Origin of the sequence: Actinosynnema sp. NPDC059797 (genome assembly GCF_042732085.1) — a bacterium.
Lineage (GTDB): Bacteria > Actinomycetota > Actinomycetes > Mycobacteriales > Pseudonocardiaceae > Actinosynnema.
Window position 1 is genome coordinate 1 of sequence record NZ_JBHWIE010000038.1, and the last position, 45308, is coordinate 45308.

The following is a 45308-nucleotide window of genomic DNA, read 5'->3' on the forward strand; positions in this document are numbered from 1 at the left end:
CAGCCATACCGCGAGTTTAATGGGTACCCCCCCCTCGGCACCCCTTGCGGAGTGTGGTTGCCTCAGGCAGGCCATACGGGGAGACCACGAGCAGCAAGTTGCTTTTCCTCCCCGGAGGCCTGCCCAGCGGCGAGCGACCGCTCTTAATCTCTTGATCTTCAAAAGCCCGCCACACCACAAGGAATCCCCACCCCACCCCCCACGTTGACCCCAACGTGAAGCTCTCCGTGCTGGATCGCTCCCGCACCCGCTCCGGCCACACCCCCGCCGAAGCCCTGCGGGACACCACCACCTTCGCCCAGCACGCGGAAGCCCTCGGCTACCACCGCTTCTGGGTCTCCGAGCACCACGGCGTCCCCGGCGTGGCGGGCTCGGCCCCCACCGTCCTGGCCGCGGCCGTCGCCGCCGCCACCAAGACCATCCGCGTGGGCACCGGCGGCGTGATGCTGCCCAACCACCAACCCATCCTCACCGCCGAACAATTCGGCGTGCTGGAATCCCTCTTCCCGGGCCGGATCGACCTGGGCCTGGGCAAATCCGTGGGCTTCACCAACGAGGTCCGCAAAGCCCTGGGCCACCCCAAGGAGGACGCCGACACCTTCGTCCCGAAACTCCGGGAACTGCTCGCCTACTTCACGGACGAGAACCCGGTGCGCGCCTACCCGGCCCCCGGTCTCCGCCCGCAGCCCTTCGTCCTGGCCACCGGCGCCAGCGCCAGGACAGCCGCCGAGCACGGCCTGCCGCTGGTCATCGGCACCTTCCGGGGCGAACGGGCGCTGCTCGACGCGATCAACACCTACCGCGCCGAGTTCCGCCCGTCCCCCTGGGCGTCATCCCCCTACACGGTGGTCTCCACCACCGTCGCCGTGGCGCCGACGACCGCCGAAGCGCGAGAACTCCTGATCCCGGAGGCCTGGGCCATGGCGCACTCCCGCACCAGGGGCGAATTCCCGCCCCTGGCCACCCCGGCCGAGATCCGGGCCACCCCCATGACCCCCCGGGAGCGCGCCCTCTTCGAGCAGTCCCTGGAGGGGCACGTCCACGGCACCCCCACCGAGGTGGCCAAAGCCCTGGACGCCCTGGTCGAGCACACCGCCGCCGACGAAGTCCTCGTCACCACCAGCACGCACGACCGAACGGCCCTGCTCACCTCGTACGAACTCCTGGCAGACCTCTACATCTAGACGTCGACTAGACGTCGCGCTGCTGATCAGCCAGGAACCGCTCGAACTCGGCCCCGATCTCATCAGCGCTGGGCAACGGCTCGTCCCCCGACACCAGCAGGTTCTCCGACGCCTCCGCGAACGCGTCGTACTGACGCTCCAACGCCTCGACGACCTGCGCGATCTCGGCCGACTCCGCCACCTGGCGAGCGATCTCGGCATCCGTCCGCCGCGAGGCCTCCTGGACGGCCCCGGCCGGCAGCGCCAACCCCGTCGACCTCGTGATCGACTCCAGCAGCCCCAGCGCCGCCGCCGGGTACGTGCTCTGGGACAGGTAGTGCGGCACGTAAGCCGCGAACCCCATGGCGTCGTGCCCGGCCTGCCCGAGGCGCAGCTCCAGCAGCGCCGACAGGTTCCCCGGCACCTGCACCCGGTTGAACGGCGACTTCTCCACCACCAGCTCGGGCCTGGTCGCGTGCGAGATCACGGACAGCTTGCGGGTGTGGGGCACCCCCATCGGGATGCCGTGGAAGCTGACGGCGAGCCGCACGCCCCAGCGCTCGACCAGCGACCGGATCCCGGCGACCACCGCCTCCCACCTGCGGTCCGGCTCCGGTCCGGTCATCACCAGGAACGGCGTGCCCACCGCGTCGTGCAGCAGGTGGACCACCAGCTCGGGCGCGGCGTAGTCCTCCCACCGGTCGGTGGCGTAGGTCATCGTCGGCCGACGGGCGCGGTAGTCGATCAGCCCGTCGACGTCGAACCGGGCGATCACGCGGTGCTCGTGCGTCTCCAGCAGGTGGTTGACCAGCACCGAACCGGCCGCACCGGCGTCCATGAAGCCGTCGAAGTGGTGCAGCAGCACCGCTCCGGTCAGGTCCGGGACGTCGGAGTCGACTTCGAACAACTCCTCCGGATCCAGCGCCACGTCGTGCCTCCCCTAGTGCTCGTACAAGTGCGCACAGCCAGTGCTCGTGCCGGGTGCGCACAGCCACGCACATCCAGTGCTGACAGTCCTCCCCCTCTCAACGCCCCTCCCCCTGCCCCCATTCCCGACTTGGCCGAAAAGCCGAAAACCCGTTGACCTCCACTCAACTCCAGGTCTTAGCGTTCCGCCCATGGACATGGAAACCACCGCCTGGATGTCGCTGTACCACGTCACGAACGCCCAAGACGACAAACGGCCCTTCTCCGCCGCCACTCTCCGCCGCATCTGGGCCTTCGCGCGGCCGCGCCGGACCCGGCTGTTCCAGTACCTGGCGCTCAGCGTGGTCATGGCGGTGCTGGCGGTGGTGACGCCCGTGCTGGCCGGGCGGGTCGTGGACGCGATCGTCAACGGCTCGGCCACCGGGGTCGTCCTCGGGCTGGCCGGCGTCATCGCGGGCATCGCGGTGGCCGAGGCGGCGCTGGGCCTGCTGACCAGGTGGTTGTCCGCGAGCATAGGCGAGGACCTGATCCTGGACCTGCGGACGACCGTCTTCGACCACGTGCAGCGGATGCCCATCGCCTTCTTCACCCGCACCCGGACCGGGGCGCTGGTGAGCCGGCTCAACAACGACGTGATCGGGGCGCAGCGGGCGTTCAGCGACACGCTCGCGGGCGTGGCGGGCAACGTGGTCATGCTGGTGCTGACCCTCGTCGTGATGATCGGCCTGTCGTGGCAGATCACCCTGCTCGCGCTGGTCCTGCTGCCGGTGTTCGTGGTGCCCGCGCGGCGGATGGGTTCCCGACTGGCGCGGCTGGAGCGCGAGGCGGCCAACCACAACGCGACGATGAGCACCCAGATGACCGAGCGGTTCTCGGCGCCGGGCGCGACGCTGGTGAAGCTGTTCGGGCGGCCCGCCCACGAGTCGGGGGAGTTCGAGGTCCGGGCACGGCGGGTGCGGGACATCGGGGTGCGCTCGGCGATGGTGCAGACGGTGTTCCTCACCGCGTTGACGCTGGTGTCGGCGCTGGCGCTGGCCCTGGTCTACGGCCTGGGCGGGTTCTACGCGCTGCGCGGGGAGCTGGACCCGGGTTCGGTGGTCGCGCTCGCCCTCCTGCTGACCAGGCTGTACGCCCCGCTCACGGCCCTCGCCAGCGCGCGGGTCGAGGTGATGAGCGCGCTGGTGAGCTTCGAGCGGGTGTTCGAGGTGCTCGACCTGGAGCCGCTGATCACGGAGAAGCCCGACGCGCGGCAGGTGCCCGACGGCCCCGTCTCGGTGGAGTTCGAGAACGTCCGGTTCGCCTACCCGTCGGCCGACAAGGTCTCCCTGGCGTCGCTGGAGGAGGTGGCGGTGCTGGACACGCGGGGCGGCGCCGAGGTGCTGCACGACGTCAGCTTCCGGGCCGAGCCGGGCCAGGTGGTGGCGCTGGTCGGCTCGTCGGGCGCGGGGAAGTCCACGATCGCCTCGCTGCTGCCCCGGCTCTACGACGTGGACTCGGGCGCGGTGCGGCTGTCCGGCGTGGACGTGCGCGACCTGACCGCCGACTCGGTCCGGGACGTGCTGGGCATGGTGACCCAGGACGGTCACCTGTTCCACGAGTCGATCAGGTCGAACCTGCTGCTGGCGCAGCCGTCGGCGACCGAGGAGGAGCTGTGGGAGGTGCTGCGGCGGGCGCGGCTGGCCGACCTGGTGGAGTCGCTGCCGGACGGGCTGGACACCGTGGTCGGCGAGCGGGGCTACCGGCTGTCCGGCGGTGAGCGGCAGCGGTTGACGATCGCCCGGCTGCTGCTGGCCAAGCCGCGCGTGGTGATCCTGGACGAGGCCACGGCGCACCTGGACTCCACCTCGGAGGCCGCGGTGCAGGCCGCGCTGGGCGAGGCGCTGGACGGGCGGACGGCGGTGGTCATCGCGCACCGGCTGTCGACGATCCGGGCGGCGGACCTGATCCTGGTGGTGGAGGACGGCCGGGTGGTGGAGCGGGGCACGCACGCGGACCTGCTCGCCGCGGGTGGGCGCTACGAGGAGCTGTACCGGACGCAGTTCGCGGAGGAGGGAGTGCCGGAGGAAGTGCCGGCCTGACCACCTCCGGTCCTCTGGCGGGGCGACGTTCGAGGATCACGGGCGAGCCCGGCACGTCCCGGTACGGCAGAGTGGTGGGCATGGAGCTGACGCCGCGCGCCCTGTTCTCACTGGCGAGGACCACCGTGGAGACCGCCGTGGCCGTGCCCGGCCGGGTGCTGGACCTGCTCGGCGCGGCCGAGTCCGTGGTCCGCCGGGCCGACGGGCTGGTCGCGCGCACCGAGCGCGTGCTGGACGAGACCGAGGCCCTGGTCGAGCGGGCGAAGGCGGTCACCGCCTCGGCGGACGGCATCACCGCCGACGTCGCCCGGACCGCCCGGGTGTCGCGCGAGCTGATGGACGACTACGCGCCGCTGGCGCGGCAGGCGCACCCGCTGGCGCAGCGCTTCGTGCACGACCTGTCGCCGCACGAGGTGGACGCCGCGATCGAGCTGGTGGACCAGCTCCCGGTGCTGACCAAGCACATCATGGAGGACGTGCTGCCGATCCTGACCACGCTGGACAAGGTCGGCCCGGAGATCCACCAGCTGCTGGAGGTCACCAAGGACATGAAGCAGGCGATCCTCGGCATCCCCGGCTTCTCGTTCCTGCGCCGCCGCGGCGAGGAGAAGGAAGAGGAGGACGCCTAGAGCACGCGCTTGACCAGCCGCAACGGCGCGTGGCGCAGCACGGGTGCGATCAGGCGCCACGGCCACGCGGGCACGCACGCCTCGGCGGCCTCACGTTCGATCGCCCGCACCATCGCCCGCACGCCCACCGCCGTGTCCACCAGCAGCGGCGCGCGTTCCTCGGGGTTCATCTCCGACCGGATGTAGCCGGGCAGGATCGCGCTGACCTCGATCGGGGTGCCGAGGGTGTCCGCCCGGATGCCCTCGGCCAGTGACGACACGGCCGCCTTGGTGGCGGCGTAGGTGGCCATGGACTTCGGCATGCCCCGCACGGCGCTGACCGACGAGATCAGCACCAGGTGGCCCCGGCCCCGGCGGTAGAACAGCTCCATCGCGGCCTCGCACTGCGCCAGCGCGGCCACGAAGTTCGTCTCGGCGGTGCGCCTGTTGGCGTGGAAGCCGCCCGTGCCCACGGGCCTGCCCTCGCCGATGCCGGCGTTGACCACGACCCGGTCCAGCCCGCCCGACCCCCCGCCCGGCCCTCCGGCCGCCCCTCCCCCGAACTCCTCGTCGAACGACCGGAACACCTCGAACACCGCGTCGTGGTCGGTCACGTCGAGCCGCCGCGTCGACACCCTGATCCCGGGGTGGGCGGCGACCAGCTCGCGGCGCAGCTCGTCGAGCTGGTCGGTGCGGCGCGCGCACAGCGCGAGGTCGCGGCCGAGCGCGGCGAACTGGCGGGCCATCTCCGCGCCCAGGCCGGCGCTCGCCCCGGTGATCAAGATCGTCTTCCGCACGGCGGCCAGCCTAACAAGGCACTTCCCGCCCGACGCCCCGGAACCCCGCCGCCCCGCCCACCCGGTTTCTTCGCACGAATACGAGTCCTCCGGCACGCGTTCTTGTCCTCCCGTGAGCGGCGCGAATCGGTGGCGCTCAATGTTCGCCTCGCTTTTTATCGGGTTTCGCGGGTTTTCCGGACAGGTCTTGCCCGCTCACCTCGGCGCTCGTTAACTTCCGCCGGTCGGCATATTTCCGGCAGATTCCGCAGATTCTGCGATTTCGAGGAAGGAACACCCGTGAGGTTGAAGACGACACTGGCCGCGGGCGTGACGACCGGGCTCGTCGTGGCCGGGCTGCTGACGGCCGTCGGCACCGGCGCCGCGGCCCCCGTCCAGGTGGACAAGACGCTGATGTTCACCTGCCCGTTCCCGCTGATCGGCAACCAGCAGATGGCGACCCGCATCCGCGCCACCATCGACACGCCCGCCGCGGTGGGCGGCGAGCTGAGGACGACCGGCTTCTCCGCCACGGTGACCGTGCCGGCGACCGCGACGCAGGGCCTGGCGCTGGTCGGCGCCGCGACCGTGGAGGGCTCCGCCGAGGCGGGCGTGACGCTGGACAACGCGGGCGCCTCGCTGGGCATCGCCATCCCCGGCCTGACCGTGCCGAGGACACCGGTGCCCGCGCAGGGCGCGTTCGACGTGGTCGCGAGCGGGGCCGTGCCCACCGCGGTCATCCCCCGGGCCGGCACGACGACCGTGACGGTCGGCGACTACGCCACCACGTTGACCCCGAAGCGGGCCGACGGCACCGAGACCGGCCTGGGCACGTTCACCTCGAACTGCACCCTGAACCCCGGCCAGGACGCGGAGCTGATCCGGTTCGAGGTGTCGGGCGGCGGCCCGACCACGACCACCACGACGACCACCACCACCACGACCACGACGACCACCCAGCCGACGACCACCACGACCACCCCGCCGGGCGGCATCAAGTACTCCTACGCGCTGGACGGCTCGTCGACGATCAAGAAGCTGGGCGGCTCGGTGAAGCTCGGCCCCGGCGGGCTCGACGCCGACCTGGAGCTGGCCACCGGCAGGTTCACCGGCGACCTGGCGCTGCCGCCGACCTCGGGCAGGTTCACCGTGCTCGGGTTCCTGCCGGTCGAGTCCAAGATCGAGTTCGTGCCCGAGGGCAAGACCACCGGCACGCTCAGCGCGGGCAGCGTGAAGTCGAACTCGAAGGTCACCATCAAGCTGCCGACGGTCACCGCGTTCGGCATCCCGATCAGCAACGAGCCCACCTGCCGCACCAGCGCGCCCGCGAGCATCGACCTGACCTCCGCGCCCGGGTTCGACCCGCTCACCGGCGGCCGGCTGTCCGGCACGTACACCATCCCGCCGCTGACCGGCTGCGGCCTGTTCAACGACCTGATCAGCGGCCTCACCGCCGGTCCCGACAACACGATCGACCTGGCCCTCACCGCCAGGCCCGCCTGACACCACACCCCTCCCGGACCGGCGGCGCCCCTCCCGGACCGGCCGGCACCCTCCCGGGGACCGGAGACCGCCGCGCCCCACCGCGGCGGTCTCCGCCGTGCACCGGCCATCAGCAGGTGGACGTGGCCGGGCGGCCCGCGAACCGGTCCGCGGTGAACGCCAGGGCCGCCGCGCCGCCCCGGTGGACGGCGGTGATGTGGTCGGTGTCGTAGGTCCTCCAGTCGACCTGGGCACCCAGTCGGCAGTACGTGTCGCGCAACGCCCTGGCCTGGGCGAAGTCGACCAGGTCGTCACCCGTGGCGTGGTACTGGTGCACGGGCACGCGGATCGGCTCGCCGCCGAGCTGGTTCTCCCGCACGCGCGCCAGCCACGGCGGGGTGAGCACCGGGCTCGACGTGGTGTAGTCGGCGAGCCGGTGGTCGCGGTAGTCCACGAGCAGTTCGAGCGTGCAGGCCTCGCGCCGCATCCGGTCGAACGCCGCCCGGCCCGCCTCGGTCAGGTAGTCCTCCAGGTCCAGCTCCGGGTAGGCGTTGTCCAGGCCGATCAGCGAGTACGCGAGCAGGCCGAAGCCCTTGCGGCCGTCCAGCGGCAGGGCGACCTGCACGAGGTCCGCGGGCACGCCGCCGCCGACCACGCCGACCAGGCGCAGCTCGGGCGCGTACGCCGGGTGCAGCTGGCCCGCCCACATGGCCGCGCCGCCGCCCTGCGAGTAGCCGCGGAACACGACCGGCGCGGTCGCCGACAGCCCGGCGTCGGGCAGCCGCTGGGCGGCCCGGACCACGTCGATCACGGCGTGCCCCTCGGAGCGGCCGGTGACGTAGGTGGTCCGGGGGTCGGGCCGGTACCCCTCGTAGTCGGTGACGGCGACCGCGTAGCCCGCGTTGAGCAGGTCGTTGACCGCGGGCTGCTCGTAGAGGGCGCCGATGCGCAGCATCTCGGAGGGCGCGCACCGGAACGCGGGGCCGTGCGTGCCGACCGCGAACGCGACGATGGGCGCGGTCGCCGGGTCGACCGACCTCGGCACCAGGACGGTGCCGACCACCGCGTTGGGGCGGCCGAGCGCGTCCGTGGACCGGTACATGACCTGCCAGGCGCGGGCGGTGGCGCGCACGGCGCCCGCTTGTGAGGCGCGGGCGCGGAGGACGTCGCCGGGCGCGGCGGCGGGCAACGGGTTCGGCGGCTCGTAGAACCCGGGGTCGGGTTCGGCGAAAACCCCGTCGGCGATACCGGTCGCGGCGGGGGGCGCCGCGCCGAACCCGGCGCCCATCGGCGTCAAGCCGGTCGGCGCGGTGGTCAGCGCGGCGGTCAACGCCACCGTGACCAACGAATACGAGAACATCTTTCGCAAAAGGCACCTCCGGGGTAAATGTGGCAGAGATAATGCACAGTGCATTAACCGCCGATCGCCCGTCCAGGAGGCAGGCGTGATTTATCACCGGCGTGCACGTTCCGCGGACCGGAGTTGTGACCGGGCTACAAGGTTTTCCCTCACTCGAAAGAGTGAACGGAGTCAAGGCGGCGGAAAGAGTATTTGACACCCCGTGACGGCTGATTTTAGTGTCGATCGGGCGAAGTCCCAAGGCGGTGCTTCGGCATGCGGAGGCGGCAGCATGACGATCTCACTGAACGGGTTGGCGCGACAGCGGACGTTCCCCGGCGGCACGGCGACCAGACCGGCGGCCCACGGCGAGCACGGCCCGACGAGCGAGTTCAGCGCGGCGCGGCAGCTCTGGGCGAGCATCCCGACCGAGTTGGCCGAGCGGATGGCGCCGCTGTCGGGCGTCCTGGTGCGCGACGCGGTGCGGGAGATCCGCCGGGCGGTGCCCGCGTACGCGCAGCCCCTGGAGGGCAAGTTCCGCGAGGTCCTGGTCGGCTCGGTCGAGATGGCGATCTCGAAGTGCTTCGACATCATCGTCAACCCCGATGCGGCGCAGGCCGACTGGGAGGCCGTGCTGCGCTACAGCGGCCGGATCGAGTACCTCGAAGGCCGCACCATGGACTCCCTCCAGACCGCCGTGCGGGTCGGGGCGCGCGTGGTGTGGCGGCACCTGAGCGAGCAGGGGCGCGAGCTGGGGGTGCCGACCGACACGCTGTTCCTGGTGGGCGACGCGATCTTCGCGTGGGTCGACGAGCTGTGCCGGGTGGCCATCGCCGGGTACGCCGAGGCGCAGGCCAACGCCAGCGGCGCGCTGGAGCGCAGGCGGCGGCAGCTCCTCAAGCTGGTGCTGGCCGACCAGCCGGCGTCCGCGCGCTCCGTCGCGGACCTCGCCGCGACCACGGACTGGCCGCTGCCCGAGCGGGTCGCCGTGGTGGCCCTGGAGTACCGGGAGGACCAGCACCAGCTCCCGCCGGTGGCGCTCGGCCGGGACGTGCTGGTGGACCTGGAGAGCTCGACGCCGTGCCTGGTGGTCGCCAACCCGGTGGGCCGGGTGGAGCTGGACCTGCGCGGGCGGCGGGCGGCGGTGGGACCGGTGGTGGCGCTGGCCGAGGCGCGGCAGTCGCTGGCGTGCGCCCGGCGCGCACTGGGCCTGGTGCGGCGGGGCCTGCTGCCCGTCACGCCGCTGACCTGGTGCGACGACCACCTGGCCACGCTGGCGCTGCTGTCCGACGAGTTCCTGGTGGGCCGGCTGAGCGAACGGGCGCTGGCCGCGTTCGCCGGGCTGACGGTGAAGCAGCGCGAGCGGCTGGAGACCACGCTGCTGGCGTGGCTGGAGACGCGGGGCGGCATCGGCGAGATCGCCTCGCGCCTCGACGTGCACCCGCAGACCGTGCGCTACCGCATGCACCAGCTGGAGGAGCTGCTCGGCGACCGCCTGGCCGACCCGGAGGAGCGCCTGACCCTGGAGATCGCCCTGCGCGCCCGCCGCCTGCTGAACCGCGACCAGTCCAAACGCCCCTGACCCCCGCGCGTGTCCTCCACTCCGGCACCACGTGTCCTCCACTGGGACACCGCGAGTCGTACCTCCAGAACCCGCGAGTCGTACGTCCAGGACACGCGAGTTCAGCGTTCGCGACGCCCTCGAGCCGGGCGAGGGCGTCGCGAACGCTGAACTCAGGGGTCGCGAACGTACGACACGGCAGGTCTGTACGTACGACTCGCGGTGCCGGAGTGGAGGACACGCGGTGTCCTAGTGGAGGACACGCGGGGTTAGGGGTTCAGTTCGTGGCCCGGGTGGTTGGGGGTGGTGTTGCGCTCCTTCAGCTCGGACTCGTACAGGTGGCGGACGCCGCCCGCCAGTTCGTCCCGCACCGACCGCTCGCACTCCCGGAACACGCGGTAGTAGCCCTCGTCGTAGTCCTCGACGAGCTGGAACGTCCACCGGCCGTGGATCACGTTGCGCCCGACCAGCTCGGCCTCCAGCCGGTCGGCCTGCTCGGCGTGCCCCGCCTCGCGCAGCAGCCGCACGGCCCGCTGCGCCTCCGCGTCCGCCTTGCCGGTCAACTGGTGGAACGAGAACAGGTGCCCCCGCGCCCGCTCGGTGGTCTCCAGCGCCTCGGTCAACGCGCCCACCGCCTCGACCGTCGCGTCGTCCACCCCGTCCGGTCGCCTGCCGTCAGCCCTCTGCATGTAGGGGTTATTACCCCGCCGAAGCGTCCCTATCCGCACTCCGGACGCGCCGACGCCACCGACGCCGAAAGGGCTCGACCGGACCGGGGGTTCGGGGCTTCGGCTCGCCGGCCGGCACGCGCGGCAGCCCCCTGCTGCAGGCCGAACTCGACGCCCTTGAGCACCTGGCGCGTGCCGTGCGCCTCGTGCGGGTCGACCGCCCGCAGCGTGAACTCCCGGTCCGCCGTCAGCGCCTCACCTCCCGCGCCTGGTCGCCAGGGCGACCAGCTCGGTCAGCAGCGGCTTGGCCGCGGGGGCCAGGGCGGCGGTGCGCACGGCGGCCAGCGCCCGCTGCGCGCGCACCTCGATCATCCGCTCCACCCGGTCCGCGGCCCCGGTCGCCCGCACCACCGCGCGCAGCCGCTCGGCCCGCTCGCCGTCGAGGTCCGGCGCGCCGTGCAGGGCGGCGATCACCTCCCGCTGCCCGGGGGTGGCCTGCCGCCACGCCAACGCCATCAGCGCGGTGCGCTTGCCCTCCCTGAGGTCGTCCAGGGCCGGTTTGCCGGTCAGGTGCGGGTCGCCGAACACGCCCAACAGGTCGTCGCGCAGCTGGAACGCCTCGCCGACCGGTCTGCCGTAGGCCCCGCACACCCGTTTCAGCGCGGTGTCCGCACCGGCCAGGGCCGTGCCCACGCGCAGCGGCAGCTCCACCGAGTACCGGGCGGTCTTGAGCCGGACCACCCGCAGCGCGGCGCGCACCGGGTCGACCGCGTCGCGGGTCCTCGGCGCCAGGTCGAGGTACTGCCCGGCGATCAGCTCGGTGCGCATGGTGTGCAGCAGGGCGCGGACCCCGCGCCGCCGCGCCGGGTCCAGGTCCACCAGGTCCAGCAGCTCGTCCGACCACGCGAAGCACAGGTCGCCCAGGAGGATCGCGGCGCTCGTGCCGGCCCGCTCGTCGCCGAGCCGCTCGGCCAGCACCCGGTGCACGGTCGGCCGGCCGCGGCGCAGCGCCGAGCGGTCCATGACGTCGTCGTGCACCAGCGCGAAGGTGTGGAACAGCTCCAGGGCCGCGCCGGTCAGCGCCGGGGCGGGGTCGCCGGGCGCGCCGCCCGCGGCGACGAACCCGGCGTGGCAGAACAGCGGGCGCAGGCGCTTCCCGCCCGAGACGAACCCGCGCAGCACCTCCACCAGCGGCGGCAGGCACGGGTCCGGCGCGGCGCGCGCCTTGTCGTCCAGGAAGCGGTCGAGCTCCGCGTCCACCTCCGCGCGGGCCCCGTCCAGGTCGCAGCGCGCGGCGTCGATGACGGTCATGGCCCCTCCGCGGGCGTGATCGGGCCGGGGGATGTGCGGGAGCACGCGGTGGGGAACGGTCACTGCCCGGCACCCTGAAGCTAACACCGCCCGACGCGCCGTCGGGCGTGCTCGGGCTCGTCGTCACCGTTCGGGGCCGATTCCGGAATGCCGACCAGCGGTTTCACCGAAAATACGCCCCGTGCAGTGGCGCGGCCCCGCTCTCGTGCACTACGCAGCGTCACCTGCCCAGAAAGAGCGGAGTCAAGCCCACACGTCCGTGTGGTCGTGGTGGACCTCTTGGCGTGAATCCCGCCCGTCCGCTTGAACCACCCCACACCGTCCGGCACGTTCGCCCTCGTCCCGGTTCTCCGGGCGGCTTCCCGCGTGGCACCAGGAGCGACCATGACCGACGCCGTTCTCCACCGCGCCACCCGCGCGCCGGTCCGCCCCGCGGTGGGGCACGCCGACCTGCCCGCGCTGTCCCGCGCCGAGCTGGACGAGCTGGCCCGCGCCCTGAGGCGCCGCCTGGTCGACGTGGTGAGCCGCAACGGCGGGCACCTCGGGTCGAACCTGGGCGTGGTGGAGCTGACCCTGGCGCTGCACCGGGTGTTCCGCTCGCCGCGCGACCGGGTCGTGTTCGACACCGGCCACCAGTCCTACGCGCACAAGCTGCTCACCGGCCGCGCGGGCGCGTTCGACGACCTGCGCCGCGAGGGCGGCCCGTCCGGCTACCCCAGCCGGTCGGAGTCGCCGCACGACCTGGTGGAGAACTCGCACGCGTCCACCGCCCTGTCCTACGCGGACGGCCTGGCCCGCGCGGCGCGGCTGCGCGGCGAGCACGACCGGCACGTGGTGGCGGTGGTCGGCGACGGCGCGCTCACCGGCGGCATGGCGTGGGAGGCGTTGAACAACATCGGCTCGTCCTCGCTGCCGGTCGTGGTGGTGCTCAACGACAACGGCCGCTCCTACTCCCCCACGGCCGGGGCGGTGGGCGCGCACCTCGCGGAGCTGCGGGCGGGCCGCACGTCGAACGTCTTCACCGAGCTGGGCCTCGGCTACCTGGGACCGGTCGACGGCCACGACGTGGCGCGGGTCGAGGAGGCGCTGCGGACCGCCAAGGCCCTGCGGCGGCCCGTGGTGGTGCACTGCGCGACCAAGAAGGGCATGGGCCACCCGCCCGCCGAGGACGACCTGGTCGAGCACATGCACGCGGTGAGCCCGCCCGCGCCGGCCCGCGGCCCGGGGTGGACGTCGGTGTTCGGGCAGCACCTGCTCGTGCTGGCCGACCGGCACCCGGACCTGGTGTGCCTGACCGCGGCCATGCTGCACCCGACCGGGCTGACCGCGTTCGCCGAGGCGTTCCCCGACCGGGTGATCGACGTGGGCATCGCCGAGCAGCACGCGGTGACGTGCGCGGCGGGCCTGGCCATGGGCGGGCTGCGGCCGCTGGTCGCGGTCTACTCGACGTTCCTCACCAGGGCGGTGGACCAGGTGCTGCTGGACGTGGCGCTGCACCGCCTGCCGGTGACGTTCGTGCTCGACCGGGCCGGCGTCACCGGCGAGGACGGCGCCAGCCACCACGGCGCGTGGGACCTGGCGCTGCTGCGCGTGGTGCCCGGGATGCGGATCGCCGCGCCCCGGGACGGCACGCGGTTGCGCGCGCTGCTGGACGAGGCGGTGGCCTTCGACGGGCCGGCCGCGGTGCGGTTCCCCAAGGGCGCGCTGCCCGCGGACGTGCCCGCCGCGGAGCGGGTCGGCGGGGTGGACGTGCTGCACCGGTCGTGGCGGCGGGACGTGCTGCTGGTGACCGCGGGCGGGCTCGCCGCCGACGGGGTCGCCGCGGCCCTGCGCCTCAACGGCGAGGGCGTCGGGGTGACCGTGTGCGACCCGGGCTGGGTGTGGCCGGTGGACCCGGCGCTGGTGGCGCTGGCCGAGGGGCACCGGGTGGTGGTGTGCGTGGAGGACGGCGTGCGCCGCGGCGGTGTCGGCGAGGGCGTCGCGGAGGCGCTGCGCGCGGCCGGGTCCGACCGGCGGGTGCGGGTGCTGGGCCTGCCCCACGAGTTCCTGCCGCACGGTGCCCGCGCCGACATCCTGCGCCTGCACGACCTGGACGCCGCCGGGATCGCCCGCGCGGTGGCCGCGTTCCTCCCGGGGAGCGCCGAGCGCACGAGGAGCAGCACATGACCGCCACCGACGCGCCGGCGCCCATCGGCCTGCGCCCGTTCTACTGCCCGGTGCCCGAGGCGGTGCACCCCCGCGCGGCCGAGGTGGACCGCGACGCCGTCGCCTGGATCGACCGCATCGGCCTGGCGGCCGACGACGAGGCGCGCAAGCGCTTGCTGCGGACCAACGGCGCCGACTTCTTCGCCCGGTTCGCGCCCTACGCGGACGACGACGGGCTCCGGCTCGCGGTGCGGTGGGTGTACTGGGGGTTCATCTTCGACGACCGGCGTTGCGACGGCGGCAGGTTCAGCGACGACCCGCTGGCGTTCCCGCCCATGGCGGCGCGCGTGCAGCGGGCGATGGACGCGCCGTGGTGCGAGGCGGTGGAGGACCGGTACGCGCGGGCCGCCCAGGACATCGTGCGCGGCATGTACGAGCTGCGCACGCCCACGCAGGCGCGGCGCTTCACCGACGCCCACCGCGCGTGGCTGTTCGCGACGGCGTGGCAGGTCGCCAACCGCGCCCGAGGCCACATGCCCGACCTCGACGACTACACCGCCATGCGCCTGCACACGTGCGGCGGCGCGCCGACCATCGCGCTGCTGGAGATCGCCAACGGACCGGAGGTGCCCGGCGCGGAGATGGACTCGCCCGCGGTCCGGGCGCTGACCGAGATGGCGATCCTGGTGGCGGCGTGGGACAACGACCTCCACTCCTACGACAAGGAGGTCCGGGAGTCGCACACCGACCAGAACCTGGTGAACGTGCTGGCCCACCACCGGCGCCTGCGCCCCGACCAGGCCGTGGACGAGGCATTCCGCCTGCGGGACCGGGTGATGAGCCGGTTCCTGGCGCTGCGCGAGGCCGTCGCCGCCCGGCCGGTCAGCGGCGCCCTGCGGATCCACCTCGACTGCCTGGGCCACGCCATCCGGGGCAACATCGACTGGGCCTTCGGGGTGCCCCGCTACCGCGGCCTCGTGCACCCGGGCTGGGCCGACGGGCCCGCCGACGCCGATCCCGCCCCGCTGCCGCTGCCCACCATCGCCTGGTGGTGGGACGACCTGTGACGGCCGCTCGGCGGTGCGACGCCCGACCACGTCCTGCGGGTTGATCCCCGACCCCGCGGCGCACTTGACCTAGTCGTCCCCGGGTGGGTGCGCGCCCACCCGGGCGTGCCGGAGAATCCCGCCCGAGGGACGGAGGCGGGCATGGGCGAGGCGCCGGTGGCGGTCGTGACGGGCGGGAACCGCGGCATCGGGCGGGAGGTGTGCCGCCAACTCGCCGCGCTCGGCCACGACGTCGTGCTCACCGCGCGCGACCCCGCGAAGGCCGAGGCGGTCGCCGGCCGGCTGGGCGTCGACCACCACCGCCTGGACGTGACCGACGACGGGTCCGTCGCGGCGCTGGCCGGGTACCTGGGCGAGCGGTACGGCCGCCTCGACGTGCTGGTGAACAACGCGGCCATCCACTACGACACGTGGCAGCGGGCGTCCTCCGCCGACCTGCGGGTCGTGCGCGAGGCCATGGAGACGAACTTCTACGGGCCGTGGCGAGCGGTGCTGGCGCTGCTGCCGCTGCTGCGGGCCTCCCGGCGCGCCCGCGTGGTGAACGTGTCCAGCGAGGGCGGGTCGCTGGCGTCGATGGGCGGCGGCACGCCCGCGTACAGCACGTCGAAGGCCGCGCTGAACGCGTTGACGCTGGTGCTGGCCGGTGAGCTGCGCGGGATCCTGGTGAACGCGGTGTGCCCGGGGTGGGTGGCCACCGACATGGGCGGGCCCGGCGGGCGGCCGGTCGAGGACGGCGCGGCGAGCGTGGTGTGGGCGGCGACGCTGCCCGACGGCGGACCCACCGGCGGGTTCTTCCGGGACGGGAAGCGGGTTCCCTGGTAGCGCCCGCTGGGTACTCGTGCGCCATGAAGCGGCGCACGGGTGCGGTGGTGGCGGGCGTGGTGGCGGTGGCGGCGATCGCGGCCCTGGTGTCGGTCTTCGTGGTGGTGCCGCGGTTCGGCACGGACACGATCGACCGGAGCCAGCCCGCGCTGCTCCAGTCGTTGCGCGACCTGAGCCAGTACCACGCGGCGGCGGGCGACTTCCAGGTCGTGCTGGACATCGAGCACGACGTACGCTTCGTGCCGTCCGCGCTGGCCGGGCAGCGGACCCTGTTCGTGGCCGCCGGCACGGTCAACGCCTACGTCGACTTCGGCGGGCTGGCCGAGGACTCGCTCAAGGTGTCGCAGGAGGCCAGGACCGTGGAGCTGGCGCTGCCGGCGGCGGTGCTGGACAAGCCGAACCTGGCGCAGGAGCGGTGCTACGTGTTCACGCAGGAACGGGGCCTGCTCGACCGCCTGGCCTCGCTCGTCGAGACGCAGGACCAGCAGCCGTTCTACGTGGCCGCCGAGCAGAAGATCTCCGACGCGGCGCGGGAGTCCGGGCTGGTGGGGCGGGCCGAGGAGAACACCCGCAAGATGCTGACCGGCATGTTCGGCGCGCTGGGGTACCAGGCGACGTTCACCGGGGCGGCCGACTGACCGCCGCCGGACGGCCGCCGGCCCCCGGACCGCCATCGGCGGGAGCATCGCAGCGAACGCACACCCACCGGGAGGTTCGCGCATGCCCGCCAGTCGACGTCGCCTGGTCCTGTCCGCGCTCACCGCGGCCCTGATCACCGCCACCACCACCGCGCCCGCCCTAGGCGCACCGGTCGCCGCACCGGTCGAACTGCTCCCGTTGCCGGGGGACGCGACCACCTTCACCACCGACGTGAACGAGTCCGGCGTGGTCGTCGGGTTCTCGACCACCCGCAACTCGCTGTCGCCGCGCCGCGCCGTGCGCTGGGACCGCACCGGGGCGCCCACCGACCTCGGCACGCTCGGCGGCGCGACCAGCACCGCCAACGCGATCAACGAGGCCGGGGTCGTCGTGGGCCACGCCCAGGACGCCGACGGCGACACCCGCGCGGTCCGGTGGGACCCCGACGGGTCGGTGCGGGACCTCGGCGTCCTGCCGGGCGGCACGACGAGCCGGGCGGAGGCCGTCGGCGACGACGGTGCGGTGGCGGGCGTCTCCGACACCGGTGGGCGCGGTCAGCGGGCCGTGCGCTGGGGCCCGGACGGCGTGGTCACCGAGCTGCCCACGCCCGAGGGCACCCTCGGGAGCTGGGTCAACGGGGTCAACGACGTCGGCGGCGTGGTCGGCGGCGCGTACACCGGGGAGGGCGTGGTCGCGCTGCGGTGGGACGCCGACGGCGGCGCCACGGTGCTCGCCGGCCTGGGCGGCGCGGCGCACAACGCGGTGGCCCTCGCGGACGACGGGACCGCGGTCGGGCAGTCCGCCACCCCGGACTCGTTCGTCCCGGTGCGCTGGGACCGGGACGGGCGCGTCACCGCGCTGCCCACCGGGGAGGGGATCGCCACGTCGGTCAACGCGCGCGGGGTCGCGGCCGGCCGGGTCGCGGGGCGGGCCACCCTCTGGGACCGGTACGGGAGGTCGTTCGACCTGGGCGCGCTGCCGGGCGGTGCGAGCAGCCACGCGGCGCACGTCAACGACCGCGGGGTGGTCGTGGGTGGCAGCCAGGGGCCCGGCGGCGCGGTCGACCGACCGGTGCGCTGGGACCGCCTGCGCGGCCTGGTCGAGCTGGCACTCCCGGCGGGGGCGTCGGCGGGCAGCGCCGCGCAGGTGACGGAGTCCGGGCTGGTCATCGGGGACGTCAGCCTCGTGGGTGGCGGCTCTCGCGGCGTGCTGTGGGGGTGAGCGGGTAGGGGGCGGGGCCGGGGGCGGGGCGTAGACTGCCCGCCCGATGAGGCGCAAGCTCCGGCCACCGCTCCCCCAGCGCCACGGCCTCGACCCCGCCCGCCTGCGGCTGCCCGCCGCGGGCCCCTGGGCGACCATCCGCGACCACCTGGTGGAGCGCCTGCACCGGGTCCCGCCGGAGCGGATCGACTCGATGCTCGCCGAGGGCCTCATCCACGGGCTCGACGGGCCGATCGCCCCCGACGCCGCGTTCGCGCCCGGCACCTCGGTCTGGTTCCACCGGGACCTGCCGGACGAGGCGCCGGTGCCGTTCGGGATCGGGGTCGTGCACTGGGACGACGCGATCGTGGTGGTCGACAAGCCGCACTTCCTGGCCACCATCCCGCGCGGCAGCCACGTCGTGGAGACGGCCCTGGTCCGGCTGCGGCGCGACCTGGGCCTGCCGCACCTGAGCCCGGCCCACCGGCTGGACCGGGTCACCGCCGGGCTGGTCATGTTCGTGGTGGACCCCCGGCTGCGCGGCCGGTACCAGCTGCTGTTCAAGGACCGCCTCGTGCGCAAGGAGTACGAGGCGATCGCGCCGCACCGGCCGGACCTGGTGCTGCCGCGCCGGGTGACCAGCCGGATCGTCAAGGTCAAGGGCGTGATCACGGCGCAGGAGGTCGAGGGGCCGGTCAACGCCGAGACGCACGTGGAGCTGGTCGAGCACCGGGACGGGTGGGGCCGGTACCGGCTGGTGCCCGTCACCGGGCGCACGCACCAGTTGCGGCTGCACATGGCGTCGCTGGGCGTGCCGATCCGCAACGACGACTTCTACCCCGTGCTGCGGGACAAGCCGCTGGACGACTTCACCGACCCGCTCCAGCTGCTGGCGAAGACGCTGGAGTTCACCGATCCGGTGACCGGCGAGCACCGGCGCTTCGCCAGCGGCCTGCGGTTGGAGCTCTAACCCAGGTAGCCGAGCAGCTGGGCGATCTGGGCGGTGCGCGAGTCGAAGATGCGGTTCGCCAGGTCCTTGGCCTGCGGGTTAATCCCGCCTTCCCGCTCCAGCTTCGCGATCTCCACCGCGTTGTGCTGGTGGCCGATCAGCAGGTTCAGGAAGGCCTTCTCGAACTCGGCGGGCGGGGTGGCCGCGAGTTCGGCGATGGCCTCCGGGCTGGTCGAGTGGTCACCGCCGTGGCCCGCGTGCAGCTCGGGGCTGTCGGCCGCCGCCTCGGGCTGGCCCCAGTCCGCCAGCCACTGGGTCATCGAGTCCACTTCGGACAGCTGGGTGACCTTGATGGCGGAGGCCAGGGTCTTGACGTCCGGCCGGACGTCGCGCTCCTCGGCCAGGCGCACGATCTCCAGGCCGGCGCGGTGGTGCGGCACGGCCATGTGCAGGAACATCACGTCGGTCTCGTTGAACTCCTGGGTCGCCGCCGCGCTCGACGCGGTGGGCGGCGGTGCCGACTGCCCGGTGGTGGTGGCGCCGCCGCCGCACGCGGTGAGCGCCAGCAGGGCGGCCAGCAGGATCGTGAGGCGTCGCAAGGTCGTCCTCCTCGAAGCCGAAAGGCCCGCCCGCGCCGTACAGGGCAGCGCGGGCGGGCGGTGTCACCGAGTCAGACCCTCTGCCAGAGGGCCGCGGTGTTCGGGGGCTCCCAACCCACGAGGGACGTGTGGGGCTGGAGGCAGCGGTACGTGACGCCGCCGTAGGTCACCTGCGAGCCGACCGAGTACGCCACGCCGGCCGCCCACGTGCCGCCCACCGGGGGCTGCGTGGTGGTCGTCGGCGGACGCGTGGTGGTCGTCGTCGGCGGGGTGGTGGTGGTCGGCGGGGTCGTCGTGGTCGTCGGGGTGCCGCCACCGGAGCCGACCTGGAGGTCGACGCAGGAGTAGAACGCCATGGGCGTGTCGGCGATGTTCCACACGGCCAGCAGCTTGATCCGGCCGGTGCGACCGCCCAGGTTCACGTTGTGCGTCACGGTCGACGCGGGCTGGCGGCCGCCGTCGTTGAACTCGGCGATCTTGCTGCCGCCGACGAAGTACTGCCACGTCGTGGTGGAGTGCCGGGCGGTGAGCGTCCAGTTGAACGTCACGTTGTTGCCCACGGTCGTGGTGGGCCACGGGCGGCTGTCGTCGTTGAGCTGGGCGAAGGAACTCACGCCACCGTGGCAGTTCTGCTGGCCCTTGGGGCCTTCGACGCTCTGGGGCTCGTAGACGATGGGGCCGCAGTTGGAGATGCGACCCTGCGCGCACATCGCCTGCCGGCTGGGCGGCGAGGAGATGTAGCCGTGCGCGCTCGCGCTGCCGGCCGACACGACGACGAGCAGCGGCGCGACAGCCGTGCCCGCGAGGACCGCGGCCAGTTTGCGTTTCAAGCTCATGTGTCCAGCTCCTTCGGAGGAGACCGACGGTGGTCTCCCGTGCAGGGTCCGATATCCGCGGCGGCCGGATCATGCGGTACGTCATGAGGGGGTGACGCCCCGCAACGTGGTCTAGACCATAATCCGGAACGTCATCCGGGTCAAGGGAGTGAACCGACTGGTCGAGCGGTAGGTGTCCTCAACCGTGAAAGCGCACGTCGGGAAAGGGCGATCCGCCACTTCGACAGCGCCGCGCGAGCGCGAGGGGCCGCACGGGGAGCACCTGCGGGCGTGGGACGACCACGCGACCGGGCAGGATGAACAGGACGAACAGGGCCGCGCCGAGGCGGCGTCCCGAGGCGGCCCGAACATGGGACCGCTCCCACATCACGTGGGCCGCCCGCTCCACCGCGCGGTCGGACGGCATCGGGGCGGTCGGACGGCATCGGGCAGGGCGGGGCCGGGCGGGGAGCCGTGCCCCCACGACCGGCGGGAGGGGCCGCGCGGTCGCGGCCCCTCCCGGGTCAGGTACGGCGGGGAGCCCTCAGCAGGACAGGTTGTTGCCCGCGGGCACGCCGAGGATGCCCACGAACCGCTGGTAGGAGTTGATCCGGCTCTGGACCTGCGCCGGGTTGCGCCCGCCGCACTCCAGCGAGCCGTTGATGCTGCGGATCGTCTCACCGAAGCCGTAGCCGTTGACCATCGCGTTGTGCGGGGTCATGGTGCCCGGACCGTTCTGGGTGTTCCAGTACCAGAGGGCGGTCTTCCAGGCGACCGAGGCGTCGTTCTGCACCAGCCACGGGTTGGTCAGCAGCGGGAGGCCCAGCGCGTCGCCCGCCGCCTTGTAGTTGAAGTTCCAGCTGAGCTGGATCGGGCCGCGGCCGTAGTACGCGGCCTGGCCGGCGGGGCAGCCGTAGGGCTGGCCGGCGTCGCAGTAGTGGGGGTAGTTGGCCTGGTTCTGCTCGACGACGTGCACCAGGCCGCCGGTCTCGTGGTTGGCGTTGGCGAGGAACGCCGCGGCCTCCTGCTTGCGGACGGTGTCGCTGCCGGTCTTGGCGAAACCGGGGTACGCGCTCAGCGCCGCGGTCAGGCCGGCGTAGGTGTAGAAGGGGTTCCGGCTGGGGAACATCTGGTTGAACTGCGCCTCGGACACCACGAAGCCGCCGGGCGAGGGCGAGGTGGTCGTGGTGGTGGTCGGGCCACCGGAGCAGTTGTAGGGCTCCCAGTACCAGGTGCTGATGACGGGGTCGTAGCCCGGGTTGTCGTGCTCGGCGATGTAGTAGAGGCCGTTGGTGTACTTGACGATGCTGCCGGCGGCGTAGAACTGGCCCGCCGCCCAGTTGGGGTAGTCGCAGGGCGGCGGCGGGGTGGTGCCGCCGCCGCAGGTGCCCTGGTCGGCCCAGACCGCGGCCGAGCCGGGGGCCTCGTTCTGGGTCCACCACTGGGCCCGCCAGTTGCGGCCGTTGTGCGAGGCCGTCATGCCGCCGGTGTAGACGGAGGACGCGCTCCACGCGGAGGCACAGGCCGCCGCGGAGGCGGTGTTGGCGACGAAGACGGTCAGTGCCGCCCCGACGACGAAGGCGACTGCGGCCGCCAGTACGCGGAATCTCGACACGTGATCACTCATTTCGACGTTGAGCGCCCTGGACGTGACTGACGGTCACCTAACCGGAAATGGTCTACACCAGTCAAGGTTGAACCCGAGGGTTTTTCCACGTTTGTCCACCGTTTCGTCCGCGGCGCGTTGCGGTCTAATGGAGGCGTGCAGTGGACCCGTTACTGGCGGGCGGCCGACCGCCCCGTGGAGGCGATGCACGCGCACTTCACGTCGCACCGCTACCACCGGCACAGCCACGACGCGTACTCGTTCGGCGTGACCGAGGAGGGCGCGCAGTCGTTCCGGTGCCGGGGCGGCGCGCACACCAGCTCGGCGGGCACCGTGGTCGCGTTCAACCCGGACGAGGCCCACGACGGCTACCCCGCCACCGCGGACGGCTTCACCTACCGGATCATCCACATAGGACCGGAGTTGGTCGCGGACCTGCTGCCGAGGCCGCCGCTGTTCCGCGACCCGGTGTTCCACGCGCCCGCGCTCGCCGACGCGCTGCGCGACCTGCACGCCGCCCTGCGCGAGGGCACGGCGCTGGCCCGCGACGAGCACCTGGTGCGGACCGTGCACGCGATGGCGGCGCACGTGGCGCCGTTGCGCCTCCCGAGGGAGCCGGACGGCGACCCGGCCGCGGCCCGGGACGTGCTGGAGGCGCACTGCGCGGACGACGTGCCGGTCGAGGCGCTGACCGGGGCGACGGGCCTGAGCCGGTTCGCGCTCTACCGGGCGTTCCGGTCCCGGTACGGGCTCTCGCCCAGCGAGTACCAGCGCCAGCGCCGGCTGCGCGAGGCCCGCGCCCTGCTGTCGGCGGGCGTGCCGCCGGCCGAGGTGGCGGTGGCGACCGGGTTCGCCGACCAGGCCCACCTGACCCGCTGGTTCCGCCGCTGCTACGGCATCACCCCGGCGGTGTACGCGCGGGCGGCGCGTCACTGACGCAGGCCACCACCTCCGGCCGCACCGGCGCACCCCGCCCGGGGCGTGCGGGGTGCGGCGCCGACGAGGTCGGGGTCCCCGGTGCCCGCCACCAGGTGGCGGCGCCCGCCCACCGGCCGCCCGTCCGGGACCGAAGCGCGGCCCCGGCACGTCGCCCGGCCGCGCCGCGGTGTCCCCGGGCAGGTCCGGCAGCGCGTCGGCCAGGTCGCGCACCAGCGCCTCCCGGGAGCGGTCCGCCCGGCGCGGCGGCGCCGGAGCAGCCCGGCGGCCACCAAAAGGAACGGCGCCGGCCCGACCGGGGGCGCGCCGGCGGCGGGCACGGACGCCGCCCACCAGCCGTCCGGGGAGGCGGCCGAGCCGACCACGCCGCCGTCGGCGGTCAGCGACGCCACCGCGGCCGGGTCCGGCTCGCCGACCACCGCGGTGACGCGGCGGGTGGCCGCGCGCGACCGGCCCGCCGCCCAGGGCGGGCCGCACCACCGCGGCGCGAACCCCCTTGGGTAGGGCCGACTCGCCCCCCGGGCAAGGCCGGCTCGCCCCCGGGCAAGGCCAGCTCGGCCCCCTCCGGCAGGGCCAGCTCGACCCCCTCGAGCAAGGCCAGCTCGACCCCCTCGAGCAAGGCCAGCTCGACCCCCTCGGGCAAGACCGGCTCGACCGCCTTGAGCAAGACCGGCTCGCCCCCCTCGGGCAAGACCGGTTCGCCCCCTCGGGCCCAGCGGCCCCGGCGGTGGCCGGCGGTGGCCGGCGGTGGCCGGCGCGGTCGCGGCGACGGCGCGCGTCGGTGGCCGGCGCGGGCGATCGCCTTCCCGCGGGCGGTCGAGGGCTCCTCCACGTGTGCGGCCACCCGGGTCGAGTCGGCCGTCGGGAGGGTCCGCCGATGGGCCGCACGGGTGAATCGCCGCAGCGCCGCCCCAGGGTGACTCCGGGCGACCGGTCACGCTGGGCGACCGGCGAGGACCGGCGACGGAGGGCCCGGCCAAGCCGGTGCGGCGCGGCGGCGCACGGGGCGGCGGGGTGCCGAAGTCGGCAAGCGCCGGACGACCGGCGCGCCGCCCGTCGCGGTCGCCCGTGATCAGCGCGGCGAGTCGACCGGCAGCCACCACCACCCTGCGTGACCCCACGTTAACCGCAGGTCAAATTCAGTCTTGTGAATGTGCGGCGGGTCACCCTAGAGTTCCTGGGAGCGCTCCCAGGGAGCGCTCCCAGAAGCGTCGTCAACCGTCAGAGCAGACGGAGGAGACCCAAGTCCATGAGATCGCTTCCTTCTCCCCGGTGGCGCCGTCGGGCCACCGCGTCCCTCGCACTAGTGGCGGTGAGCGGCGCGCTGGCGTCCGGTACGGCCTACGCCGCGGACTACGAGCGCCTGATCAACGGGAACTTCAGCGCCGGCGCCGACCCGTGGTGGGCGGGCACCGGCGTCTCCAACCGGGTGGTCAACGGTGAGCTGTGCGCGACCGTCCCCGGTGGCACGGCCAACCCGTGGGACGCGCTGATCGGCCAGAACGGCGTGCCGTTCGAGGCCGGCCAGTCGTACACGATGAAGTTCGACGCCTGGGCCGCGACCCCGCAGCCGATCACGGCGAACCTCGGTGAGGCCGTCAGCCCGTACCGCGGCATCGCCGCCCACACCGTGCAGCTGACGACCACCAAGCAGTCGTTCAGCTTCACGTTCACCTCGGAGCTGGACTTCCCCGACGCGGGCAACGGCCAGGCGTCGTTCCAGCTCGGCGGGCAGGCGGCCACCAACACGGTCTGCGTGGACAACGTCTCCCTGGTCGGCGGCGTGAAGCCGCCGGGCGGCGACCTCAACGAGCCGGCGAAGAAGATCAACGTCGACCAGGTCGCGTACGTGCCGGGCCTGGCCAAGCACGCGACGCTGAACTCCACCGCGACCACGGCGCAGACGTGGGCGCTGAAGAACTCCGCGGGCACCACCGTGGCCACCGGCCAGACCACGCCGAAGGGCGTGGACGCGGCCTCCGGCGACTCCGTGCACCTGATCGACTTCTCGTCGTTCGACACGCCGGGCACCGGCTACACGCTGACCGTCGGCGCGGAGACCAGCTTCCCGTTCGACATCGGCACCGACGCGTTCTCGAAGCTGCGCTACGACTCGCTGGCGTACTTCTACCACAACCGCAGCGGCATCCCGATCGAGGCGCAGTACGTCGGCGAGACGTACGCGCGCCCGGCCGGCCACCTCAACGTCGCGCCCAACCAGGGCGACAACAACGTGCCCTGCCTGGCGACGCTGAACTGCGGCTACACCCTGGACGTGCGCGGCGGCTGGTACGACGCGGGCGACCACGGCAAGTACGTGGTCAACGGCGGCATCTCCGCGTGGCAGGTGCTCAACACCTACGAGCGCGCGAAGCTGATCGGCGACGCCGCCGCCCTGGGCGACGGCAAGCTGCGCATCCCGGAGAGCGCCAACGGCGTGCCGGACATCCTGGACGAGGCCCGCTGGGAGGTCGAGTTCCTGCTGAAGATGCAGGCGGCCAACGGCATGGTCCACCACAAGATCCACGACGCCAACTGGACCGGCCTGCCCCTGCTGCCGCACGAGGACCCGCAGCCCCGGCGCCTGTCGGACACCAGCACCGCCGCCACGCTGAACATGGCCGCGGTGGCCGCCCAGGCGGCCCGCATCTGGAAGACGATCGACCCGACGTTCTCGGCCAAGGCCCAGGCGGCGGCCGTGAAGGCCTACGCGGCGGCCAAGGCGAACCCGAACAAGATCGCCGACCCGAACGACGGCACCGGCGGCGGCTCCTACAGCGACTCGACGCTGACCGACGAGTTCTACTGGGCCGCGGCGGAGCTGTTCACCACCACCGGTGAGGCGACCTACCGGTCCGACCTGACCTCGTCGCCGCACTACAAGGCCGCGAGCCTGGACGACCGCGGCTTCGACTGGGGCGCCACCGGCCCGCTGGGCGACATCACCCTGGCCCTGGTGCCCAACGGCCTGCCCGCCTCCGACGTGGCGGCGATCAAGGCGGCGTTCACCGCGATCGCGGACAAGCACCTGGCCCAGATGGCGACCCAGGGCTACCCGGCGCCGTACAAGACGCGCACCGGCGACTACGACTGGGGTTCGAGCGGCCTGATCGCCAACAACGTCTCCGTGCTGGCGCTGGCGCACGACTTCACCGGCCAGGCCAAGTACCGCGAGGGCGTGTTCCAGGCGCTGCACTACTTCCTGGGCCGCAACCCGCTGTCGTACTCGTACGTCACCGGCTACGGCGAGCAGCCGGTGAAGAACGTCCACCACCGGCACTGGGCCAACCAGCTCGACCCCGAGCTGCCGACCGCGCCCCCCGGCGCGCTGTCGGGCGGTCCGAACAGCGCGCTGCAGGACCCGATCGCCGCGCGCGTGCTCCAGGGCTGCAAGCCGCAGAAGTGCTTCGTCGACCACATCGAGGCGTACTCGGTCAACGAGGTCACGATCAACTGGAACTCGGCGTTCGCGTGGGTGGCGAACTGGGCGGCGGAGAAGGTCACCACGGCCCCGCCGGTCGACACGACCGCCCCGTCGCAGCCGGGCGCGCCGTCCGCGTCGGACATCACCACCACCGGCGCGAAGCTGACCTGGACCGCGTCCACCGACGCCGAGAGCGGCATCGCCGGGTACGACGTGGTGTCGATCGAGGGCAACACCCAGCGGGTGCTGACCACGGTCACCGGCCCGACGGCGACGCTGACCGGCCTGACCCCGGACACCTCCTACCACCTGGCGGTGGTGGCGAAGAACGGGGCCGGGCTGAAGACGCAGTCGGTCGCCACGACCGTGCGGACCAAGGCGAACGACACCCCGGTCGGCTCCTGCAAGGTCACCTGGCGGGCGACGACCTGGAACGGCGGCATGTCGGCGAACATCACCATCGCCAACGCCAGCGGCCAGGCGTGGAACAGCTGGAAGCTGGAGTTCACCCTGCCGGGCACCCAGCGGATCACGCAGGGCTGGTCGGCGACCTGGTCGCAGTCCGGCCAGGCGGTGACCGCGACGAACGCCCAGTGGAACGGCAACATCGCCAACGGCGGCTCGACGCAGGTCGGGTTCAACTCCTCGGGGTCGGGATCGGGCGAGCCGACCGACTTCCGGGTGAACGGGCAGCCCTGCACCAAGGGCTGACCTGGTGACCGGCGGTGGGCGCTGCTGCTCCGGCCCCACCGCCGGTCGACCCCCGAGCCACCGGTCCCCGGTCGTCCCACGCGACCGGGGGCCGGTGGCTCGTTGCCGCCCGGCCCGGAAAATCGCTTCCCCCGCGGCGGGGTGACCCGGTCTGCTCATGACCATGACATCGATCTGGGTCGGCGAGCGGGTGCGGTTGCGCGGGGTCGAACCCGAGGACTGGCAGGACTTCCTGCGCTTCGGCGAGGTCTCCGAGGACATGCGCGCCGTCGACCACCTCCAACCACCCCGGTCGGCGGCCTCGCAGCGCGAGTGGGCGCAGCGGCAGGCGCTCATCGAACCCGACGACGACGGGTTCATGCTGGCCATCGAGGCGGGTGGCGCGCTGGTCGGCAGCCTGAACGTGCACGCCGTCGACCGGCGGGTCGGCCGGTTCCGCTACGGCATCGGCATCGGCCGCGAGCACCAGCGGCGCGGGTACGCGACCGAGGCCGTCGAGCTGCTGCTCGACTTCATGTTCCGCGAGCGCCGCAACCACAAGTGCGAGGTGGAGGTGTACGCGTTCAACGAGCCCTCGCTGGCGCTGCACCGCGCGCTGGGCTTCCGGGAGGAGGGCCGGTTGCGCGACCACGAGTTCTCCGCGGGCCGCCACCACGACGTGGTGGTGCTCGGCGTCCTCGCCGAGGAGTGGCTCAGCCGGCGGCCTTGAGCAGGCGCAGCACGTCGTCCGGGGCCTGCCCCACCACGTCGTGCCCCACCGGCCACGCCTCCACGTGCCACGTCGGGTCGTCGCGCAGCCGCTCGTAGGTCGTGGTCAGCGGGCTGTCCGGGAACCGCGCCGCGTAGGCGTACCAGCGGTTGACGACCCGGTCCACCGCCCCGGTCAGCGAGGCGCGCTGGAGCAGCGTGCCCAGGGGCTGCGCGGTGGCGCGCTCGTCGAAGAACGGCATCGGCGGCACCGAGCACCCGTCGCCCGCCGCGCCCTCGACGTACCAGCGGCGCCACTCGCCGTGCACGATGTCGTGAGCCGACTCGCCGTCGCGCGGCGCGAACGCGTCCAGGTACACCAGGGACCGGACCCGCGCCGGCGCCCGGTCCGCGACGGACGTGATCACCATGCCGCCGTAGCTGTGCCCGGCCAGCACCACGTCGTCCAGGCCCTCCACCAGCGCCAGCACCTCGGCCACGTGGTCGTCCAGGTTCACCCGGCCGGTGCTCAGGGTCGGCGCGTGCACCTCGTGCCCCTCGGCGCGCAGCCGCTCGGCGACCGGGTCGTAGTACCAGCCGCCGTGGCAGGCGCCGGCGATCAACGCGTAAGTCGTCATGAACCCCACGTTAGGGGGCCTTCAGGACATAGGATGTCCGCAAATGACGATGCCCGCGAGGATGCTGCGCCTGCTGTCGCTGATGCAGGGCAGGCGCGACTGGACCGGCGCCGAACTGGCCGAGCGGCTGGGCGTGACCGACCGGACGGTGCGGCGCGACGTCGAGCGGCTGCGCGAGCTGGGCTACCCGGTCACCGGCACCACGGGCACGGCGGGCGGCTACCGGCTGGTGTCGGGCCGCGACCTGCCGCCGCTGCTGCTGGACGACGACGAGGCGGTCGCCGTGGCCGTCGGCCTGCGCACGGCGGCGGGCGTCACGGGCGTCGAGGAGTCGGCCACGCGGGCGCTGGCCAAGCTGCACCAGGTGCTGCCGGCCCGGCTGCGGCACCGGGTGCGCGCGGTCGGCGACGCGATCGCGGTGATGCGCCTGGACGGCCCGGACGCGGACCCGGCGGTGCTGGGCGTGCTGGCGGCGGCGTGCCGCGACCACGAGGTGGTCGCCTTCACCCACCGCGGCGCGGAGCGCCGGGTCGAGCCGTACCGCCTGGTCACCGCCCAGCGGCGCTGGTACCTGCTGGCCCACGACCCGTCCCGGGACGACTGGCGGACCTTCCGCGTCGACCGCCTGGGCGCGCCGCGCGCCACCGGCCGCCGCTTCGCGCCCCGCCCGCTGCCCGGCGACCCGGCCGAGCACGTCGCCCGGTCCCTGACCCGGGCCCCCTACCGGCACACCGCCACCGCCCGCGTGGCCGCGCCCGCCGACGTGGTGCGCGCCCGGCTGGTGGTCGCCCTGCCCGGCAAGGTGGAGCCGGTCGACGAGGGCACGTGCCTGGTGCGGCTCGGCGCGGACGCGGCCGGCCCGATCGCCGCCGACCTGGCCCTCCTCGACGCCGACTACGTGCTGGAGGACGTCTCGCCGGACCTGCCCGCCGCGCTCGCGGAGGTCGCGGCCCGGCTCACCGGTTCGCGTCCTGCCCCACCGGCCGCACCAGGATCTCGTTGACGTCCACGGTCGGCGGCTGGCCCACCGCGTACAGCACGGCCCGCGCCACGTCCTCCGGCGCGAGCTTCGGGTCGGCCGCCCGGGACGCCGGGATGCCGCCGGTGTCGGTCAGCCCCGGCTGCACGAGCGTGACCCGCACCCCGGTGCCCACGCACTCGGCGCGGACGGCCTGCGCCAACCCGGTCACCGCCCACTTGGTGGCAGAGTAGAGGCTCCCGGCCCGCACCCCGCGCCCCGCCGCCGAGCCGGTCAGCACCAGGTGCCCGCCGTGGCGGATGAGCGCGGGCAGCGCGGCGCGGGCGGTGAACGCGGGACCGCACACGTTGGTCAGCACCATGTCGCCCCACTCGGCGGGCGGCGCGCCCGCGTCGGTGGCGAACGAGGTGACCACGCTCGCGCCCGCGTTGGCGAACACCACGTCCAGCCGGCCCCACTCCCGCTCGACCCGCCCCACCAGGTCCGCGACCTGGTCGAACTCGCGCACGTCGCAGGAGGCCGCCCACACCCGGTCCGGACCGCCCAGCGACGCCGCCAGGTCGGTCAGCGCCGACGCGTCCCGCGCCGCCAGCACCAGCCGGTACCCGGCCGCCGCCGCGAGCCGCGCGGTGGCCGCCCCGATGCCCCGGCTGGCGCCCGTGACCAGGAATACCCCTTGTCCCATGGCCGCAGGCTACCGGCGGGCGGATCATTCACACCGGTGGCGGAAGCAACGTTCGAGGGAGGTCGTGGCGTATTAATGCCGAATCCACCGATTGGGGGCACATGAACATCAACCGCAGGTTCGCGCTGGGGCTGGGCTCGGCCGCGGCGGCGTCCGCCGTCCTCGGCGCGGCGGGTCCGGCGCAGGCCCAGGAGACGGACGCGGAGTGGGACGCCTTGATCCCGACGACGGCCGAGCTGGCCAGGCTCAAGATCGCGCACAAGTACCGGCAGCAGACCTGGTGGGCGGGCGGCACGTGGTCGTCCTACATCGGCGTGGCCAACCCCGACGGGGTGGTCAAGGCCGCCGTGGCGGACGAGGCGGACCGGGTCGTCGAGGCCTACAGCGTGAACAAGGTCGCGGTGGCCGTGGCGGTGCTGGACAAGGTCGACCGGGGCCTGATCGCGCTGGACCAGCGGGTCGACGTGACCGCGGACATCGTCATCCACGACACCGACGGCATCTTCGGCCTCGACGGCGCCTACCCCAGCTCGGTCACGGTCGGCCACGCCCTGGCGGCCCTGCTGACCGTCTCCGACAACACGGCCGTGCGGCTGTGCGGGCTGGTCGTGCCCGCGCTGGAGCTGAACGAGATCCTGCGCGCCAAGGGGTTCACGCACACGCAGGTCGTGCCGGTGGCCAACCCGAACCGGTTCTTCCTCGGCACCACCACCCCGCGCGAGACGTTCACCCTGCTGCACCGGCTGGCGGCGGGCGAGCTGCTGTCCGCCGCGTCCACCCAGCACCTGCTGTCGGTGCTGCGGTCGCTGACCTCGTTCACCGACGGCGTCCGGCTCAACCTGTCGTCGCAGGAGCGCCTGAACGTGGCCACCAAGGCGGGCTGGTACGCGGACGGCCGCAACGAGGCGGGCATCGTGTTCGACGCGGGCGGCAAGGCGGTGATCACCTTCGCGCTGTTCGCCTCGGGCCGGTTCCGCGGCGACCAGGCCGTGAACGCGGACAACTACAGCGCCACCCACCCGGCGCTGCGGGCCCGCGCCGAGCTGGGCCGCAGCCTGTACGACTCGGTGCTGCGCATCAGCAACGACGCCGGCCGCCCCTACCGGGCCCCGAGGTACCTCCCCTCCAACGGCGGCTGACCTCCCGGTGTATCCAGCGGGGCCCGTCGCCCTCCTCTTCCAGGAGGGGGGCGGCCCCGCTAAGGGGTGGCGGGCAGCCGGTCGTGGCCGCCGTCCACGACCGGCTCCCACCCCGTGGCGTGCCGCTTCACCAGCTCGGCGACCACGTGGTCCGCGGGCAGCCCCCACACCGCCTCGTTGAACACCTCGACCTCGACGAACCCCGCGTAGCCCGCCGCGCCGACCAGGGACGTCAGGCCGACCAGGTCGATGTGCCCGTCACCGGGCAGGCCGCGGCCCAGCAGCACGTCGGCCGGCAGCGGCGTGACCCAGTCGCACACCTGGTAGGACAGGATGTCGGGGCCGGCCGCCGCCACCGACGACGCCAGCGCCGGGTCCCACCAGACGTGCAGGGCGTCGACCACGACGCCGACCCCGTCGTGCGGCGCGGCCAGCTCCAGGGCCTGGGCCAGCGTGGACACGACGCCGCGGTCCGCGCAGAACACCGGGTGCATCGGCTCCAGGGCCAGCCGCACGCCCGCGTCGGCGGCGTAGGGCGCCAACGCCCCCAGCGCCTCCGCGACCCTGGCCCGGGAGCCCGCCAGGTCGCGCCCCGACACGCCGCCGGGCACCAGCACCAGGCACCGCGCGCCCAGCGCCGCGGCCTCGTCGATCGCCTGCCGGTTGTCGTCGAGGCGCCGGTCCGCGCCGGTGAAGAACCCGCCCCGGCACAGCGAGGACACGGTCAGCCCGGCCCGCCGCACCAGCTCGGCCGTCCGGGCGAGCCCGTGCTCGCCCACCGGCTCGCGCCACAGGCCGACGCCCTGCACGCCGTGCCGCGCGCAGGCGTCGACCAGCTCGGGCACCGAAGCCCGCTTCACCGTGGCCTGGTTCACCGAGAGCTTCACGTCAGCACGCCCAGCAGCCGTGACCAGCGCGCCGCCGCCAGGTCCGGGTCGGGCAGCAGCCCGGCCAGGTCCGCCAGCCGCAGCGCCTCGCCGAGGTGCACCACGTCCCGCGCCGACTGGAGGCCGCCGACCATGGTGAACGAGTCCTGGTGGCCGGCCAGCCAGTTCAGGAACACCACGCCGGTCTTGTAGTAGTAGGTCGGCTCGCCGAACAGGTGCCGGGACAGCGCCACGGTCGGTCCGAGGACCTCGTGGTAGCGCGCCCCGTCACCGGCGTCCAGGGCGCGCAGGGCCTCGCCGGCCGCCGGCGCGATGACGTCGAAGACGCCGAGCAGGGCGTCGCTGTGGCCGCGGTCGTCGCCCGCGATCAGCTCCGGGTAGTGGAAGTCGTCCCCGGTGTAGCAGCGCACGCCCTCGGGCAGCGCCCGCCGCAGCTCGACCTCGTGCGCCGCGTCGAGCAGCGACACCTTCACGCCGTCGACGCGGTCCGGGTGGGCCTTGACCAGGTCCAGGAAGTGGCCGGTGGCGGTGGGGACGTCGGTGCTGCCCCAGTAGCCCGCCAGCCGCGGGTCGAACGCCGCGCCCAGCCAGTGCAGGACCACCGGCCGGTCGGTGTCGCGCAGCAGCGCCGCGTAGACCTCCTGGTAGTCCTCGGGGCCGCGGGCGCGGGCGGCGAGGTCCCGGCTGCACATCAGCACCGGCTGCGCGCCCGCGTCGAGCACGACCTCGAGCTGCTCGCGGTAGGCGGTCAGCGGGTCCTCGGTGTCGTGGTCCGTGCCGACCCCCGCCACCAGCCGGCCGCCGGCCACCTCGGCGCTGCGCCGGATCAGCTCGGCGGCCGTGCCCCAGTCCAGGCCCATGCCCCGCTGGGCGGTGTCCATGGCCTCGGCGACGCCGAAACCGCCGTCCCACAGGCGGACCCGGTGGGCGAGGGTGGCGTCCCAGTCCAGCGCGGCGGGCGCGCCGGGGACGTTGCCGCCGAACGGGTCGGCGACGACGTGCGCGGCGGCGAACGCGACCCGCGAGGTGAACGGGCCGGTCCGCCACTCGCGCCCGCCGAGCAGCGCGTGCTCCCGGAACGAGCCGTCCGGGCCCGGCAGGCGCACGGTCGTCACGCGGGCACCTCGACCCGTCGCCCGGTGCGGGAGGACTCCAGGCCCAGCGCCGCCAGCCGCACCCCGCGCGCGCCGGAGCGGAAGTCGTGCGCGAACGGGGCGCCGGCGGCGACGTGGCGGAGGAACTCCTCCCACTGCACCATGAACCCGTTGTCGAACACCTCGTTGTCGGGGACCTCCTGCCACTGCGAGCGGAAGTCGACGGCCGAGGGCACGTCCGGGTCCCACACCGGCTTGGGCGTGGTGGCGCGGCTCTGGACCACGCAGCCGCGCAGGCCGGCCACGGCGCTGCCGTGCGTGCCGTCCACCTGGAACTCGACCAGCTCGTCGCGGCGCACCCGCACCGCCCAGGAGGAGTTGACCTGCGCGACCACGCCGCCGGCCAGCTCGAAGATCGCGTAGGCCGCGTCGTCGGCGGTGGCCGCGTACTTCCCGCCGCCCTCGTCCCACCGCTCGGGGATGTGCGTGACGGCCCGCGCCGTGACCGCCTCCACCGGCCCGAACAGGCCCTCCAGCAGGTAGCTCCAGTGGCAGAACATGTCGACGACGATCCCGCCGCCGTCCTCGGCCCGGTAGTTCCAGCTCGGCCGCTGCGCGGCCTGCCAGTCGCCCTCGAAGACCCAGTAGCCGAACTCGCCGCGCACCGACAGCACGCGCCCGAAGAAACCGCCGTCCACGAGCCTGCGCAGCTTGCGGATGCCGGGCAGGTAGAGCTTGTCGGCGACCACGCCGTGCCGGACCCCCGCCTCGTCGGCCAGCCGCGCCAGCTCCGCGACCTCCTCCGGGGTGGCGGCCACCGGCTTCTCGCTGTAGACGTGCTTGCCCGCCGCGATCGCCCTGGTCAGCGCGGCCACGTGCGCGGACGTGACCTGGGCGTCGAAGTAGACGCCGACCTCCGGGTCGCCGAGCACCGCGTCCAGGTCGGTCGTCCACCGGGGCAGGTCGTGCCGCTGCGCGATCTCCTTCAGCTTGTCCGCGTTGCGCCCCACCAACACCGGCTCGGGCACCACCACGTCGTCACCGACCCTGACCCCACCCCGTTCCCGGATCGCCAGGATCGACCGCACCAGGTGCTGCCGGTACCCCATCCGACCGGTGACCCCGTTCAACGCCACCCCAACCGCCCGCACCGCCACACCCCACCCCACTTCACCCGGAAAGCGCTTTCCAACCTACACCCCGCACCCCCACCCCCACCACCCCTCCTCCCACCCCCCACCCACGCGTGTCCTCCACTCCAACACCGCGTGTCCTCCACTCAGACATCGCGAGTCGTACGCCCAGAACACGCGAGTTCACCGCCCAACACCGCGTGTCATGCACTCAGCACCCGCGTGTCATGCACTCCGACCTCGCGAGTCATGCGTTCAGACCCGGCGTGTCATGCGCTCGGCCGCCCACCCCGTCACGAACGTGCAACCCGGGGGTCCGGAACGTACGACTCGCCCGACCTGAACGTACGACTCGCGATGCTCGAGCGGAGGACACGCGGTGTCCGAGTGGAGGACACGCGGGGGTTGGGTGCATGACACGCGGGGGGTGAGTGCATGACACGCGGGGGTGGGTGGGCGATCGTTTAGGCTCGGGTGGTCGGGAGTGTGGGGAGGCTGGGTGGCGTCGCGCCAGGTCACGCTGCAAGAGGTGGCGAACAGCGCCGGTGTGTCGCTCGCCACCGCGTCGCGGGTGTTGAACGGCAGCACGCGGCAGGTGAGCGTGGAGCTGCGCGAACGGGTGGTCGGCACCGCCCGTCGGCTGGGCTACCTGCCCAACGCCTCCGCGCAGGCGCTCGCCCGCAACTCCAGCGTGCTGGTCGGGCTCGTGGTGCACGACATCGCCGACCCGTACTTCTCCAGCATCGCCGCCGGCGTGACGAGGGTCGCCGAGGAAGCCGGGTTCGTGGTGGTGCTCGGCACCACCGGCCGCGACCCGCGCCGCGAGGTCGAGCTGGTCAACACGCTGCGCGCGCACCGGGCCCGCGCCGTGGTGATCGCGGGCAGCCGCACCACCGACCGGGCCGCCTCGGCACGGCTGTCCGAGGAGATCACCGCGTTCACCGCCCAGGGCGGCCGCGTGGCGTGCGTCTCCCAGGCGAAGCTGGGCGCGGACACGGTGGTGCCCGCCAACCGCGCGGGCGCCAGGGCGCTGGCCCGCCGCCTCGCCGAGCTGGGCCACCGGCGGTTCGCCGTGCTCGCGGGCCCGCGCGACCTGCTCGCCGCCCGCGACCGGGTCGCCGGGTTCAAGGCCGGCCTCGCCGACGCGGGCGTGGCGCTGCCCGACGCGAACGTCATCACGTGCGGCTTCACCCGTGACGGCGGTCACGCCGCGATGACCGACCTGCTCGCCGCCCGCACCGGCGCGACCTGCGTGTTCGCCGTCAACGACGTGATGGCGATGGGCGCCATGGCCGCCCTGCGGGAACGCGGCCTCAAGGTGCCCGAGGACGTCTCGGTGGCGGGCTTCGACGACATCCCCACCCTGCGCGACCTGGTCCCGGCCCTCAGCACGGTCCGCCTGCCGCTGGAGCAGATGGGTGAACGGGCCGCCCGCCTGGTCCTGGACGACGAGGCGGGCGAACCACGCACAGTGCGGGTGGCCGGCGAGGTGGTGCTGCGGTCGAGCACGTCCTCACCTGGCGCTACCGGGCTGCGCTGAGCGCCGGCTACTCTCTAAACTGGTCAACCGTTCGACCACCCCTCACGAGGAGTGATCTCTTCCGTGCGCGACGCGCAGTCCCCGGGCTGCAGTACCGAGCCGGGTCCGATACCCGGCTGCCAGCCCCGCCCGCCCCGTGACAGGGGCCTCGCATGACCATCCTGCTCAGCGTCCTCGGCCTCGTCGCCGTGGTGGCCCTCACCATCGGCACGTTCATCGCGGTCGCGGCCGAGTTCTCCCTGACCGCGCTGGAGCGCAGCACCGTCGAGTCGCACGTGGCCGCCGTCGGCGACGCCAAGGCCCACGCCGTCGACAAGGCCCACCGGTCGCTGTCGTTCCAGCTCTCCGGCTCGCAGCTGGCGATCACCATCACCACCCTGGTCACCGGTTTCATCGCCGAGCCCGCCATCGCCGAGCTGATCTCGCCCGTGCTGGGCGCGGCCGGCGTGCCGGACTCCGCGGCCGGCCCGATCTCGCTGGCCTTCGCCCTGGCCCTGGCCACGTCGCTGTCGATGGTGTTCGGCGAGCTGGTGCCGAAGAACCTGGCCATCGCCAAACCGCTGGAGACGGCGCGGGCCGTCGCGGGTGTGCAGGCCCGGTTCTCCTCGGTCTTCCGCTGGCTGATCACCGGCCTGAACGGCGCGGCGAACTGGCTGGTGCGCCGAATGGGCGTGGAGCCCGCCGAGGAGCTGGCCTCCGCCCGGTCGCCGCAGGAGCTGGGCGCGCTGATCCGGTCGAGCGCCGAGCACGGCACGATCGACGAGGGCACCGCGACCCTGCTGGACCGCTCGCTGCGGTTCGGCGACCGCACCGCCGACGAGCTGATGACGCCGCGCGTGCGCGTGGAGTCGCTGCGCGCCGACGCGACCGTGCTCGACCTGATCGCCAAGGCGCGGGAGACGGGGTTCTCCCGGTTCCCGGTCCACCAGGGCGACCTGGACGAGGTGCGCGGGATCGTGCACGTCAAGCAGGCGTTCGGGGTGCCGCGGCAGCAGCGGGCGACCACGCCGCTGTCGGCGCTGACCAGGCCGGTGCAGACCGTGCCAGCGACGCTGGAGGGCGACGCGCTGCTGGACCGGCTGCGCGCCTCCGGCCTCCAGACGGCGCTGGTCGTCGACGAGTACGGCGGCACGGCCGGCCTGGTGACGCTGGAGGACCTGGTCGAGGAGATCGTCGGGGACGTGCGCGACGAGCACGACCGGCGCGAGACCTCGCCGGTGCGCCCGCTGGGCCGGGACAGCTGGCTGGTGTCCGGGCTGCTGCGCGACGACGAGGTGGCCGAGGCGACCGGGTTCCGGATGCCCGAGGGCGACTACGAGACGGTCGCGGGCCTGGTCATGGCCCGCCTGGGCCGCATACCGGAGACCGGTGACGAGATCCGCGTGGACGGCTGGCGGATCACCGTGGTGCAGATGGACCGGCACCGGGTGGCCGAGCTGCGGGTGGCGCGGGTCGAGGCGACGTCCAACGCGTCGGGGGCGGTCCGATGAGCCTGCTGTTCGTGTTGTTGCTGGTGGCGGGCAACGCCTTCTTCGTCGGCGCGGAGTTCGCGATCATCACCGCCCGCCGGGACCGGCTGGAGGCGCTGGCCGAGCGGGGCAGCGGCCGGGCCCGGACGGTGATCAAGGCCGGTCGCGAGCTGCCGCTGCTGATCGCGGGCGCGCAGCTGGGCATCACGCTGTGCTCGCTGGGCCTGGGCGCGCTGGGCGAACCGGCCGTGGCGGCGATGCTGGAGGCCCCGTTCCACGGCGTCGGCGTGCCGGACGCGGTGCGGCACGGCGTGGCGTTCGCGCTGGCGCTGGTCATCGTGGTGGCGCTGCACACGGTGCTGGGCGAGATGGTGCCGAAGAACCTGGCCATCGCCGGCCCGGAGCGCACCGCGCTGCTGCTGGTGCCCGCGCACCTGTGGTTCTGCCGGCTGGTCGCGCCGCTGCTGCGCGGGTTCACCGTGGTGGCGACGGCGGTGCTCAAGCGGGTCGGCGTGACGCCGCGCGAGGAACTGGAGTCGGCGTACACGCGGGACGAGCTGGCGCTGCTGATCCAGCAGTCGCGCCAGGAGGGCCTGCTGGAGGACTCGGAGCACCGGCGGCTGGCGCAGACGCTGTCGTCGGCGGAGCGGACCGTGGCCGACGTGCTGGTGCCGCTGGAGCGGATCACGTCGGTGCCGGCGCGGCCGACCATGGGCGAGGTGGAGGCCGCCGTGTCGGCCACCGGCTTCTCCCGCTTCCCGGTGCGCGACGAGGACCGGCTGGTCGGCTACCTGCACGTGAAGGACGTGCTGGACATGGCCGACGCCGACCCGTCGACGCAGGTGCCCGCCGGTCGGGTGCGCGGCCTGCCGGAGGTGCCGGTGGACGCGCGGCTGGACGAGGCGGTGGCGGTGCTGCGGCGCACGCAGAGCCACCTGGCGCAGGCCGTGTCCGCGGACGGCTCGACGCACGGCGTGGTGGCCCTGGAGGACCTGGTCGAGGAGTATGTGGGCACTGTGCGCGACGGCACGCACGTGCGCCGGGAGGTGTGAGACGAGGGCGGGCGGACGCACCCCGCGCCCGCCCGCCCGACCCTCGCCCACCCGGCCGGCGCTCGCCCGACCCACGCCCGCGCGGCCGGCACTCGCTCGGCCCACGCCCGCCCGGCCGGCGCTCGCCCGACCCGCACCCGCCCAGCCCGCATTCGCTCGGCCGGCACCCGCCAGCCCGCATCCGCCCGGCCCGCATCCGCCCGGCCCGCGCTCACCTGGCCCTCACTCGCCCGGCCCGCACGCCCGGCCTACACCAGCCCGCCCCGGGTCACGCCGAGCGCACCGCGGGCACGCCGACCAGCCCGCGGTCCTCGCCGGCTTCCCGCGCCGGGCGCTCGACCCCCTCCAGCGCCGGCACGCCGACCAGTTCCAGGTCCTGCTCGGCGGCCCGGTCGAGGGCCGAGACCACCCACGCCTCGAAGTCGGCGTTGGCGGCCGCGGCGGCCCGCCGCCACCGGTCCAGGGCCTCGCTGGCCGCGCTGACCCGCGGCAGCACCGCCCGGTAGGACTTCGAGTTCGGGTCCCGGTGCTCCCGCAGCGCCCGGCGCAGCGTGGTCCGCGACCAGCTCTCCCGCTCGGCGCGGTCCAGCCACTGGTCCTGCTCGGCCGGCGGCAGTGCCGCGACCTCGGCGTGGTGCTGGAACGGCAGGCCGGCGCGGCGGCGGAGCGGCTCGAACTTGCGCGCGATCCACGCGTAGTTGCGCAGCGTCTGGTAGTCGAGGCCGACGGCCTCGACCGCCCGCCGGTACCGGTCGGTGTACTTGTCCTGGCCGAACACGAGCCAGTCGCCGAGGTACCACGCGGACGAGCTGGCGATCCGGGAGATCCGCTTGCCCGCCTGCTCCCACGACTCGAAGGTGACGTCACGGGGGAACGCGAGCCCCACGGGCGTGGTCAGGATCTGCTTCTCGGCCGGGTTGGTGGGCTGTCTGCGCTGCATCACTGCGTTCACCTTGTTCACTGGTACCCCCCAAGTGTCCGCTTCCGGATCTCCTGCTTACCGAAGCCCCCTCACACACCGGTCAACTTCCGCTCACACCGCCGCCCGAGGGCGGGGTGGGACCGGCGCGCCCGGTCCCACCCCACTACGGTGGCCCGCGTGGACCCGCGTGACGACGACGAAGAGGACGACTTCGACTCCGAGGACGAGGACGAGTTCGACGAGGAGGAGGAAGAGGACGAGGACGACCTGTTCGGGGTGACGTCGGACGCGCGCACGATCTGCCACCTGTGCGGCGGGGCCGGCTTCATCGCCAACCCGACGTCGGCGGTGATCGGCGGCGCGCCGCGCACGGTCGACAACGGCCGGGAGTGCCCGCACTGCAACGGGGCGCGCAAGTTCCCGGGCCTGGTGCCCCCGCTCTGACCTGCTCCTCAACGGCCCGCCGCCACCAGCTCGGCCTCGTGGAACGCCTTCGGCGACAGCCCGGCCCACGTGACGACCAGCGCGACGACCTGGATCAGCGCGCCCATCACCCACACGGCGCGCAGCCCGAACTCCGCCGCCACCAGCCCGCCGGCCAGCGCGCCCAGCGGGGTGAAACCCCAGGCCAGCGCCCGGTGGCTGGTCAACACCCGGCCCAGCAGGGCGGGCGGGGTGAAGCGCTGCCTGCTCGACTGCGAGCACACGTTCCACACCATCACGATCACCGACTGGGCGAACCCGGTGACCGCGATCGCCCACGCCCACGGCGGCAGCACGGCGACCAGCCCCACCGACACCACCATGCCCACCTGCGACCACCGCATCGCCCACGAGTAGCCCAGCCGCCCCACGACCGGGCCCACCACCGGCGACGACGCGATCCAGCCGGCCGCCATGCAGGCCAGCAGCACGCCGTACCCGACGGCGCCCAGGCCCAGGACGTCCTGCGCGTACAGCACGAACATCGTCATCGCCGCGTTCGCCCCGAACGAGCCGAGCGCCACCGACAGCGTGATCCACCGCAGCAGGGGCGTGCCCACCAGGTAGCGCATCCCCTCGAGGATGTCGCGCAGCGGGTGCCTGCCCGACGGCTCTGCCGGCGCCGACCGCAAGCCCCTGACCAGCACGAGCGCGACCAGCGCGGCCACCACCGCCACCCACGCGGGCGCGCCGAGGCCGACCCCGACCAGCACGCCCATCACCGGCGGCACGCCGAACTGCACCACGCCCCGGTCGATCACCATCAGCCGAGTGTTCGCCGCGGGCAGCCGGTCCGGCGGCACCACCTCTGGCACCAGCGCGCCGGACGCGCCGTCGCCGAGCACCTGCGCCGAGGTCACCACGAACGCCACGACCATCAGCAGCGGCAGGCTGAACGCGTCGAGCACGCCGGCCGCGGCGATCACGAGCGCCGCGCACAGCTGCACCGCGTAGGCCGTGGCCAGCACCGCGCTGCGCCGGGCCCGGTCGATCAACACCCCCGCGAACAGCGAGAACAACAGCCACGGCGCCTGACCGACCACGTTGACCAGCGACACCTCGCGCGGGTCGTCCGTGATCGTGGTCGCCACCCACGGCAACAGCGTCGTCATCAGGCCCTCGGCCACCGAACCGGACACCGCGACGGCCTGCAGCCGCACCCACCCCCTGGACATGACCCCCACCTAACCAACGCCCGCCCGGGGGGCGGCACGATTTAGCGTGGGGTGAACCGGCGCGGGCCTCGGCCTGGAGCCGCTCCGGGTGCAAGTACCCTGGTGGCGTGGGGGAAGTCCTGTCCGAGGCCGAGTGGACCGCGCGCCGGGACGCGCACGCGGCCCGCGTGCGGAGGTGGACCGGCCCGCACCACGAGCGCCGCGCGGCCGGCCTCAAGCACCCGGTGCTGGACTTCCTGTTCTCCTACTACTCCCACCGCCCGTCCCGGCTGGAGCGCTGGCACCCCGGTCCCGGCGTGGTGCTGGAGGGCGACGCGGCACGCGCCTACCTGCGGTGGCCGGTCTACCGGGAGACCGGTGACGGCGTGGAGCTGGACGTGGCGGCGTTCGCGCGGGAGCGGGCGAACACGATCGGCTTCGCCCGCCGGCTGCTCACCGCGACCGCGTCCCGCGCGCCCCGGCTGGGCTGCTTCGGCTTGCACGAGTGGGCGATGGTCTACCGGCAGCGGCCGGACCAGGTCCGGCACGACGCGTGGCCGCTGCGGCTGGGCGGGGCGGGCACCGACGCGGTGGTGGAATCGCAGCGCGTGCAGTGCGGGCACTTCGACGCGTTCCGGTTCTTCACGCCCGAGGCACGGCCGCGCAACGCGCTCCAGCCGACCCGGGAGACGCAGGTGGAGCTGGAGCAGCCGGGCTGCCTGCACGCCAACATGGACCTTTTCAAGTGGTCGTACAAGCTGGACCCGGCGACGCCGTCCGAGCTGGTCGTCGACTGCTTCGAGCTGGCGGTGCGGATCCGCGAGCTGGACATGCGGGCGAGCCCCTACGACCTGTCCGCGCTCGGCTACCGGCCGGTGCGGGTCGAGACGCCCGAGGGCCGGGCGGAGTACGCGCGGGAGCAGGCCGCGTTCGCCGAGGAGGCCGCGCCGCTGAGGGCCCGGCTCATCGAGCTGACCGGCGAGTTGACCGGCGCGCTGTCGGACGAGCCGTCGGGTGCGCCGTCGGGCGAGCCGGTTCCCGGCAGATAGCTCCCGGTCACTCCGGGTTACTTCACCCGATCCCCAAATGTCACCTGTTAGCGTGACGCCGGTCGGGATTCGCCAGTGGTGGTCGACGCTGAGAGGGAAGACGATGTCTCGACACCGCGCACTGCGGACGAAGGTGCGGCGCGGCATCGCCAAGTGGCCGGTCGCGATCGTCGGCTTGGTCGCCCTGCTCGTGCTCGGCTGGCTGGGCTGGACCTGGGTCGGCGGCATCGTGGAGCGGCGCGCGGCGGCCGAGGCGGGGGCGTGCGACGAGGGCGAGGCGCCGCTCCGGGTGTCGGCGACGCCCAGCGTGGCGGAGGCGGTCAAGCAGGTCGCCGAGGCGTGGAGCAGGCAGCGGCCCGTCGTCTACGACCACTGCATCCGCGTCGAGGTGCTGTCCATCGACTCCGAGACCGTGCTGGCCGGGCTCACCCAGGGCTGGGACGAGGAGAAGCTGGGCGCGCGGCCGCACGCGTGGATCACCGACTCGATGCTGTGGGCGAACCGGCTCGGCGCGCAGAACGCGTCGCTGCTGGGCGCGGTGCCCGAGTCGATCGCGGCGAGCCCCGTGCTGCTCGCCCTGCACCAGGAGCCGGCGCAGGCGCTCCAGGGCGGCGACGGGTTCCGGTGGACCGACCTGCCCGACCTGGCCGGTGCGCCCGACGGGTGGGGCCGGTTCGGCAAGCCCGAGTGGGGGCAGTTCAAGGTCGCCATGCCCGACCCGGCGAACAACGCCGCCACCGCGATGGCCGTGCAGTCCGCGCTGGCCGGCGCGAGCCCGGAGGGCAAGGGCCCGGTGACGACCGAGATGCTCGCGCTCGACCCGGTGAAGACCACGATGGGCAAGCTGACCGCGGCCAGGGCGCAGGGGTCGCCCGCCGGGACGTGGGAGGCGCTGAGCCTGCTCGCGGACGCGACCGGCGTGAACGAGGCCGGGTTCAGCGCGGTGCCCGTGTTCGAGGTGGACCTGTACCGGCACAACACCGGCAAGGACGGCGGGACGGCGCCGCTGCACCCGCTGTACGGGGTGGCGGCGGGCGGGCCGACGCCGGTCGCGGACTTCCCGTTCGTGCCGCTGGCCGGTGACTGGGTCGGCGAGGCGCAGGTGCGGGCGGCGCAGGCGTTCCGGCAGTTCCTCAAGGAGGACGAGCAGCAGCGGACCCTGGCGCTGGCGGGCCTGCGGGTGGACTCGACCACCGACCGGCCCAAGGAGTCGCCGGGCGTGCGGTGGGCCGCGATCACCGACAAGCTCACCCCCGCCGACGCCGACACCACCCAGCAGATCTCGGCCGCGTGGGCGACCGCGGGCGACGGCCAGGTGGTGCACGTGCTGGTGGACACCTCCAAGTCGATGGAGGAACCCGGCGGCGACGGCCGCAGCCGGGTGGAGTGGCTGAGGGAGGCGCTGGCCGGGCAGGTCAACCGGTCCGTGTCGGGTTCGCTGGGGCTGTGGGAGTTCTCCCAACAGGTCGACGGTGACAAGCCGTACCGGCAGGTCGTCCCCGCGGGTCCGGTCGCGACCCAGCGTCAGGCGCTGCTGGACGGGGTGGCCGAGCTGCGGCCGCGGAGCGCCACCCAGCTCTACACCAGCGTGCTGGCGCTCTACGAGCACGCCCTGGCCAACTTCCAGGACGGCAAGCGCAACCGGATCGTGGTGCTCACCGACGGCGCCAACGACGGCGGCCTGACCTTCGACGAGCTGAAGTCCCGCCTGGCCTCGGCCGAGCAGCCCGGCAAGGACGTCGCGATCAGCGTCATCGCCATCGGCCCGGACCCGGAACGCGGCCCCCTGACCGAACTGGCCCGCTCCACCGACGGCACCCTGTCGGTCGTCGAGGACGGCCGCGGCATCGACGCCGCCCTGTCCCAACTGCTCTCGACCTGACCGCAGAACTCACCCACCCCGAACGTACGACTCGCGCGACCTGAACGTACGACTCGCGCGACCGGAGTGGACGACACGCGATACCGGACCGGAGGACACGCGCAAAACCCGGCGTGTCGTCCACTTGGGCATCGCGAGTCGTACGTTCGGGACTGGTGAGTCGTACGTTCGGGACTGGTGAGTTGTACGTTCAGGACCGGTAGACGGCTTGCATGGCGGTCAGGGTGGACTTGACGCGGTCTCGCAGTTCGGGTGGGGCGACGACCTCGGCGTCCGGGCCCAGGCGCATCAGGTCGACCAGGGCGTGGTCCAGGGATTCGACGGGGATGTCGACGGTGGTCCAGTCGCCTGCCGGTTCGACGCCGTCCAGGGCGCGGGAGGCGACCAGGCCCAGCAGGACGCGGCCCCGGGACAGGCCGGCGGGCGTCAGGCGGACCGTCACGCGCATCGGGTACATGCGCCGCTCGAACCGCTCCGACCAGTCGGTCCAGAAAGCGGCCAGGTCGAAGCCTCCGGGGCGGTCGAAGCCCTCGTCCAGCACCGTCGCGTCGAGCACCCGGGACACGCGGTAGGTCCGCAGGTCCCCGCCCGAGCGCACGACCAGGTACCAGAGGCCCGCCTTGAGCACCAACCCCAGCGGCTCGACGGTCCGGGACACCTCCACGTCGCTCCACCGCCGGTACCGGAGCCGCACCCGCCGCTGCCGCCACACCGCGTCCGCGACCGCCGCCAGGTGCGGCACCTCCTCGGCGCCCCGGAACCAGCCGGGCGTGTCGAGGTGGAACCTCTCCCGCACCCGGCCCGCCCGCGACCGCAGCTCCGGCGGCAGCGCCGCGAGCACCTTCAGCTGCGCCGCCGCCACCACCGCGCCCAGCCCCAGCTCGGCGGCCGGCCCCGGCATCCCGGCCAGGAAGAGCGAGTCGGCCTCCTCCGTGGTCAGGCCGGTCAACCGGGTCCGGTACCCGTCCAGCAGCCGGTAGCCGCCCGCCGGGCCCCGGTCGGCGTACACCGGCACCCCGGACGCGCCCAGCGCCTCGACGTCCCGGTAGACGGTCCGGACCGACACCTCCAGCTCGTCCGCCAGCTCCCGGGCCGTCATCCGGCCACGCGACTGGAGCAGCAGGAGCAGCGACAACAACCGGCCCGCGCGCACCGCTCGGTTCTACCTGACAAGACCTGTCAGGTACACCCGACAAGCTGTCCGCATGACCACGCACGCCACCGCCGCGGCCGAGATGACCGGCTGGACCGAGCACACCTGGGACGGCCGCCGCTACGACGAGGTGACCGGTCCGAAGCAGACGACCGGCGCCATGACCACCACCTACACCGGGGACCTGGCGGGGAGGGGTGAGCTGCGCTTCCTCATGGCCTACCCGGACGACACCTCCTGCGCCTCGGTCGGCTACGAGGTCGTCACCGGCTCGCTGGCCGGCCGCGAGGGCACGTTCGTCCTCCAGCACGCGGGCGGTTTCCGCGACGGCGTGGCCGACGCCACCGTCACCGTCGTCTCGGCGGGCGGCGGGCTGGAGGGGCTCACCGGTTCGGGGCGCATCACCTGGAACGGGTCCGGTCCCGGGCGATTCGAGCTCGATTACACGCTCTGACCAGGGATTCCGGCCGGTGCGGTTGTTCAGCGTTTGTTGTGCACCGGCCGGGTCCCGATCGTGAACAACGCCGGCCCGGTAG

The 45308-nt window shown here is 73.7% G+C and carries 40 protein-coding genes; 24 read left to right on the top strand and 16 right to left on the bottom strand.

Going from position 1 to position 45308, the window contains the following annotated elements; genetic code table 11:
• The first annotated feature begins 227 nt into the window (after positions 1-227).
• Entirely contained in the window at positions 228-1184 is a 957-nt protein-coding gene (locus ACFV4N_RS13130; RefSeq protein ID WP_499672728.1) for an LLM class flavin-dependent oxidoreductase, read from the top strand.
• 7 nt (positions 1185-1191) lie between these two features.
• Here the strand turns inward: ACFV4N_RS13130 and ACFV4N_RS13135 are convergent, their stop codons facing one another.
• Positions 1192-2091, bottom strand: a complete 900-nt coding sequence (locus ACFV4N_RS13135) for a proteasome assembly chaperone family protein (RefSeq protein ID WP_499672729.1) — start codon at positions 2089-2091, stop codon at positions 1192-1194.
• Positions 2092-2305: 214 nt separating this feature from the next.
• Between ACFV4N_RS13135 and ACFV4N_RS13140 the strand changes: the two genes are divergently transcribed.
• Both ACFV4N_RS13140 and ACFV4N_RS13145 read left to right on the top strand, forming a co-directional pair.
• Positions 2306-4168: an ABC transporter ATP-binding protein gene (locus tag ACFV4N_RS13140; RefSeq protein WP_499672766.1), complete on the top strand. Its 1863-nt coding sequence runs from the start codon at positions 2306-2308 to the stop codon at positions 4166-4168.
• A gap of 80 nt (positions 4169-4248) precedes the next feature.
• The gene (locus ACFV4N_RS13145; protein ID WP_499672730.1) at positions 4249-4797 is read left to right on the top strand and encodes a hypothetical protein; all 549 of its coding nucleotides are present in this window, start codon (positions 4249-4251) and stop codon (positions 4795-4797) included.
• Here ACFV4N_RS13145 and ACFV4N_RS13150 read toward each other — a convergent pair.
• Positions 4794-5573, bottom strand: a complete 780-nt coding sequence (locus tag ACFV4N_RS13150; protein ID WP_499672731.1) for an SDR family oxidoreductase — start codon at positions 5571-5573, stop codon at positions 4794-4796. The two genes, ACFV4N_RS13145 and ACFV4N_RS13150, sit on opposite strands and share 4 nt — an antisense overlap.
• Positions 5574-5852: 279 nt before the next feature.
• Here ACFV4N_RS13150 and ACFV4N_RS13155 point away from each other — a divergent pair, with 279 nt between their 5' ends.
• Positions 5853-7055: a DUF6801 domain-containing protein gene (locus tag ACFV4N_RS13155; RefSeq protein ID WP_499672732.1), complete on the top strand. Its 1203-nt coding sequence runs from the start codon at positions 5853-5855 to the stop codon at positions 7053-7055.
• Positions 7056-7164: 109 nt separating this feature from the next.
• Here ACFV4N_RS13155 and ACFV4N_RS13160 read toward each other — a convergent pair whose 3' ends face one another.
• The gene (locus tag ACFV4N_RS13160) at positions 7165-8322 is read right to left on the bottom strand and encodes a lipase family protein (protein ID WP_499672767.1); all 1158 of its coding nucleotides are present in this window, start codon (positions 8320-8322) and stop codon (positions 7165-7167) included.
• A gap of 343 nt (positions 8323-8665) precedes the next feature.
• On the opposite strand from ACFV4N_RS13160, the gene ACFV4N_RS13165 reads away from it, so the two are divergent.
• Complete coding sequence (locus tag ACFV4N_RS13165; protein WP_499672733.1) at positions 8666-9955, top strand: PucR family transcriptional regulator; 1290 nt, start codon at positions 8666-8668, stop codon at positions 9953-9955.
• Positions 9956-10203: 248 nt separating this feature from the next.
• Here the strand turns inward: ACFV4N_RS13165 and ACFV4N_RS13170 are convergent, their stop codons facing one another.
• The gene (locus ACFV4N_RS13170; RefSeq protein WP_499672734.1) at positions 10204-10623 is read right to left on the bottom strand and encodes a hypothetical protein; all 420 of its coding nucleotides are present in this window, start codon (positions 10621-10623) and stop codon (positions 10204-10206) included.
• Between the two features lie 234 nt (positions 10624-10857).
• A complete protein-coding gene (locus ACFV4N_RS13175; RefSeq protein ID WP_499672735.1) occupies positions 10858-11913 on the bottom strand; it encodes a polyprenyl synthetase family protein in 1056 nt (351 codons plus the stop codon).
• Positions 11914-12297: 384 nt separating this feature from the next.
• Between ACFV4N_RS13175 and ACFV4N_RS13180 the strand changes: the two genes are divergently transcribed.
• The 6 genes from ACFV4N_RS13180 to ACFV4N_RS13205 all read left to right on the top strand — a co-directional run bounded on the left by ACFV4N_RS13180 (position 12298) and on the right by ACFV4N_RS13205 (position 18756).
• Positions 12298-14079 carry a 1-deoxy-D-xylulose-5-phosphate synthase gene (locus tag ACFV4N_RS13180; protein WP_499672736.1) on the top strand — a complete coding sequence of 594 codons (1782 nt, stop codon included), beginning with the start codon at positions 12298-12300 and terminating at the stop codon, positions 14077-14079.
• The gene (locus tag ACFV4N_RS13185) at positions 14076-15125 is read left to right on the top strand and encodes a terpene synthase family protein (protein WP_499672737.1); all 1050 of its coding nucleotides are present in this window, start codon (positions 14076-14078) and stop codon (positions 15123-15125) included. The genes ACFV4N_RS13180 and ACFV4N_RS13185 overlap by 4 nt, the downstream gene beginning before the upstream one ends.
• A gap of 141 nt (positions 15126-15266) precedes the next feature.
• Positions 15267-15947, top strand: a complete 681-nt coding sequence (locus ACFV4N_RS13190) for an SDR family oxidoreductase (protein WP_499672738.1) — start codon at positions 15267-15269, stop codon at positions 15945-15947.
• A gap of 23 nt (positions 15948-15970) precedes the next feature.
• Positions 15971-16585 carry a DUF4230 domain-containing protein gene (locus ACFV4N_RS13195; RefSeq protein ID WP_499672739.1) on the top strand — a complete coding sequence of 205 codons (615 nt, stop codon included), beginning with the start codon at positions 15971-15973 and terminating at the stop codon, positions 16583-16585.
• Between the two features lie 82 nt (positions 16586-16667).
• Positions 16668-17807, top strand: coding sequence for a hypothetical protein (locus ACFV4N_RS13200; protein ID WP_499672740.1), 1140 nt, complete (start codon positions 16668-16670; stop codon positions 17805-17807).
• Between the two features lie 46 nt (positions 17808-17853).
• On the top strand, positions 17854-18756 hold the full coding sequence (locus tag ACFV4N_RS13205; protein WP_499672741.1) for a pseudouridine synthase: 903 nt from the start codon (positions 17854-17856) through the stop codon (positions 18754-18756).
• Here ACFV4N_RS13205 and ACFV4N_RS13210 read toward each other — a convergent pair.
• The 3 genes from ACFV4N_RS13210 to ACFV4N_RS13220 all read right to left on the bottom strand — a co-directional run bounded on the left by ACFV4N_RS13210 (position 18753) and on the right by ACFV4N_RS13220 (position 21764).
• The gene (locus ACFV4N_RS13210; RefSeq protein ID WP_499672742.1) at positions 18753-19334 is read right to left on the bottom strand and encodes a DUF305 domain-containing protein; all 582 of its coding nucleotides are present in this window, start codon (positions 19332-19334) and stop codon (positions 18753-18755) included. The genes ACFV4N_RS13205 and ACFV4N_RS13210 overlap by 4 nt on opposite strands.
• A 71-nt stretch (positions 19335-19405) precedes the next feature.
• Complete coding sequence (locus ACFV4N_RS13215; RefSeq protein ID WP_499672743.1) at positions 19406-20170, bottom strand: lytic polysaccharide monooxygenase; 765 nt, start codon at positions 20168-20170, stop codon at positions 19406-19408.
• A 523-nt stretch (positions 20171-20693) separates the two neighbouring features.
• Complete coding sequence (locus tag ACFV4N_RS13220; RefSeq protein ID WP_499672744.1) at positions 20694-21764, bottom strand: glycoside hydrolase family 19 protein; 1071 nt, start codon at positions 21762-21764, stop codon at positions 20694-20696.
• Positions 21765-21911: 147 nt separating this feature from the next.
• Between ACFV4N_RS13220 and ACFV4N_RS13225 the strand changes: the two genes are divergently transcribed.
• The 4 genes from ACFV4N_RS13225 to ACFV4N_RS13240 all read left to right on the top strand — a co-directional run bounded on the left by ACFV4N_RS13225 (position 21912) and on the right by ACFV4N_RS13240 (position 27535).
• Entirely contained in the window at positions 21912-22691 is a 780-nt protein-coding gene (locus ACFV4N_RS13225; RefSeq protein ID WP_499672745.1) for an AraC family transcriptional regulator, read from the top strand.
• A gap of 81 nt (positions 22692-22772) precedes the next feature.
• Positions 22773-23195: a hypothetical protein gene (locus ACFV4N_RS13230; RefSeq protein ID WP_499672746.1), complete on the top strand. Its 423-nt coding sequence runs from the start codon at positions 22773-22775 to the stop codon at positions 23193-23195.
• An 808-nt stretch (positions 23196-24003) separates the two neighbouring features.
• Positions 24004-26826, top strand: coding sequence for a glycoside hydrolase family 9 protein (locus ACFV4N_RS13235; protein ID WP_499672747.1), 2823 nt, complete (start codon positions 24004-24006; stop codon positions 26824-26826).
• Between the two features lie 163 nt (positions 26827-26989).
• A complete protein-coding gene (locus ACFV4N_RS13240) occupies positions 26990-27535 on the top strand; it encodes a GNAT family N-acetyltransferase (RefSeq protein ID WP_499672748.1) in 546 nt (181 codons plus the stop codon).
• On the opposite strand, the gene ACFV4N_RS13245 is transcribed toward ACFV4N_RS13240, so the two are convergent.
• Entirely contained in the window at positions 27519-28151 is a 633-nt protein-coding gene (locus ACFV4N_RS13245; RefSeq protein ID WP_499672749.1) for an alpha/beta fold hydrolase, read from the bottom strand. The two genes, ACFV4N_RS13240 and ACFV4N_RS13245, sit on opposite strands and share 17 nt — an antisense overlap.
• A gap of 43 nt (positions 28152-28194) precedes the next feature.
• Here ACFV4N_RS13245 and ACFV4N_RS13250 point away from each other — a divergent pair, with 43 nt between their 5' ends.
• Positions 28195-29154 carry a helix-turn-helix transcriptional regulator gene (locus tag ACFV4N_RS13250; RefSeq protein WP_499672750.1) on the top strand — a complete coding sequence of 320 codons (960 nt, stop codon included), beginning with the start codon at positions 28195-28197 and terminating at the stop codon, positions 29152-29154.
• Here ACFV4N_RS13250 and ACFV4N_RS13255 read toward each other — a convergent pair.
• Complete coding sequence (locus tag ACFV4N_RS13255) at positions 29108-29815, bottom strand: SDR family oxidoreductase (RefSeq protein ID WP_499672751.1); 708 nt, start codon at positions 29813-29815, stop codon at positions 29108-29110. The two genes, ACFV4N_RS13250 and ACFV4N_RS13255, sit on opposite strands and share 47 nt — an antisense overlap.
• A gap of 101 nt (positions 29816-29916) precedes the next feature.
• Here ACFV4N_RS13255 and ACFV4N_RS13260 point away from each other — a divergent pair, with 101 nt between their 5' ends.
• Complete coding sequence (locus tag ACFV4N_RS13260; protein WP_499672752.1) at positions 29917-30954, top strand: serine hydrolase; 1038 nt, start codon at positions 29917-29919, stop codon at positions 30952-30954.
• A 59-nt stretch (positions 30955-31013) separates the two neighbouring features.
• Here the strand turns inward: ACFV4N_RS13260 and ACFV4N_RS13265 are convergent, their stop codons facing one another.
• Genes ACFV4N_RS13265 through ACFV4N_RS13275 form a run of 3 tightly spaced genes read right to left on the bottom strand, consistent with a single transcriptional unit; the run spans position 31014 to position 34092 of the window.
• Positions 31014-31841: a sugar phosphate isomerase/epimerase family protein gene (locus ACFV4N_RS13265; protein WP_499672753.1), complete on the bottom strand. Its 828-nt coding sequence runs from the start codon at positions 31839-31841 to the stop codon at positions 31014-31016.
• A complete protein-coding gene (locus ACFV4N_RS13270; RefSeq protein ID WP_499672754.1) occupies positions 31838-32956 on the bottom strand; it encodes a dihydrodipicolinate synthase family protein in 1119 nt (372 codons plus the stop codon). Before ACFV4N_RS13270 ends, ACFV4N_RS13265 begins: the two co-directional genes overlap by 4 nt.
• Positions 32953-34092: a Gfo/Idh/MocA family protein gene (locus ACFV4N_RS13275; protein WP_499672755.1), complete on the bottom strand. Its 1140-nt coding sequence runs from the start codon at positions 34090-34092 to the stop codon at positions 32953-32955. The genes ACFV4N_RS13270 and ACFV4N_RS13275 overlap by 4 nt, the downstream gene beginning before the upstream one ends.
• 475 nt (positions 34093-34567) lie before the next feature.
• Here ACFV4N_RS13275 and ACFV4N_RS13280 point away from each other — a divergent pair, with 475 nt between their 5' ends.
• The 3 genes from ACFV4N_RS13280 (at position 34568) to ACFV4N_RS13290 (ending at position 38129) form a co-directional block, all read left to right on the top strand.
• A complete protein-coding gene (locus ACFV4N_RS13280; protein ID WP_499672756.1) occupies positions 34568-35608 on the top strand; it encodes a LacI family DNA-binding transcriptional regulator in 1041 nt (346 codons plus the stop codon).
• A gap of 152 nt (positions 35609-35760) precedes the next feature.
• On the top strand, positions 35761-37098 hold the full coding sequence (locus ACFV4N_RS13285) for a hemolysin family protein (protein WP_499672757.1): 1338 nt from the start codon (positions 35761-35763) through the stop codon (positions 37096-37098).
• Entirely contained in the window at positions 37095-38129 is a 1035-nt protein-coding gene (locus ACFV4N_RS13290; RefSeq protein ID WP_499672758.1) for a hemolysin family protein, read from the top strand. The genes ACFV4N_RS13285 and ACFV4N_RS13290 overlap by 4 nt, the downstream gene beginning before the upstream one ends.
• A 268-nt stretch (positions 38130-38397) precedes the next feature.
• On the opposite strand, the gene ACFV4N_RS13295 is transcribed toward ACFV4N_RS13290, so the two are convergent.
• Complete coding sequence (locus ACFV4N_RS13295) at positions 38398-39069, bottom strand: LmbU family transcriptional regulator (protein WP_499672759.1); 672 nt, start codon at positions 39067-39069, stop codon at positions 38398-38400.
• A 159-nt stretch (positions 39070-39228) separates the two neighbouring features.
• Between ACFV4N_RS13295 and ACFV4N_RS13300 the strand changes: the two genes are divergently transcribed.
• Positions 39229-39495 (top strand): hypothetical protein, encoded by a 267-nt coding sequence (locus ACFV4N_RS13300; RefSeq protein WP_499672760.1) that lies wholly within the window; start codon positions 39229-39231, stop codon positions 39493-39495.
• An 8-nt stretch (positions 39496-39503) separates the two neighbouring features.
• Here ACFV4N_RS13300 and ACFV4N_RS13305 read toward each other — a convergent pair whose 3' ends face one another.
• Complete coding sequence (locus tag ACFV4N_RS13305; RefSeq protein ID WP_499672761.1) at positions 39504-40709, bottom strand: MFS transporter; 1206 nt, start codon at positions 40707-40709, stop codon at positions 39504-39506.
• 107 nt (positions 40710-40816) lie between these two features.
• Between ACFV4N_RS13305 and ACFV4N_RS13310 the strand changes: the two genes are divergently transcribed.
• Complete coding sequence (locus ACFV4N_RS13310; protein WP_499672762.1) at positions 40817-41737, top strand: 3-methyladenine DNA glycosylase; 921 nt, start codon at positions 40817-40819, stop codon at positions 41735-41737.
• A 103-nt stretch (positions 41738-41840) separates the two neighbouring features.
• Positions 41841-43619 carry a substrate-binding domain-containing protein gene (locus ACFV4N_RS13315; RefSeq protein WP_499672763.1) on the top strand — a complete coding sequence of 593 codons (1779 nt, stop codon included), beginning with the start codon at positions 41841-41843 and terminating at the stop codon, positions 43617-43619.
• Positions 43620-43809: 190 nt separating this feature from the next.
• Here ACFV4N_RS13315 and ACFV4N_RS13320 read toward each other — a convergent pair whose 3' ends face one another.
• Positions 43810-44772, bottom strand: coding sequence for a helix-turn-helix transcriptional regulator (locus tag ACFV4N_RS13320; RefSeq protein WP_499672764.1), 963 nt, complete (start codon positions 44770-44772; stop codon positions 43810-43812).
• A 52-nt stretch (positions 44773-44824) separates the two neighbouring features.
• Between ACFV4N_RS13320 and ACFV4N_RS13325 the strand changes: the two genes are divergently transcribed.
• Entirely contained in the window at positions 44825-45226 is a 402-nt protein-coding gene (locus tag ACFV4N_RS13325) for a DUF3224 domain-containing protein (protein WP_499672765.1), read from the top strand.
• Positions 45227-45308 lie beyond the last annotated feature (82 nt).

What these genes read in the sequence shown, in the direction of transcription:
- ACFV4N_RS13140 (WP_499672766.1), top strand. Translation starts at nt 2,306, where the DNA reads ATGTCGCTGTACCACGTCACGAACGCCCAAGACGACAAACGGCCCTTC.
- ACFV4N_RS13145 (WP_499672730.1), top strand. Translation starts at nt 4,249, where the DNA reads ATGGAGCTGACGCCGCGCGCCCTGTTCTCACTGGCGAGGACCACCGTG.
- ACFV4N_RS13160 (WP_499672767.1), bottom strand. Translation starts at nt 8,322, where the DNA reads ATGGGCGCCGGGTTCGGCGCGGCGCCCCCCGCCGCGACCGGTATCGCC.
- ACFV4N_RS13165 (WP_499672733.1), top strand. Translation starts at nt 8,666, where the DNA reads ATGACGATCTCACTGAACGGGTTGGCGCGACAGCGGACGTTCCCCGGC.
- ACFV4N_RS13170 (WP_499672734.1), bottom strand. Translation starts at nt 10,623, where the DNA reads ATGCAGAGGGCTGACGGCAGGCGACCGGACGGGGTGGACGACGCGACG.
- ACFV4N_RS13175 (WP_499672735.1), bottom strand. Translation starts at nt 11,913, where the DNA reads ATGACCGTCATCGACGCCGCGCGCTGCGACCTGGACGGGGCCCGCGCG.
- ACFV4N_RS13180 (WP_499672736.1), top strand. Translation starts at nt 12,298, where the DNA reads ATGACCGACGCCGTTCTCCACCGCGCCACCCGCGCGCCGGTCCGCCCC.
- ACFV4N_RS13185 (WP_499672737.1), top strand. Translation starts at nt 14,076, where the DNA reads ATGACCGCCACCGACGCGCCGGCGCCCATCGGCCTGCGCCCGTTCTAC.
- ACFV4N_RS13190 (WP_499672738.1), top strand. Translation starts at nt 15,267, where the DNA reads ATGGGCGAGGCGCCGGTGGCGGTCGTGACGGGCGGGAACCGCGGCATC.
- ACFV4N_RS13195 (WP_499672739.1), top strand. Translation starts at nt 15,971, where the DNA reads ATGAAGCGGCGCACGGGTGCGGTGGTGGCGGGCGTGGTGGCGGTGGCG.
- ACFV4N_RS13200 (WP_499672740.1), top strand. Translation starts at nt 16,668, where the DNA reads ATGCCCGCCAGTCGACGTCGCCTGGTCCTGTCCGCGCTCACCGCGGCC.
- ACFV4N_RS13205 (WP_499672741.1), top strand. Translation starts at nt 17,854, where the DNA reads ATGAGGCGCAAGCTCCGGCCACCGCTCCCCCAGCGCCACGGCCTCGAC.
- ACFV4N_RS13215 (WP_499672743.1), bottom strand. Translation starts at nt 20,170, where the DNA reads ATGAGCTTGAAACGCAAACTGGCCGCGGTCCTCGCGGGCACGGCTGTC.
- ACFV4N_RS13240 (WP_499672748.1), top strand. Translation starts at nt 26,990, where the DNA reads ATGACATCGATCTGGGTCGGCGAGCGGGTGCGGTTGCGCGGGGTCGAA.
- ACFV4N_RS13245 (WP_499672749.1), bottom strand. Translation starts at nt 28,151, where the DNA reads ATGACGACTTACGCGTTGATCGCCGGCGCCTGCCACGGCGGCTGGTAC.
- ACFV4N_RS13250 (WP_499672750.1), top strand. Translation starts at nt 28,195, where the DNA reads ATGACGATGCCCGCGAGGATGCTGCGCCTGCTGTCGCTGATGCAGGGC.
- ACFV4N_RS13255 (WP_499672751.1), bottom strand. Translation starts at nt 29,815, where the DNA reads ATGGGACAAGGGGTATTCCTGGTCACGGGCGCCAGCCGGGGCATCGGG.
- ACFV4N_RS13260 (WP_499672752.1), top strand. Translation starts at nt 29,917, where the DNA reads ATGAACATCAACCGCAGGTTCGCGCTGGGGCTGGGCTCGGCCGCGGCG.
- ACFV4N_RS13285 (WP_499672757.1), top strand. Translation starts at nt 35,761, where the DNA reads ATGACCATCCTGCTCAGCGTCCTCGGCCTCGTCGCCGTGGTGGCCCTC.
- ACFV4N_RS13290 (WP_499672758.1), top strand. Translation starts at nt 37,095, where the DNA reads ATGAGCCTGCTGTTCGTGTTGTTGCTGGTGGCGGGCAACGCCTTCTTC.
- ACFV4N_RS13295 (WP_499672759.1), bottom strand. Translation starts at nt 39,069, where the DNA reads ATGCAGCGCAGACAGCCCACCAACCCGGCCGAGAAGCAGATCCTGACC.
- ACFV4N_RS13305 (WP_499672761.1), bottom strand. Translation starts at nt 40,709, where the DNA reads ATGTCCAGGGGGTGGGTGCGGCTGCAGGCCGTCGCGGTGTCCGGTTCG.
- ACFV4N_RS13315 (WP_499672763.1), top strand. Translation starts at nt 41,841, where the DNA reads ATGTCTCGACACCGCGCACTGCGGACGAAGGTGCGGCGCGGCATCGCC.
- ACFV4N_RS13325 (WP_499672765.1), top strand. Translation starts at nt 44,825, where the DNA reads ATGACCACGCACGCCACCGCCGCGGCCGAGATGACCGGCTGGACCGAG.